Origin of the sequence: Paenibacillus sp. EZ-K15, from assembly GCF_002573715.1 — a bacterium.
GTDB lineage: Bacteria > Bacillota > Bacilli > Paenibacillales > Paenibacillaceae > Paenibacillus_AQ.
In genome coordinates this window covers 57672-115342 of record NZ_PDHM01000017.1, presented here as the reverse complement: position 1 = coordinate 115342, position 57671 = coordinate 57672, and the positions used below count along the sequence as shown (strand labels likewise).

Sequence of the window (57671 nt, the reverse complement as noted above, 5' to 3'; positions counted from 1 at the left end):
CTACGAAGAAGAAGGCTACCAATTTGGTGTTTACGACGATAACGAGCATTTTCACTTGAATTTTCAAAAGGATCATCGCTTGTAGACGCAGCAATAGCATCCTTTGGAACAGGGAGCTGTTCTTGAAGGTCTTTTATGGACCTGTCAGGAACAGCTCCTTTTTGTTTGCCGCAACCTAAGCCTCATACTCTACGAAAGTTTGATATCATCTGCACCTTATCTTTATCTCCGGCGATTACACTTTTTTCAGGAGGAGGAGAGAACTTTATGAGAAAAGGCAGCTCGATTATAATCACCCTTTTGTCTGTGCTGGTGATCGTTCTGCTGTATCAACTTGTTTCCGGGGAAGGGACAGCAAGCGAACGTAAAGCCGGCATGGATGTCCGCTCGGATAAGATAAGAACGCTAGAACACCAGCCAGAAACGCCTTATAAGGTCGTGATTGATTCGGGACATGGCGGTAAGGATAACGGAGCAACGGGAGCCAGTGGAAAGTTTGAGAAGGATTTTACTCTGCAGCTAGCGCTAAAGGTAGAAGAACTGGCAAAACAAGAGTCGCAGATTGAGGTGGTTCTCACTCGATCAGAGGATCGCTTTATATCTTCGATTGACCGGGAACGGCCGGAAATCGGCAACCAACTGGATGCGGATTTGTTCATATCCATTCACGGGAATACGTACGAAGACGCTAGCGTTTCGGGTACAGAAACCTACTATTATCATGAAGATTCCCAGTTCTTGGCGGAAATTATGCAAAAGCATATGGTTCAGACCAGCGGATTTCGGGACCGGGGAGTAAAAAAGGAGGATTTCTTCGTCTTGAAGGATTCGAACATGCCGGCGGCTCTAATCGAAATGGGTTATTTAACGAATCCGCAAGAAGAGAAAGAAATGCTGACGGAAGATTTCCAATACCGGATGGCAAGCTCCATACTAGACGGAATTAAAGAAGCTCTAAATTTAAATTAAAGAGAGGAACATATTATATGAAAAAAATAGTTACAACCCTACTTCTTGGGAGTATTACACTTGCCTTGGCAGCATGCGGAAACGAATCTACCAGCTTGAGTCCGCAGCAACCGACCCTTCAAAACCAAGGACAGGTAACGGAATCAAAGGGCTCTGTAGAAACCGAGTATCAGGCACTCTTCCAGAACAGCGTATTTTTTGGGGATTCCATTACGGAGGGTTTATCTTTCCATGATGTGCTTAAAGAGGAGAATGTTCTGGCAGGTGCAGGAAAAACGGCGGAATTCGCACTTCAAGATATGGACGAGTTGATCAAGCGGGACCCGGAACGTATCTTTATCCTCTTGGGTTCGGATGACATTTTATGGCAAGCGGATAACCCGAAAGCCTATTCCATGAAAAACTATGCGAAGCTGATCGGTATGATCAAGGAAAAACTTCCAAAAGCGAAAGTAACCCTTTTATCGGTAACCCCGGTAACGGCGAAAGCGGAAGAACTGGAACCAAGATACAAAAATATCAATGATTATAACGAAGGCTTAAAGGAGTTGGCGGAAAAAGAGAACATTGGATATGTTGATTTGTCCCCGATATTATCAAACGGCTCGAATGATCTGTACGACTCGGACGGCATTCATTTTAAACCGGAGTTTTACAATAGAATGCTGGATCTTCTAAAAGATCAAGTGGAATAGCATGCTATGGATCAACCAACTCGGGGGTGTGAATATTGGTCTTTAGCAGCCTAATATTTCTGTTCCTCTTTCTGCCGGCCACCATTCTGATCTATTACGCATCTCCGATGAAATTTCGAAATGCTGTCCTCCTTGTTGTCAGCCTGATTTTTTATGCATGGGGAGAGCCGTTATACATTTTCATCATGATCTTCTCCACGGTCTTCGATTATATCAACGGGCTGTTGATCGATAAGTATAGACATCGGAAGCTGATTGCCAGATCGATTTTTATCGGCTCGATGGTCGGCAGTCTGGGTATTCTCGGATTTTTCAAATATGCGGATTTTGTCGTGGACAACATCAATCAGTTGTTTCACATGAATATCCAAGCGGCCGAGTTGCCGCTGCCTGTGGGCATATCTTTCTATACCTTTCAAACGATGTCATATGTCGTTGACGTTTACTTGGATAAAGTATCGGTACAAAGGAATTTCATCTCTTTTGGGGCATATGTGACGATGTTCCCGCAGCTTGTAGCGGGTCCCATCGTCAAATACGGCGATATCGCGAAACAGCTCGTTTCTCGTAAGGTGTCGCTGGACCGTTTTGGCGAAGGGGCGGAGCTGTTCATCAGGGGACTTGCCAAAAAAGTGCTGTTGGCTAATAATATCGGATTATTGTGGGCGAGTGTTAAATCGACGCCGATCGAGGAACTGAGCGTACTCTCCGCCTGGCTGGGCATTACCGCATTTACTCTGCAAATCTATTTTGACTTTAGCGGTTACTCTGATATGGCACGAGGACTGGGGAAAATGTTCGGATTTGATTTCATGGAAAATTTCCGTTATCCCTACGTCTCTAAAAGTGTAACCGAATTTTGGCGCAGATGGCATATTTCGCTTGGCAGCTGGTTTCGGGAATACGTTTATATACCGCTTGGCGGTAATAGGTCAGGGTTTATGAAGCAGCTCCGGAATTTACTGGTCGTATGGTTTTTAACCGGATTGTGGCATGGCGCCAGCTGGAACTTTATCGTGTGGGGCTTGTATTTCGGTTTCTTTGTAATCATCGAGAAACGATTTCTTTTGCAAAGTCTTGGACGTTTACCCGCTTTTGTCGGCCATGTCTACACGCTTCTGGTCGTTATGATCGGATGGGTATTGTTCGAAATGGAGCATCTGGCTTCCGCTTGGCGTTTCATCGGAGTGATGTTCGGTTTCGGCGGGTATGCATTTGTGGATCAGCAGGCGCTCTATGATTTGTCTACGAATGTTGTATTGTTTGTCGTATTGGCAATCTGTGCAACACCGCTTCCAGGAAAGATGTTATCTTCCATGAAGGAAAGGCGGAAAATTGCCGGCGTGATTACCGTTCCACTTATCTATCTTGTATTTATGCTCCTGTCGACGGCTTATTTGGTCAATGAAACCTACAATCCGTTTTTATATTTTCGATTTTAAAAGGGGACAGCCATGGGATATTACAAAAATTTCAAAAGTAAATTGCTGGCCTTATTGCTGCTCTTGTTTATAAGCGTCATCGCAGTTCTTAATCTTTTGTCGGCGGATCGTTCATTTTCGGAGTCGGAAAACCGGATGCTGGAGCAGCTGCCGCATTTCTCGCTGAAAGCATTGCTGTCAGGAGATTTCACTGCCGATTTCGAAAAATATGTATCCGACCAATTTGTTTTCAGAGACTTTTGGATGGGGGCAAAAACCGATATGGACCGCATGATGGGGAAAAAGGAGAGCAACGGAATTTACATCGGCAAAGACGGGTATCTGATTCAGAATTTTATTCCCCCCGCAGAAAAGGATTTGGAGGAGAAGGTTGATGCCATTCATGCGTTTGACCACGCCACGCCCGGTTTGGACAAATATGTGATGCTGGCGCCAACGGCAGCAGCTATATATCAAGACAAGCTTCCAAAATATACGATCATCGGCGATCAAGAAGCCTACCTGAAAAAAGTAAAGCAATGGATGTATCCTAATCTTCGTTTTATTGATGTTTTTCCAAGTTTATATGCTGCGCGTGATCAACCTATATATTATAAAACCGATCATCATTGGACGACGAAAGGCGCTTATATCGCTTACCTGGAACTTTGCAGACAAATGGGGCTGACACCTCAGAAAGAGGAAGAGTTTAACATTCAGCAAGTAACCGATGAATTTTACGGCTCGCTTTATTCAAAAAGCGGTTTCAGACATGTACAGTCCGATCGTTTGGAGCTTTATTTGCCAAAGGATCAAGAGAAATATACTGTAACGTATGTCGATGAAGAGAAGACCACGGATTCATTGTATGCGATGGAGCAGCTGCAGAGGAAGGATAAATATGCGGTGTTTCTTAACGGTAATCATGCACGAATCCATATTAAAACGGCTAATCCGAGCGGTAGAAAACTGCTGGTGGTCAAAGATTCATACGCTAACAGCCTCATCACTTTCTTATTAAAGCACTTTAGCGAAATACATGTGGTAGACCTTCGGTATTATGAGGAGGATTTAGCGTCGTTCGTGCACGAACAGGGGATCCAGGACATGCTATTGCTTTATAATGCGAATACGTTTTTCGAGGATCCATCCATAAAAAATGTAACGGAGTGATCAAAATGAAAAAACAATGGACAGAGAAAAGAAGTTTTTACTCGGTTATGCTTGCATTCGTCGTCGTGATGGGCGTATTGTCCGGATGCGCAGGCAAGGATGAGAAGACTTCAGAACAGCTGTCGGTCACCGAAATCGGAGAAAGTATCGGACAGGCAGTGAGCCTAAAAGAAATGAAAAAGCAGGATCTGAATAAGCTGCAGAAATTGTATAAGATGGATACAGACAGCGTGGATGATTTTATTCTTTATACGTCTACATCGAATGTAAAAGCTGATGAATTGGCCGTCATCAAGCTAAAGGATGAGCGTCAGGCAGAAAGCGTCAAAGAGAATATTGAGCAACGAATCGAAGCACAGAAAATGAAATTCAAGGATTATCGACCAGATGAATACTTTCTGGTCGATCATCATGTATTAAAGACGAAGGGGCCATTTGTCTTTTTCGCGGTTTCTAAAGACGCCGAATCAATGGAACGCACGTTTGACAGTGCTTTTTAAACCTTTTCCATATCCTTCTGGAACTCAATGTGCATTCCATATTTCGATGATTATCGAATAGAACTCGGTTTATACTATATACAAAAGTACGCCAGACAAAAATAGATGGGGAGGGCTATGGTATGGACATGACAAAACAGCTTGAGAAGCTTGCCATTTTTAATAAGCTTCACTCCAATTTCTTTATTTTGCCCAATGCATGGGATGCTGCGAGCGCGAAAACTTTCGAGAAGTGCGGCTTCAGGGCCATTGGCACGACAAGTGCTGGCATAGCGGTTTCCCATGGGTATGCGGATCGGAATATGCCCTTCGATCGGATGCTGGCTACGGTCCGCAGGATCGTGCAAGCCGTGGATATTCCGGTTACCGTGGATATGGAAGACGGGTATGGACAAACACCTGATGAAGTCGCCGAGTCGGTTAAGCAGGTGATCAAGGCAGGCGCGGCGGGGATAAACATAGAAGACAGCCACATGGATCGCCAAGCGCCGCTGCATGATATTCCGGTCCAGCAAAATAAAATAGCCGTGATCCGGGAGCTGGGGAATGCCATGGGTTATCCTCTCTTTATCAATGCCCGCATCGATTCTTATTGGATCAAGTCCATGCCGCCTGCCGGGAGGCTTGAAGAGACGATCAAACGGGCCCATGCCTACCAGGAAGCCGGAGCAGAATGTATTTTTGTTCCTGGAATCCAGGAAATCTCCGACATCCAAACACTGCGCAAAGAAATAAGCTGTCCGATCAATGTATTGGCCGGGCCGGGAATGCCTTCCGCAAATGAACTTGAAGCGCTAGGGATTCAGCGCATCAGCACCGGCTCAGGACCTTTTCGCGCCGCAATATCGCTTCTGCATCGCATGGGCCAAGAAATGTTGGAGAAGGGAACTTTTGAGCATATGACTTCGAGAGTCCTTTCTTACGACGATTTATCGGAAACGTAGCCTTGGTAGCAATCAACGGAGATAGCGTCTGCGTAGATCTTCATTCCCGCAACGCTATGGCTGCCGGTGAATCGGTAGCGATGGAGAACAGTTAAAATGTATCCCTGGAGAGTGGGCTTGCCCCACTCCTTTTTTTATGGGCAGGGATTATAATCCATCGTGACAGTGAAAAGTTTGGATGGAGGGGGGAGTGAACGTCAGAAAGCGGGCTGCTTGCTTCCGGTAAAATGTTTAGCGCCTTTCACAAAAAACCAAGCAAGAATTCATCCTGTCGAACAGAAGCTGCGCCGCCTTATTATCATGGGGCAGATGAATAATCTTGAGGAGGTATTTATGCTTACCATTACAAGAAAAGCAGTTAGTCTGTTGGTAGTGCTTGCCTTAATGATCACAGGATTCTCACCCCGAACTGCGGATGCCGCAGAAATCGATAGCTATTCAATTTCTTCAATGGATATGACGGATGCCGCTGATCCGGCATCTTTGGCACTGACCGCCGATGCTCCGGCCACGATACAAAATTACCCGATGCCAGCCATCTATACCGCATCCGGCGTGTTTTCGTTGAAAGCGAACAACGAAGCGATACCTGTAATCAGTTATCTGGCTGATTATGATTATGCTCAATTTTCTTTTTCCGGCACGGTCCGTATCGAAGTTACCAACAATGTGCCGATTACATCATACTCCATCAGTCCTCAGGCTAAAAATATCGAAGGCACGGTCAACGGGAACAAGCTGACGTTCTCGCTTTCATCCTCAACCTATGTCATCGTGAAAATCAATGACCAGAGGAAGAAGATTGTCATCGCAGCAGATCCCTTGGAGACGGATATTCCCCCGTCCACAGGTGCCGGGATTTATAATGTGACGCAGTCGCCATACCACGCGGATAACACGGGTAGATCGCTGGCATCGGGCCCGATTCAGCAGGCGATCGATGACGCCCATCACGCCGGAGGCGGCGTTGTATTCATTCCGGCAGGTGTTTATAAGAGCGGGAACCTGACATTAAAAAGCAACGTAACCTTTTACCTGGCCGGCGGCGCCGTCATTGTCGGCACGGGCAAGGGGGAAGACTACGTGATTGATTTTCGCAAGGATTCACGGAATGCGGATGGAACGTATTTTATTCGTACTGCCGTAGACTCCAGCAATATTACGATACGGGGACGGGGAACCATTGATGGAAAAGGCATTGCGATGCGAGAGCGAAAGATGCCGGCGCCGAATAAGAATGAAGGGTTCCTCAATAACCTGCTCGTTCCGATCGCAACATCCAATTTTACTTTTGACGGCTTAATATTGCGGGATGGCGGCTTCTGGTCGTTTATGGTGGTTCGTTCCGACAATGTGACCATAAACAATCTTAAGGGATTCCAGGATTTATACAAAATCGAGAATGACGTTATCGATATCAATGAGAGTCAGAACGTGCTTGTTCAACATTCGATTGCCATTTCGGATGATGACACTTATTCCACTAAAACCTGGCTGCAAACGGGGATGTCTAAAGACTGGCCGGGCGAGCTTGAACATTTGGAAAACGTGGTCTTTGATGACGCTTTTGCATGGACAAGATGCGCGGCTTTCAAGATTGGCATGGGCGTAGCCCAGCCGCAAATTGGCGTAACCATCCGAAATTCGTATGTGTATCAAAGCGCCCGAGCATTGCTTATTGATCATGGATACCAACTGAATACTCTCCCGGAGGAAGGTTACGCCCAAAATATTACGTTTGAAAATATCGACATCGAACGCGTCGGTATCAATCAATTCGGGAACTATTGGCTTGGAGTGTCCACCAGCACTTCCGGCGATGTAAGCAATGTTGTAGTTAAGAACATCAATGTTCGCGAGACCGGCACCCAGAAATCCAGAATTTCCGGGAATGCCACGAAAGGCGGAAGGGTTAACGGCGTCACGTTCACAGATGTTTATGTTGGAGGCAAGCTTGCAACAACCCTGGACGACTTGAATGTTACCGTTAATAACAATGTAAATGGGATCGTTTTTGCCAATTCCAAGCCGCCGCTATTCAGCGACAATTTCGAAGACGGAAATATGGCGGGTTGGACGTCGATATCCGGCGGCTGGACCGTCCCGACAGTCGGCACGAATCACGTGCTGTCCAGCGGGAACCAGACAACCACCTCCCTGATTACCGCTAATAGCGGGGGTTCATGGACGGATTACGTTTATGAAGCCAGATTAAGAATGCCCATCACCAATGCCAACGCGGGCATGGTCTTCAGGGTGCAGGATGCAAACAATTATTATATGTATCGCATTCATTCATCGAATCAACAGCTGGAGTTGTTCAAATCCGTGAATGGACAACTGACGCTTGTAAACAGTAAGCCGTTCACGGCGATTGAGAAACAGTGGTATAAGGTTAAGGCGGTTATGCAAGGGAACACGATTTCCTGTTACGTGGATGGAGAATTAAAGATGGAATGGACCAATCCTGTAACCGAATTGACGGCTGGGGGGATCGGATTCCGGACCACCTCGGCTGGCGTCCATTTTGACGATGCCGTGGTTAGTCTCCTCAATAAAGCGCCCGAGGAGATTGCCCTTTCACACAACAGTGTTGTTGAAAACACGACGGCGGGAGGCATGGTCGGAACCTTTTCCACCAGCGACCCAGATGCGGAAGAAACATTTGCTTATATGCTGATAGCAGGGGCAGGGGATGTGGACAACAGCAGCTTCACCATTTCGGACAATAAATTGTTTCTAGCCGTAACGCCTGATTACGAAGCCAAGGATAGCTACAGCATCCGGGTGAGGAGTACAGACTCAGGCGGACTGTATGTTGAGAAGACCTTTACGATCCATGTCACGGACGTGAATGAACCTCCCGTGAATCCGGATCCTACGGTCATCCGATTCAGCGACGATTTCGAAAATGGAAATGACGGAGGATGGACGTCTGCTTCAGGCTCCTGGGATGTAATAACTGACGGCACGAAAGCCTTGATCCAGAATCAACCAGCCACTGCAGTCATTACTGCCGGCGATTCGTGGACGGATTATACGTATGAAGCCAAAGCGAAAATGCCCATCACCAATGCCAACGCAGGCATTCTCTTCAGGGTACAGGATGCGGGTAATTTCTATATGTTCCGAATCCATTCTGCAGCCCAAAAGCTGGAGTTGTACAAATCCGTGGAGAACGTCATGACCCTTGTATCCAGTACCCCGTTTACAGCTCAGGCGAACCAGTGGTATACGATGAAGGCTTCCATTGAAGGGAACACAATAAAAGGTTATGTGGGTGGGGAATTAAAAGTGGAATGGACCAATCCCGAGACGGAACTGACAGCAGGAAAAATAGGATTTCGGACCACTTCGGCAGGCGTAGCTTTTGATGATGCTGTGGTACTGGCACCTGCACCGATCTAACTAGTACGGCATCCCGTACCGTGTCAATAAGAGCCGATACACAGGTTGGTCAGCGTTAATGGGATCATACGAAGGAGCTGCCCCTAAAGCCATGAATGGCTGCTAGGGACAGCTTCGTTTTTTTGCATTGTCGTACAGGGGATGCAGTGACATAATCAAAGAATAGAATTTAACGGAAGGCGTGAAAAGCTTGGAGTACCTCCGCAGGCAATCATTCCGCAACAAACTCAAGGTCGCTTTTCTGGCTGTCATCGTGCTTTCTGTCCTGATGACCGGAGGGTTGTCTTATTATATCTCGGCTGCCACGCTGGAAAAGAATGCGCTGAAGCTCACGCAGGACACGGTGGTCAGATCCGCGCAGATCGTGGATGAGAAGCTGAACAAACTGATGCTGATTATGATGACGTTTATGATCAGCCAGCCTTTCTACGACATGCTGAAGGATGCCGCCTCCGGGGATGCCAGCAGATATTACACGCATCTGAACGATCTTGATAACGTTTTCTCGCAGGCGCGGATCGCCGAGCCGCTAATCCAATCCATCTACGTATTTACGCCGATTGGCGAATTTTATCCTTCGTCCATGAACCGAAATCGGCTCACCGCATTCGAGGATACCAATCTGTATGCACGCATCGAGCAGGAGAAAAAGAACCTTTGGGTGGAAGGTCATGAGGATATGCTCTTCTCCGGCAAGGAACGCGTCATCTCGCTTATTTTGGAGCCGATCTTTGACACGCCGGTCAGCGGTGTTTATATTGTCGTGAATATCCGTGAGGACGGTTTCCGCAAGCTGGTGCAGGGGAACACCGCGGAAGGGGCGTCCAGCTTCTTGCTGAACGCTGATGGAGAGGCGGTTTACCCCTTGAAGGAACCGCTGGTCAGGCAGGCAGTGGAGACGGGTAATTTGAGTGGCATGATGAACCGCTCGGAGGGAAGTCAGCCCTTTGAAATGGAGGGCCAAACCTATCTGCTTAATTATGCCCGTCTCGGCATAGCGGATTGGACGATGACCACCATCCGTTCCCGGGCCGACGTGCTCCAGGACATGGTATACGTCAAATGGCTGATCGCCGGGGTTACGCTGGCCGCCTTTACCGTCACCACGCTGATTTCTGGAGCATTTGCACGCTATTTGCTGAAGCCGCTGCAAGGGCTGCTGAAGGTGATGAAGCGGGTCGAGAACAACGATCTGACCGCCCGTTTTGATAGCGGCAGCGGAGATGAACTGGGTCAAGTGGGATTCCGGTTTAACCGGATGCTGGAACAAATTGTGGTGTTGATTGATGAGGTTACGGAAGCGCAGACGCATAAGCGATCGGCGGAGATCAAGGCGCTGTCGGCGCAGATGGACCCGCATTTTCTGTACAACACGCTCAACACCATCTACTGGAAATTGAAATTGAAGCAGATCGAGCCGTCGCAGCAAATGGTCATGTCGCTTTCCCGCCTGTTCCAACTCGGGCTGAACAATGGTCAGGAAATTACGACAATGTCGAAAGAACTGGAGCATGTGCGCCAGTATTTGGAACTGCAGTTAAGCTGCTATGAAGACTTATTCTCTTATGAGATCCATGTACGCGAACCGGAGGTGTCATCGCTTTTGATTCCGCGCATCATTTTGCAGCCGCTGGTGGAGAACAGCATTTTGCATGGTTTTCGCGACCTGAAGAACGGCGGCCTAATCGAAATCGAAATTAGCGGGGATGAGAAACGCTGGACGATTGCCGTACGTGATAATGGAAGGGGAATGGACCAGACACAAGTGCGCGCACTCTTTTGGCTGGAGTCGAAGAAGGGATATGCGGTGTCCAATCTGATCCGGCGGCTCCGGCTCTATTACGGGGACGGTGCGGAATTTCACGTAGACAGTGCGCCGGAGCGTGGAACCGAAATACGGATTTCTTTGCCCAAGAAAGGGGAGCATTTGGATGAGCAATCCTGAGGCGATCAGTCTCTGCATTATCGACGATATTAAAAGCGTGGTGGACGGGCTGACCGCCATGAACTGGGAAGAGCAGGGGATTCGGGTCGCAGGTGTATCGAGCAATGGGGAAGAGGGGCTGAAGCTGATCAGCGGGTTGTGTCCGGATCTGGTTATTACCGATATCCGGATGCCGATCATGGACGGGCTGAACATGCTGCGTTTGGTTCTCGAAGAGAACCCCAGCTGCAAGGTCATTCTGATCAGCGGCTATGCCGACTTTGAATATGCGCAGCAGGCGGTGCAGCTGGGGGCGTTTGATTTTGTGGTGAAGCCCTTCACCGAAGAAGATATGATGTCGGCTGTGCTGCGAGCCAAAGCAGAGGTTATGGAAGAGAGGTCCAAACGGATAAGTTTGAGGGAAATGGAGAACAAGCTTCGCGAGAGCATGCCGGCGTTGCGGCAGGAGTACTTTGGGCTGCTCGTAAGTCACCGCACAACATGGGAAGAGGCCTCGGAACGGTGGGATTTTCTGAATATTGAGTTGGAGCCGCGCGGCTTCGTGGTGATGCTGATTGAAATTGATCGTTTCCGGGAGCAAGTTGCCGAGCAGTCCGTGAAGGAGATGGAGCTGATCCGGTTCTCGCTGTTGAATATTATGCAGGAGACGCTTGCCCATTATGCGCACAGCGTTCTTTTCCGCGCCCGTCATGATCAGTACCTGGCCGTACTGAACGATTCAGGACCGTCCAGTCCGATCGAAATTGCCGAGCAGTGCTGCCGGAATATTGAACGATACACCAAGTTTACGGTCTCGGTCGGGGTCGGCGGCAGAGTGGAGGAGATCAGCGGGCTCCCGGATTCTTATCGCCAGGCTCATCGGGCGCTCTCCCATCACTTATTCACTGAAGGCAATGCCGCCATTATGTATGACGATATCCCCCAAAGCGGAAGCCAGGAGCCGCTGGCACTGGAATACAAGGACGAGCTCCTGCTGGCCCTTCGTTCCGGGAATGCTGTCCGGACGGACGCGATTCTGTCCGCGATTTCGGAAGCGCTGCAGAAACGGATCTCCCGGCAAAATGCGGATTATCTCCTCAGCTTGTACGATGAGCTGGCCGCTTCAGCGATCCGCACGCTTTACGAAATGGTTCCATATTCGGAGATACAGCCGATGATTCAGAAATTCAGAACGGTACAAGGGACGGCGGGGCTGCCGCTGGCCTCTTTGCAGCGTCAACTGCATGCCTTGTGCACGGAGGGGGCCGAGCTGGTTCGCCGGAACAGCTTATCCGAAGGGCAGAAGGTTATTTATAATGCCATAGGCTATATCAAGGGCCGCTTGTCCGAGGATATTACCGTTGGCGAATGTGCCGCGCATGTGCATCTAAGCGCCAGCTACTTTTCCAGCTTGTTTAAGCAGGTGACCGGGATGACGGTCACGCAGTATATCACCTCGGAACGCATACAAAAAGCGAGACTGCTGCTGGTGGAGGGAGCGCAGGTGCAGGAGGTGGCTGCGGCGGTAGGGTATGAGGAGCGCAGATATTTCAGCGAGATGTTCAAGAAGACCACCGGCCAGACACCGTCGGAATTCAGGGCGGGCTATCACATGGACCGGCCGGAGGCGTGAGGCGAGTGCTGCAGGAGACCATAGAATTCTATCCCTTGAGAGTGAATTTGCCTCACTCCTTTTCCGGGAAAGGGATTCTATAATAAAAAACGAGCTCATAATACAATCGTTAATCAAAGGGGTAGAATGTATGCGAAAAAAATGGTTAAGTCTCGGCTTGAGCCTCATTCTGGCCGCCGGAATCGCAGGCTGCGGCGGGAACGACAACAACAATGGCAATGGCGGTACTACGAATGGTAAGTCTGACGGCGGAACGGCAGCACCATCAACCGAGACGGGCCAACCCGTACAGCTTAAATACTGGACTGACGACCGTCATGACCAGGAGTATATCAAGGAATTAATCAACAAGTTCAATGAAACTAACGGCGATAACATCCAGGTGGAATTGACGGTCATGTCCGAGAATTACGCGCAAAGCGTCGACATTGCATTTTCCAGCAACCAGGCGCCGGATGTGCTGCGTCTAAAGAGCGCCAATACATCCGGATTTGTCAAAAAAGGGTATCTCGCGCCGATTGACGAGTATTTAACCGATGACTTGAAAGCGAAGTTCGGCAGCCTGCTGATCGACGATGTCAACCGTTTTGATGGCAAGGTGTACTCGCTCGCCAATACCGGCCTCACCATGCGTCTGGTCTACAACAAGGATCTCTTTGCCAAAGCGGGCATCGAGAATCCTCCGAAGTCGCTGCAGGAAATGGTGGAGGATGCCAAGAAAATTACCGAAGTCGGCAAAGCCGAGGGCATCTATGGTTTTGCGCTGAACTTCAAAAATCCGAAGCAAGCATTTGACCGTTCCGTCCGGGAGATTCTTTCCTTGAGCGGTTATCAGGGACTTGGCTTTGATCTGAAAACAGGCCAATTCGATTTTGAGCCTTACTCGCAGGTCATTGAATATTTCAAGCAAATGCATAAAGACGGAAGCATTCTGCCTGGAGCGGAAGCGCTGGACATCGACCCGCTGCGCGCCCAATTCGCCGCAGGCAAAATCGGAATGTATCTTTCCTTCTCGACGGAGCCAGGCGTGTACATGGATCAATTCCCGACCGAAATCAACTGGGGGGGCGCGTTGGCTCCAACGCTGGACGGTGAGATCAAGGGAACTTCCGAAATCGTGTCCGCCGGAACGTGGCTCGGCATCAGCGCCCAATCGGCCAATAAGGAAGCGGCTTGGAAATTCATGCAGTATATGTACGGCGATGAGAATCTGAAGACCTATCATGAAAAAGGCTTCGGTATTGCCATTGTGCCAAGCATTGTAGAACAGGCTAAAGATCCGGAGATCAATGGCATGGAAGGCTTCCTGGTCGGGGAACACGACTCGCTCTGGCCTGCTTCGCCAAACGTTACTCCGGAGGGTTCCACCTATGCGGACGCTTTCTTCAAATATATCCTTACCGATGAAGACCTGAAAGCGATTACGGAGGATTTAAACACAAGGTACAACGCCGCATTGTCCAAGGCGGTGGAGAAAGGCGAGGTCACTGTAACGCCGAACCCTGCCTTTGATCCAACTAAACCTCAGGGAGAATAACAGGCAAGGATGGGGCTGCCGCACACGATTTGGCGGATGCCCCTTTTCTTTCCCCGAAGGAGGAAGCAATCGTGAGTATTAAATGGAAACGGCTGAGGGAGAATGCTCTGTTTCTGTCCCCCAGCATCATTTTGACGGTGGCTCTGGGCATCTATCCCTTGTTATGGATGCTGCGTTATATGTTTTATGACTATGCCGGATATGGCGATGCGCTGTTCGTTGGTCTGGACAATTTCCGTCGCCTGATGCGCGATGCGCTGTTCTGGGAATCGGTTGGCAATACCTTTATCTACGCCGGGGGCAAGCTGCTGCTGACGCTGCCGTTGTCCCTGCTGCTCGCGGTCATCCTGAACGGCAAGCTGCGGGGCGGAAATCTGCTGCGCGGGATCTATTTTATGCCGACGATCATCAGTACCGCGGTTATCTCCGTGGTGTTCTATACGATCTTCAATTCCTATAACGGGATGGTAAACACCGTATTGATGAAGCTGCATCTTGTCTCGCAACCCATCGATTGGCTCGGCCCAAAGCATGCGATGCTTACGGTCATTCTTGTGGCGGTATGGGGCGCGGTCGGTAACTATATGCTGCTGTTTCTGGCTGGCTTGCAGAGCATTCCGCAGGATTTGTACGAAAGTGCGGCCATGGACGGCGCGAATGCAGGAAGACGGTTCTGGAGCATTACGCTTCCGATGCTGGCTCCGGTTGCCCAGTTGGTCATTATGCTTGCGATTATCGCATCCCTGAAAGGCTATGAGAGCATTATGCTCATCACGGAAGGCGGACCGATCGGCAAAACCGAGGTCATGTATCTCTATCTGTATAAACAGTTGTTTCCGGTTTCCACGGGTTCGCCTGTGGAGCAGCAGCTTGGATACGGCAGCGCCGTTGGCTTCGCAACCGCTGTTATTGTGGGTGCGATCACTGGTTTGTATTTCTTATTAAGCCGTAAAATGAACAAGCTTTATTAGAGTTTCTTTTAAAACCCACTTAACATGATTTTTGAACATGCACTATATGCAACAATAGACGCCAACTTAGCGATGGCCCTTACGATTTGACAACAACGCCGCAGACCGATTGATCATGAACGGCTGCAGGCGTGCAGGAGGATCAGCAGATGAACGATCAGGTATTACCCCAACAGCCGGATGCGCGCGGCAAAATCGCCGCCCGCCCGCCTTCCGGTCACATAGGCAGAATTGCGGGCCGTACGGTGATGTGGTTGTTCTTATTGATAACGGCGATACTGACATTATTTCCCCTGTTGATGACTTTGTCCGGTTCGCTCAAGACCGGCGCCGAAATGATGACCGGCGGGAGCCTGCTGCCGGCCAAGCTGCAGTTCGTCAACTATGCCGAAGCCTGGAAGCAGGCTAATTTTGCCCGCTATACCTGGAACAGCGCTTTTGTCAGCATTATGGTTACCGCAGGCACCCTGCTGGTAGCTGCCATGGCGGCTTATGTGGTGGACCGTCGCCATTTTCCCGGCAAATCCCTGTATGTGACGACACAGGCGTCGATGATGTTTATATCCGTCGGTGCGATCGTGCTGCGCCCGCAATTCGATTTGATGGTCGCGCTGAACCTGAATACCACGCTCTGGGGCGTGATCCTGATTCTGATCAGCGCCCATTCCAGCACATTTTTTATGCTGCTGGGTTTCTTCAAAGCGATTCCCCGCGAGCTTGACGAAGCGGCCATGGTGGACGGCTCCGGCTTTGTCCGAACCTTCTTTCGGATTATTCTCCCGCTCCTGACGCCGGGGCTTGGCGTGGCCGGGCTGTTTGCTTTCCGCCATGCCTGGAACGAATACATTCTGCCGCTGGTGTTCACGATGACGAATCCTCAGCTGCAGACGCTCACCGTCGGGCTGGCGAATCTTCGTTACGGTTCTTCCGCGGCCATGCAGATCCATTTGATGATGGCGGGAGCATGCCTGTCGATTCTGCCGATGCTTCTCGCTTATATTGTGGCGAACAAATCCTTTATTCAAGTGACTGCGGGTTCAGTCAAAGGTTAAACTCAATTCCAAATACAAGGAGCATGATTGCAAATGAGTGATTCTACAGTGGGAGCGTTGTTTTCCAGCCCGATCATGACCCGGCATTCCGCGAATCCGATTCTGACTCCGGGTGATGTGCCCTACGGTCCGTCGTTGGTCTTTAATGCCGGAGTTACCAAATTTAAAGGCAAATATGTGATGGTTTTTCGCAATGACTACGGTGATGAACTTAAAGGGATTGTTGCCCCTCATCATACAACGAATCTTGGGCTGGCCTTCAGCGATGACGGCATAAAGTGGGATGTGCAGCCGGAACCGTGCTGGTTCTGGCATGATGAAGAGGTCATCCGAGTGTATGACCCGCGTCTAACGGTAATCGGCGAACAATGTTATATGTGCTTTGCGGTCGATACCAAACACGGGCTGCGCGGCGGCATCGCCGTCACCGAAGATTTCCGATCCTTCGAGGTGTTGAGCCTGTCGCTGCCGGATAACCGCAACATGGTATTGTTCCCGGAGCGGATCGGGGGCAAGTACGTCCGGCTGGAGCGTCCGATGCCTGTATACAGCCGGGGCGGGATAGACCGCTTCGACATGTGGATGAGCGACTCGCCTGACCTGAAATACTGGGGAAACTCCAAGCTGCTGCTGGCGGTTGAAGATGTAGCTTATGCCAATGACAAGGTAGGCCCCGGCGCTCCGCCCGTCAAAACGGACAAAGGCTGGCTGACTCTGTTCCATGCCGTGGACATCGATCCGAGCAGGGGCAAGAACGGCTGGGAGGACAGCTGGAAGAAGCGCTATACGTCCGGCATTTTACTGCTGGATCTTGCCGATCCCAGCCAGATCATCGGCATGGCGGAGACGCCGCTGCTTGCCCCGGAAGCTGCCTATGAGACCGATGGGGGCTTCCGCAATCATGTTATTTTTCCGGGGGGCATGATTCTGGAAGATACCGGGGAAGTCAAAATCTACTACGGCGCCGCCGATACTGTAGAATGCCTGGCAACTGCGCATGTAGATGATTTGCTGCATCTTTGTCTGAAAGACACAGTCCATAAGTAATGATGACATGTTAAAGCTATACAGAATGGGGAGGTTTCTATGAAAGGACATATTACGCTGCCCTCAGCCAGTATTCCGGTTGCCCGCGAGGTGGATGTGCTTGTCATCGGCGGAGGCGCTTCCGGCATCGCCGCGGCCATTGCCGCTGCGAAAGGGGGAGCGCAAACGATGCTGGTGGAGCAGCGAGGGTTCCTTGGCGGCATGGGCACGGTTGCGCTCGTTCCGGCTTTCTGTCCCTTTACGGATAAGCGGAAGCCGATTATCCGCGGTCTCGGCCTTCAATTGATGGAAAGGATGAAGCAGGCATGCGATCCTCAGTACCGTGAGGATTATCAAGAGATGCTGGATTGGGTGCCGATCGATCCCGAAGTGCTGAAACGGGTTTATGACGATGCCATTCTGGAAAGCGGCGTGACGCCGCTGTATCACACCTTTGTTTACGAAGTTATCCTTTCTGAGGACCGCCGGAAGGTTGAAGGTGTCGTTGTCGTTAACAAAACAGGACGTTCTTTCATCTCCTGCAGGTATATAATCGATTGCTCGGGAGATGGGGATATTGCCGCACTGGCGGGAGTTCCTTTTCAGAAGGGTGGCGAAGCGGGCGAACTTCAGCCCGGCAGCATGTGCTATCTGCTTGCGAATGTGGACCGTCAAAGGTTTACACGGTACTTGGAGGAGAGCGGGGATACGGGCCAACTGCACAAGACGGTGGAGCTGGCGATCGAGGACGGTGCGCTGCCGGAGGGCCGCAAGTCGATCTCCGGCCTTGCTTGGGTTAGCGACTATTTGGTAGGCGTCAACTTCGGCCATGTATTCGGCGTGGACGGCACCCTTGCCGAGGATTTGACACGGGGGGCGATTGAAGGGCGCCGCACGGCGGAACGCCAGCTGCAGTTCTTCCACCGCTACGTGCCGGGCTTTGAGCGCGCCCATATGGTAGCGAGCGGGGAGCAGCTCGGCATCCGGGAGACGCGGCGGATTGAAGGAGACTATATCCTGACGGTCGATGACTTCCTTGCTGCGCGTTCCTTCCCGGACGACATTGCACGCAACGCATACTACATCGATATTCATCTCGCCAACAGCAAAAGCGAGATGACCTTTAACCACCTGCCGCCCGGGGTTTCACACGGCGTACCATACCGGATTATGCTGCCGGTTGGCATCGACAACCTTTGGGTTGCCGGACGCTGCGTATCCTCGGACCGAGCAGTGCAAGGCTCCCTTCGGGTGATGCCGAACTGCTTCTCCATGGGCCAGGCATCGGGAACGGCTGCTGCATTGGCGCTGCGAGATGGCACCGGCTCGCGCGGCATTTCCGTAGCCGAGCTTCAGCAGCGGCTGCTGGAGCAGGATGTATGGCTGGGAGAAGATTTCATTCCGGCTGATAAGCAGAAGGAAGGGAATGCGCCGTGAAGCAGCTTCCATTAACGGATGAGTGGTTTCACGGTGCCGTGTCGCTCGAACACCGGGAGGATGGTATCAAGCCGTGGCGTATTCCTTACATGGATTACGAGCTGTATCCGCCTGCGGGAATCGATGGCAAAGCCGAAATATGTGCCGGTGTTCGCCTGCGGCTGCGGACGGACTCCACCGAGGTGGCAGTATCTTTTGCACCGCTTGCGGACTCGGCCGCCATGGATTGCATGGCAGGTGGGGAATTATGCCAGACGCTCAGCCTGCCCGTCGGAGCCACAGAAGCCTTGTTCAGCGGACTTAAGGACGGAATCAAGGATTTGGAGATTTGGCTCCCTCAAAATATAGGAATAACCGTCACCGGCCTACGGATTGATGTCCATACTGTCGGAGTCCCGCTGCCGGACCCCCGGCCCCGCTGGATTACGTACGGGAGCTCCATTACCCAGTGCGTCGGGGCTTCCAGCCCCTCCCGCGCTTGGCCTGCCATTGCCGCCGAAGCCTGCGGCTTCAGCTTGACCAATCTTGGCTTCTCCGGCAACTGCCACATGGAACCGATGATCGGGCGTCTGATTCGCGACTTGCCGGCTGATTTCATCTCGATATGTGTAGGCGTGAACATCTACGGCGGGGGCACCTTAAGCCCTCGCATGTTCAAGCCGCTGCTGATTGGCCTGCTGGAGACGATACGCGAGAAACACAGGGATACCCCGCTGCTTGTCATTTCTCCGATCTATGGCACCATCCGCGAAACGAAGCTCAATTCGCTGGGCTTCACCCTGCCCATCATGCGAGAATTCATCCGCGAGACCGTGGAGCTGCTAAGGGATCGGGGTGATCGCCAGTTGTACTATCAGGATGGCTTGAAGTGGTTCGGTCCGGAGGATGAAGCCTTTCTGACGGATGGTCTGCACCCTGGAGCCGAGGGGTATGAGCTGCTGGGCCGGCGTTTCCGCAATCTTCATGAATTTGCGTTACGGGCTGTACATCGAAACGCGGAGTGAGGAGTTTCTATTATATTCGGGATAACCAATGGGAATCATGGCGGATCATGTTTGAACTTTGTTTTGATTGGACGAAAAGAACTTGAAGACCTTAAAGCCGCCTCATGTGCGGCTTTTTTGGTTTGAAGTAATATAAATTCTTGTTGTTACTTAATGTAAAATTCATATGTTTTTTTGGAATGATAAGAACTTCATCACTTGACCGATTAGATGATTAACTACTGTCAGGTGCATTTACTGCTTATTAAGCTAACGGGCACTTTAATGGAATATATTATCCATTTATGGTTGATGAATTGGTATGCTCAACTATTTTTTCGACTGCAATATGAACTAACATTCGCGAAAATAAACTAGCGACTTCATATAGCAGCTATTGAATAATCCTAATAATAATATGAATGTATCAGAAAGGAAGTACACTTTGCCCAAGCACATAAAGATCAACGCACTAATACTTATTATTATCATTTTTATAAACGTTGCGGTGTACAGGCATTTGGAAAACCAGGCATCTGTTAGATACAACAGCCTCCATTCCCTGTATCAGCTGAAGAACGACTCGGCATTTGCCTATTTAATGAAGCACGCTTTTGAAACGATTCCGCTTGCTGATACGCTGATGGCGATCAGCGAGTCGAAGGAAAATGTAGATCCTGTCAAGATACGGCAATGGATCGATAAGGCGAAGACCCAAGCGGAAGACATCGATGAGCAGCTATTAACGATCATTGAATTTAGCGATACCTTCACCAACAACGCGGTTCCAAAGCTTTCAGTTAATAATACGGCAATGACAACGGATAACCAGCAGGACATGTTTATTCTCGCTTTTCAGGCAAGGACATGGCGACCGTTATACCAAATAAGCTATTCGTATTGGAAGTCTAATCCTAAAACAATCGACGCCAAGACCAGAGAAACCTTGCGCTCGCTGGCGACTGAGCTCCGTGCGTTAAACCAAACGATTATGTCGTTTAAGGACGACGCACATCACATGTTTTTCGAGGATCAAATAGAGTCATATAAAGCGGAATTGCTGCGGCAGTTAAAACCGCATCTTGAACGACTGAACAAGATCCAAGATGACTTTACAGGTCAAAAATAAAGCGAATGAAGGAATGGGTAACATGCTACATCCTAATCTAAAGAAGATAATGGACTTTTTAGAAAAATAAACCTCAGCCTGGTAAACTACCAATATAAAGTTTGAGGAGGAACTAGGCTTGAAGAGTTTTGTGAAAAATTCTGGCCTCATCACTATGATGTTGTTCATTGCATTTAGTGTCGGCTGCAGCGCAAGTGAACGAAGTAATCCACGCATCCCAGAAGAGATAGTAACGAAAGAAGCTGTTGAGTCCATGAATATGAATCCCCAAGCTGATTCAGGAACTGAAGAATTTAGCCAAGCGGGAGAACGTATGGATCTAATATTATGTACTCCATTAAGATGTATCTCGAAAGACCGGAAGTTTCTCAAGCATTTCGCAATCAACTTGCCGAAACGATAGAGCTTGGATATGACTTGTATCGAAAGAAGGACATTCCGGAGTTCGAATCTTTAGTAGTCCATATAAAAAATGAGTAAAGGTCGTTGAATCCTATTTTTGAGCCCGCCTTGACCGAAATATATAACTTGTGTTAAATTTTTTCATGTAATAACAATGATGAATTGAATGGGAGGGATAAAGTGATGACTGCTTCTGAAATTGTAGATGTAAATGTGAACCTGTCATTTAAGGCGAGGTTTGATCAGGTTCACAAAACAACAAATCAGATACCGGAACTTTATCCTTCTATGCATATATACAGTTCGTGACTTATTTATAGGGAGTCTCTTATTTTTGTATAGGTATAGTTAGGTTAATGTACGCAAAAAAGCACCGGTAAGCTGGTGCTTTTTTGCGTTTTCTCCGTTTAAAGGGAGATAGATATGAAGCATTTATCTAAGTATGAGAAAATTCGTAAGATCTTATCGGATCTAAAGCAACCGAATTATAGATATTCGCAAATAACTGAGGCAATCTTCAAGAACAAGATTGGATCTTTTGAAGCAATGAACAACTTGCCTAAGCAATTAAGAAATGAATTAATCAAAGAGCTTGGAAACAATGTGTTAAGCATTACACCAAAAATGGAGCAGAAATCCAATCAAGTTAGTAAAATGCTGTTTGCCATCCCTGGCGATGAATTCATTGAGTCCGTTAGGTTAAGTTATAAAACCGGATGGGAATCCTATTGTATCTCTTCGCAGTGTGGTTGCGGATTTGGTTGTACATTTTGTGCTACGGGAACACTTGGTTTGAAAAGGAATCTTACAACGGATGAAATAACGGATCAACTTCTTTACTTTACTTTGAATAACTATCCCTTGGACAGTGTGTCCTTTATGGGGATGGGGGAGGCACTTGCAAACCCATATGTATTTGATGCGTTGCATCTGCTTACGGATCCTAAACATTTCGGATTAGGACATCGAAGAATTACGGTTTCCACAATAGGTATATTACCTGGAGTAAAAAAGTTGACGAAGGAATTTCCGCAGATTAATTTAACCTTCTCCCTACATTCACCGTTTAATGATCAGCGAAGCGAGTTAATGCCAATTAACCATCATTTTCCATTGGAAGAAGTTTTGACCGTGTTGGATGAGCATATTCAACAAACGAAGCGAAAGGTCTACATTGCTTATATCCTGCTAAGGGGGATCAACGATTCAACTAAACATGCTGAAGCTGTTGCAGATTTGTTGCGTGGCAGAGGGTCATGGGAACATTTATATCATGTCAATCTAATCCCTTACAATTCCACTGATGCCACATCACAAAGTTTTGTAGAGTCGGATCAGAACAGCATCAATATGTTCCTTAAAATCTTGAAGTCCAAGGGAATCCATGTCACCGTGAGGACCCAATTTGGATCAGACATCAACGCAGCATGCGGCCAACTATATGGATCAAACGGGAAAATTTAATAACTCGACCAACTGAACAGGGGGGAAATACAATGTCCCTTAAAAATACAACGATAACACATGTGATTCTCCATGCAGAGCCGGTTTTGAGTATTTGCATGGAGTAGCCAACAAAATTTAAACTGGCTTTGCTACTTGAATTATAATTTCAAGGAGTGAGTCGTTCGTGAGATATATGAATGCTACTGTCGTCTTGCCGGAGGAACTAGTTGAAAAATTGCAGGAATATATACAAGGCGAATACCTCTATATACCCGCTAGAAAAAATGAACATAAAGTCTGGGGAGAGCTGTCTGGCGCACGAAAAGAGATTAACAAAAGAAATAATGATATTCTGAATGCATATTTAGCTGGCGCTTCGGTCGAGGAACTCGCAGAATCATTCTTTTTATCAACCTATGCTATCAGAAAAATAATATATCAGAAATAATTACCTACTAATCCCTTCAAGCGTGCTAAAATCGAGCACTGTTACTAGAAGGGATTTTTTAACGCAAAGAAGAAATCGGGAATTCAGAGCAGCCACTTACATGTGATGGAGCTTAAGCTAACAAATATAAAATACTACAGCATCGTTTTGTATATAGATCATGAATTTTCAATCTGCTATCGTTTAGATGTAAGAGACACACTGGCTGTTAGCCATTTAAATTTGCATCAAGAGGGGGTCGAAGTGATGGATGTTATCGTAGATACTTCGATTGTAATCATTATTTCTGCTTACTTTTGAGCTGTCCGTTCCTATAATTAAGTTCACTCTTACGATGATAATCAGGAGGTAGCTAAGTTTGTTAATCGTTTCTATTTATAATATGGAAGGTAACATTACGGGTGAAATCGAACTTGAAGAATCCATCTTCGGGATTGTCCCCAACGAATCGGTACTGCATGAAGCTGTTGTAAACCATCTTGCGAACAAACGCAGTGGAACACACTCGACTTTAACTCGTGGCGAAGTTAGAGGTGGAGGTAGAAAACCCTATAAACAAAATAAAATTAATAGATCACGAGCGGGTTCCATTCGTATGCCGCACTGGCGTCACGGAGGTATTGCGTTCGGTCCCAAACCTCGTGAATATGGATATCGTCTCAATAAAAAGGTTAAACGTCTTGCGATCAAATCAGCTTTATCCGCCAAAGTACAAGATGATGAACTCATTGTAGTTGACCATATTAAGCTTGAAAGCTACAGGACAAAAGGTATCGTCGCGATGCTTAAAGCTCTTCATGCCAATAAGAAAGTGCTAATTGTAACACCTGAGGTGGATCACATCGTGTATAAAAGTGCAAATAACATTCCAGATGTGCAGACAACTGAAGCCAACTCGTTGAATGTATATGATATTCTTAATTGTGACACGCTCATTATAGCTAAGGATGCTATAAATATAGTTACAGAAGTCTATAACTAAAAAGCACAATTGGAAATGGAGTGATGAAGAAAAGTACAAGGCCCATATGAACTTTTAGAGTCGCAGAACAACGATCTCCAAATGGATAAGATCCCCTTTAAGTAGACCGTGTGCAAGCACATTAAGATCACTTGGAGGGGATTTTTCATTTACGAACCCTGTAAATGCAGCTTCTTCCACCCGAAAGAATGTACTCAATCCGTTCGACAGTAACATCATTTCCAAGAACATGTTGAAATAATTGCAATTCGTTCTTACATAAACCAGTACATGCAGCGGCTGCTTCACAAATCGGACAATGCTTTTCAATAAACAAAAGACTCTTATCGTCTTCTTCCTTGATCTCAGCCATATAGCCCTCATTTGTTCGAATTTCCGCCAGTTTTTCCAGCCTTTCTATCACATCAGAAGTATCGCCAATGTACTTCATATATTGTTCTTGCATGTTCTTATTTCGGACAGTCAGTAGTTTATCCATTCCTTCGTTCCCGAATGCCTCTTTCAATGAATGGATTAGACTGCGTGATAACTCCGAATAACCGCTAGGAAAAAAACGATCCGCTGCCGGTGTTAGTCTCCATAGTTTGGTTGGTCGGCCCATGGGACGAGGTTCTTCTTCGTATGTAACCAATCCTTCTTCTAATAGCGCACTCAAATGTTGACGAATCGCCATTCCTGAAAGAGAAAAGTGGGAGGAGAGTGCTAAAACGTCCATTCTACCATGCTCTTTTAGCTGATCGATGATTGCTCTCCGTGTCCTTGTGGAGGCATCCTTTTTACTTTGATTTCGACTCATTTGCATACCTCCATTGGAACCATTCAATCTACGCTAACGTGTACATTTTAAACAAAAATGTTGACAAAGTCAAAAACGAAATGTACCTTATACTTTGTAAAGGGAAATGTTTACTAAGTATCCGAGTTCAATGTATGCATCATCATTTGGAGGGATAGGCAATGATTCAGATCACCGAAACAGCATCAAGAAAAGTAGCCGAAATCATAGCAAACGAAAACATTCCTAATTCGTTTCTCAGGGTAGGTATTGAAGAAGGGGGCTGCAGCGGACTATCTTACACGCTTACCGTGGATGAATTGCAAGGAAATAGAGATATCATCCTGAACCAAGGAGAGTTCCGCATCCTGGTGCATGCTAATAGCGTTGAGTTCATTGAAGGACTTGTCATTGACTATGAAGAAAGCGGAATGTTAGGCGGCTTCACCATGAATAATCCCAATGCAAAAGCTTCTTGTGGATGCGGAGCCAGTTTCCGAATGGCGAATTATCGTGGCGAAGTTAAAAAATGCGATTAGAAGCCGAAGCAGAAAGGAGAAATATGAATGAGGTCACTGGTAGTATCTGATAGAGCAATCTATTCTTTTAAGCATGACTGGGGCTTGGAAGAGGGACAACACGTAAGAATTTATGCTAAATACGCGGGTGGAGGTTCAGATGCTTTCACTGTGGGTCTAAATGCCAATGCAACACCGATCGATCCTGTATGGATTCAATCCATAGCAGGGATTCATTTCTTCATAGAGCATACGGATGCATGGATTTTGGAGAAGCAGTTCCTTCAAATCGGTTGTGACGAGGAAGGGATAACTTTAGATAGAATAACGTATTGAATTTCCGGGTTGTGCTCCTGAATCACTATGACAAATTCGCAAATGTTCTTATAACAGTGTCTTGGAGATACGAATGCTGGGGTAAACATTTATTTTCAAGACTAATTTGGAGCTTTACATAAGGAGAACTGAAGGATGGAATTGACCTCCGAAAATGCCGGGGTTTTCGATGCCAAGTATAGAGCACTAACTATAGGGATCATTCTTGCGGTAACGACCGTTGCCTTTGAAGGACTGGCGCTTGTGACGATTGCACCAACCCTGGCTCAACAATTGGATGGGCTACATTTGTTCGGGTGGATATTCAGCGCTTTTCTTTTGGCACAAATCCTCGGAACGATGATTATCGGTCAGCGGATCAACCGAATCGGCCTTTTTGCATCGTTTGGCATATCGATTCTTATTTTTGTAACAGGTATCGTGATTGCGGCTGCTTCCTTGAACATGATGATGTTACTCGCAGGGAGAGTGTTTCAGGGATTTGGTGCAGGGGCTATTATTACGTGCGTGTATTACAGCATTACTTTGGGTTATCCAGATAAGCTGAGATCGAAAATACTTGCTTTGTTTTCTGGGGCTTATATTTTGCCTGCATTAATCGGCCCTTATATTGCCGGATTCATAGCGGAGTATGTGTCCTGGAGATTTGTTTTTTGGCTGGTTCTTCCTTTCATTGGTTTGGCTGTACTGCTGACGCTTCCCGCTTTTCTCAAATTTCCTGTGAGATCGGATTCTGCTCCAAAGAACAGCCGGAAAGAAGGATTTGCGTTACTTCTAACGATTGGAACGGGCATGCTGCTGGTTGGATTAAGTCTGATAACCAATTGGAGTGGTATATTGCTTTCGATAGCAGGATTGGCGATCTTGATTCAGCCTTTGCGAACATTGCTGCCTGAGGGTACCTTAAGCGCTAGAGCGGGTCTGCCCGCTACGATTGCTTCAAGAGGATTCTTCGTGGCTAGTTATAATGCGACTGAAAGCTATGTCGTCTTGGCTTTGACTGATGTGAAAAAGCTTCCTGCAGATTTAGCGGGACTAATTGTGGCCGCGGGTGCGTTAAGTTGGTCAACGGCAGCTTGGCTACAGTCAAGGCTTGATGTTAAAGACCACGGGAAGGGACGAAAGAAACGGGTAATCATCGGCATTGGATTTATGTTCATTGGAGTTTTATCAGTACTGCTGGCTGTTGGCCTACCTACAGGGGGAATTGGATTTGCAGTTATGTCGCAGCTTTTCACTGGGTTTGGCATCGGTCTAGCACATCCAACCACTGGAGCCATTGCGCTGCAGCACGCGAAAGCAGGGGAAGAGGGGGAAATATCCGCCAGTCTTCAGTTTACAGATGCATTTAGTCCTGGCTTGAGTATTGGAATCGGCGGAGCCCTCATTGCGATAAGTCAGTCGCTGGATTTGGGCATATTGACGGGGATATTATTGGCTTTGTCTCTCCAATTTATCTTTGTGCTCTTGAGTTTTGCGATTTCCTTCCGCATCAAAGATTGAACAACCAGCAAAAAGAACATTTACTTAAGAGGATTTTAACCATTGGATAATTATAACATTGACAACTGTAGGTTTTTCCAAAATAATAGAATGTAATTGAATACTGGTACCTTTAATTCAGTCCAGAGAGGCTGGCAAGGGCAGCGGATTTTTATAATCACGCGAGGATCAGTGCGTATTCCGTCAGGGGATGCTCTGCGTCTTCGCGCGGGTTATGATGTGAAAAAGAGGCTACTTGTCAGTGAAGACTTGACGAGTAGCCTCTTTTTTCTGCTTCTTTGGTATCAGAACACTTTAACCTGGAGGTATTCTGATGAGCAAACAAGATCAAGAGTTTTCGTGGCAAGCCGTACCGAAAACGCAGAGAAATCATTTTTGGAAGACGTTATCCGTCATGTTAGGATTCACTTTCTTTTCGGCAAGCATGCTGGCAGGGGGGACGCTCGGAGTTGGCTTGACGTTCATGGAGTTCATTGGAATCGTGCTTGCGGGTAATTTGGCACTCGGCATCTATACGGGAGCGCTGGCACATATCGCTGCCAAAACGGGCCTTTCCACGCATTTGCTGGCAAAGTATGCGTTTGGTGAGAAAGGCTCGTACCTGCCTTCGTTCCTGCTCGGCTTTACGCAGGTCGGTTGGTTCGGTGTCGGCGTGGCCATGTTCGCGATACCGGTTGCCAAAGCGATGGATTGGAACGTGTACCTGTTGATCTTCCTGTTTGGTCTTGCCATGACGGCATCTGCCATCTTCGGCATGAAGTCGCTCGTCATTCTGGGTTATATTGCGGTTCCGGCTATTACCATTCTCGGCGGTTACTCCATGTTCGAAGGGGCAGGCTCCTTGGGCGGACTGCAAGGATTGCTCGATTACACCCCGACCCAGACGCTCACCGCAGCAGCGGCATTGACCATTTGTATCGGTTCATTCATAAGCGGCGGAACGCTGACTCCCGATTTCGCCCGGTTTTCTCGCACGTCCCGGCAGGCGGTTACTGCAACGGTCATTGCGTTCTTCCTGGGGAACTCACTCATGTTCCTGTTCGGCGCAGTCGGCGCAATGGCATATAAGCAGGCAGATATCTCGGAGGTCATGTTCCTGCAAGGCTTGATCATTCCCGCGATCATCGTTCTGGGACTGAATATTTGGACGACCAATGATAACGCTCTTTATGCTTCCGGGCTGGGCTTTGCCAACATTACGAAAATTCCGAAAAAGTTCTTCGTCATTGTAAATGGCATCGTGGGTACCATATTGGCCATGTGGATGTACAACAATTTCGTCGGTTTTCTGAATGTGCTGGGCGCGGCGATTCCGTCCATCGGGGCCATCATCATCGCGGACTACTTCTTTGTGAAGCGCAGAAACTATAAACCGTTTGCCGACATGACTTTCAAGAAGGTAAACTGGATAGCGATGGTGGCTTGGGCTATCGGCGTTGCCTTTGCCCAGCTGGCTCCGGGAATAACGCCATTGAACGCACTCATCGGTACGGCGGTGGTCTACATCGTGTTAATGCTGGTCGTGCCTGCCAAAGAATCCACAGAAAAGGGGAAAACAAATGATTATACAGAACGCAAAATTGCGGGGTAAAGAAGGTTTATGGAATATCGTCGTGAAAGACGGGAAGTTTGAGCAAATCACGCAGTCACTGGAAACAACTGCGAATGAGGAAGTCATTGACGTGGGCGGCTCGCTTGTGCTGCCGCCGTTCATTGAACCTCACATTCATCTGGACACAACATTAACGGCAGGCGAGCCGGAATGGAATTTGAGCGGAACGTTGTTCGAAGGCATCCAGCGTTGGTCAGAACGCAAGGCGTTCCTCACGCATGAAGACGTCAAAACGCGCTCCAAAACGGCGCTCAAGTGGCAGATGGCGCAGGGCATCCAGCATGTACGGACGCATGTGGACGTTACCGATCCAAGCTTGACCGCGGTTAAAGCGATGCTGGAAGTGAAAGAAGAAATGGCACCGTACATCGACATCCAGCTTGTCGCTTTTCCGCAGGAAGGCATTCACTCTTACCCGAACGGCGCGGAATTGCTGGAAGAGTCGCTGAAAATGGGCGTTGACGTGGTCGGCGGCATTCCGCACTTCGAATTCACGAGGGAGTATGGCGTCGATTCGATGAAGGTTGCGTTTGACTTCGCCGAAAAATACGACCGTCTTATCGACATCCATTGCGACGAAATTGATGACGAGCAATCCCGTTTCGTGGAAGTCGTCGCCAAAGAAGCCTACGAACGCGGACTGGGCTCCCGCACGACAGCAAGCCACACGACGGCGATGGGGTCATACAATGATGCCTATACGTACAAATTATTTAGATTGCTGAAGATGGCGGACCTGAATTTCGTCTCCAACCCTCTGGTTAACATCCATCTGCAGGGACGCTTCGACACGTATCCGAAAAGAAGAGGGCTGACTCGCGTCAAAGAGCTGCAGGAAGCCGGTCTCAATGTGTGCTTCGGTCACGATGACATCTTTGATCCATGGTATCCACTAGGCACGGGCAACATGCTTCAAGTGCTGCACATGGGCATCCATGCATCGCAGTTGCTCGGTTACGATCAAATCGTGAACTCAATCGATCTCATTACGAAAAATAGCGCGAGAACGCTGCATATCGAGGACGCGTACGGTATTGAAGAAGGCAAGCCTGCCAACTTCATCGTTCTTGAAGCGGAGAACGAATATGAGGCTATTCGCAAACAGGCCGCAGTGCTTTATTCGTTCAGAGGCGGCCGCAAAATCGCAGAAACGAAGCCGCGGGACACGTCGATCGTTCTTGAGGGCGGTTCAGAGAAAGTTACTTTCAATAAATAATCTAGCATGTATTAAAGTCCGTAATGTTGAACTATTGAAAAAAGCCCGCCATCACAACTGATGGTGGGCTTTTTTCTATTGCCAGAAAGGTGGTAACGAAATGTGGAAGAACTGTTGGCGCCTAATATATGTTGACATGTATATACACTAAAGTGTATATTAGGTGCGCGAACACATTAGTCATCCAAATAACGTTACTCACTTTTGCCGATCTTGGTCCAACATTGTTGAACTACTTAAAAAAGGTCCGAAATCAGTAAGAGAAATCGTCAAAGCCCTAGGGATCAGCCAGCCGCACGTATCCTGTCTTTTGCTCGTTTTGAGCGAAGCAGGGATAGTGCGCTCCCGTAGCAAAGCGCAGCTTCGAATATATCTATCATCGAAGAGCGTCTCGATCATTTTGAGGAGTAAAAGCTGGACTACTAGAAAAAGGAGGAACTATGACAGGTATCAATAGTTTTATTACGAGTTACATGCTAAATTACCGGGACGTCTGGAACAAAAGGCTAGATTCACTTGAACACTATCTAACAAGGATAAATGCTGATTTTGAATCGTAAGACATTTTGCTTAAGGAGAATGTGAATATGAGAGATCTTCAAACTCTGAATCGTTTGGTCGGCACTTGGGATATCAGCGGCGGAGCCGAAGGAACGGTAACCTATGAATGGATGGAAGGCGGACATTTTTTGATCCAACACGTCCAGCTTTCCCAAAATGGGCAAGAAGTGAAAGGCATTGAGTTTATTGGGCATTTGAAGCCGTTCGGCGAGAGAACAAGCACGGATATCCGATCCCGGTATTATGATACGCTAGGCAATACTTTCGATTATGTTTATGAGATCGAAGGAGACACGCTTGTCATTTGGGCAGGTGAGAAGGGATCGACTTCATACTTCAAAGGAATTTTTAGTACTGATGGGAACTCCAATGAAGGTGCATGGAGTTATCCCGGTGGGGGTGGATATGAATCGACGATGACGAGAGTCACGGACAACAGGAGGGATAGAAATTGGCTAAGCAGCTAGTCCATGCAAAACCTATAACAAAGACTGCTTCCAGATTTGCGCTTATATCAGTCCTCGCTGGGACGTTGTTCATTTTAATCCTTTCTAGTCTTCATATTCTGGAGCCTGAATTTGATCCGACATGGCGCTTTATCAGCGAGTATGCGCTTGGGACCTCTGGTTGGATGATGCATTTGTCTTTTGGAATGCTGGCGGTTGCCCAAATCAGTGTCACGGTTACGATTTTCCCGCAAATTCGTACCATCACAGGATACATAGGACTTGTCATACTTGGGATCAGTGCAATTGGCGTCATCATCGCGGGGATCTTTGTCACCGATCCAATTTCTATCCGTCCAGAGGATGCAACGTTCAATGGCAGAATGCATTCGATTGGAGCGATGCTTGACTATACGCCACTAGCCTCACTCCTGATTAGTTTTTCGCTAACTCGAGTCGATACTTGGAGACCGATTAGGAGTCTACTCATTCTAAGTTCTGTTATTGCAATAGTCGCTATGCTTCTATTTGTACTTCAAATTCCCCAAGATGGACAATTTGGACCCGATGTTCTGGCAGGTTTGTTCGGACGATTCTTAATCGCAGCCGAAATTGCATGGCTACTCATTGTCGGAATCCATGCTGCAAAGCTGGGATCTTTTAAAAGGAAATAGCTGAGGCATATTATTGCGAAAAATTACATTTGGATACGTAATCGATAAACCGGCTGCAATCTGTTGCAGTCGGTTTAAGTCTATAAGGATGCTCAACTACTTCACAAAATTCAATCCATCGGCAACAAAGTACGCCATTGACTGTCTGAACCGAAGATTAGTCATATGAGCGATGTGTAAATACGAGAGGTTCAGAGGGCATCGCAGTCGAGCAGAAAAATGGCTGAAAGAACTTGCAAAAAAGAGAACCCAATATGTTTCCACATTGGGCTCTCGGAATGATACCGTGATTGGCTGAATGATAAGAAGCCGTATGAATCGAGAGGTTCATGATTTTAATGCTGTAATTTTCGGAAAACACGATAGCTTCTTTGAGCGCATTCGGAGATGGCAATGGGGTGAAAGCCACTGACATCGGCATACAACGTATCGTTTAGCGGCGAGATCCACTTCTCAGGGAGCGCCGCCGCTCCAAGCGATGCGCCAAGAATGGAACCGACGGTGGCGCCATTGCAATCGGTGTCCCAGCCACCAAGTACGGCTGTCGTTATGCCTTTCTCAAAATCGCCTCCGGAATGAATGAGTGCAGCCGCGCATAATGCAGCATTGTTATTGGTATGAACAGGGTGATAGTGCTTAAATGCTTCCCATATTTTACTCACCAATTCTAATGAATCTTCCGTTTCCTCAGCAATGTTGACCGCTAATGCGATATCTTCTGCAAGACGGCTGCGTTTCGGAATTTCACTCAATCCGATCTCAACAATTCGCTTCATATCACGTTCAACGAATGCGGCGGCAATCATAGCCGAACAAAACATGGCGCCGTAAATACCATTCTTCACATGGGAGAAGGAAGCATCCCGCCAAGCAAGCTCAGCTGCAAGCTGGGGCTGGCCGGCAGCGCCGTATGCATAGCCGTCCACACGGATTTGGGCGCCGATCCATTCGCGGTAGGGATTTAGATAAGAGCGTCCCCAATGGATATGTTTCTCCCAGTCGTCTGGCCGATCGCCGCTAATATGTGAAGTGATACGAGCGAAATTAAGATAGGACTGGGCTTCAGCCGTGAATACCTGCCCGAATGACAAATGACGATGCCACAGCTTGCCCACATCCCAGGAGTTGAAATCAAGCCCGTGTTCCTCAAGCATGAGCAGGCCGAGAACGGTATATCGAATATCATCGTCTGTTTCCATAAAGCGAATGTTTTCCCGGCAGCTGGCCAAGCTGCTCCACCTTGCTATCTCGATACCGTACTCGGCTTCTGCAGTTGATTCGCCCGGTGTATAGTGGCGAATCGGCCATTGCCCTGCGCCTTCGAACCACAACTTCATATTGTGCCAGCCGGGTCTTTCGTCGGAGCCTTGCATGAAGGCAGGAGACTCCAGAGGTTTTCCGAGCGCACAACCAGCCGAACGGCCGAGCCAAGCACCATGAAATTTATCCTGCCATTTAAGTTCATCCCAGTTTCCGGACAGTGTTCTTGGTCCATCCGGACGTTCTGCGCGAATGGCTTCCAATTCCGACGGCTCGATATACTTGAAATCCGCACGTGGTTCAAGAGCCATTAAAGCCTGGTATACTTCCATTAGCTTTGCTTCGTCTGTGCCGGCTGCTTCCAGACGTTCGGACATCCCCTCTGCATTACAGCCTTCTTCTCCGCGCTGTTTTATTTCTTCCCGAACTAATTCCCTCAGTCCAATCCATTTCGTCATAACGGTTGCCCTCCTGAAATAGGTGAAATCAATATATGCCTTGATTATAACCAGCCATGCCGGCAATGGCTTCTCAAATCATGAAAGCATTATTCTCATTTTTTGCTCATTTTCGTAATCCCCATAGATTGCCGATAACGGTTCGGAGACAGGCCGACAGTGTCTTTAAAAACGCGGTAAAAGGTCGGCAAGCTTTGAAAGCCGCATTCGAATGCAATATCAGCAACAGCTTTGTCCGTTCCCGCCAATTCCCGCTTGGCAGCCTGGATACGCAGTAAGGAAACATACTCCGAGAAACGATAACCGGTCGTTTCCAGAAACGCCCGGCTCACTCGAGAGACGCTTAAACCAAGTTCATCAGCCAATTCCCCTAAGCTAACCGGCTCGTTGTAACGATGCTCGACCAAAGCAGCAAGCGAGTGCACCTGGCGAACGGAATGTACCATATGATGACGCTCATCATCGGTTAGCAAACCGTTGTAATGTCGAAGAAGACGTCCGCACAGCTGAATGAGCGCGCTTTTGGCCATGACCAAATAACCTGGGGACTTCACCCGCAGTTCTTCAGCAATAGCCAGCATCCAAGGAGTAAGTTGTTTGGCGAGGGGCGATCCGCCCATAATATGATTGCAAAAATGAGTGGAGCGATAGGAAAATGGCAGCAGCAGACCGGGTTCCTCCGCTAGCAGCAGCGCAGGATCAAAGTTAATAAAAAGATAGCGGCTGGGGTCGTCGGCGGCAGATTGGGCAATATGCCGTTCCTCATTATTGACCAGGAACAAGTCGCCAGGGTTAGCTGCATATTGTTTGTTGCCGAAGAAAAAATAGCCTTTGCCTGTTAAACAAAGGCCGATCTCCAGACTCGCGTGCACATGAGGTGGCTGTCGATAAGTGGCAGGGGTCCATTCGAAAGCATTGATAGCAATGGGATGATCATAAGCAATATGAAGTTTCATTATGATCCAATGGCCTCCAGACAATCATGAATTTATATGCTAAGTATATAGACAAGGGATGCCTTCAACCAGATACGGTTATTTACTTTCATACATACATTTTGAGGTGTTTCTAAATGAAAAGTAAACGCAGCCGTTGTATACATCAAACACAGTAAATATTTATTTTTGTCTGGTGTCAAGAGGTGTATACGAAAGTAAAGACTAGTATATAGAACAGCGGGGGGCTTCTTTTTATACTTGAAATATGAAATACTGCAGTATCATTTGCAGCGAAACTATAACGAAATGTACCGGAGGGGTAAAATTTGAAGAGCAAAAAGGCACTTGTCATGATCTCCTTGACGCTTGCATTGGCGATTTCAGGCTGCGGCTTCAAATCGTCGTCTGAGCCAAACCAACCACCTGGAAATTCCAAGGAACCAATTGAAACAACAGGCACAGGAAACAGCAATGATATCATTGAGGTTTCAACGGTTTCGCCAAGCGATCCTTACTTGAAATTTGACGAAGGTGAAGACTTCGACAAAAACTCAGTTTATGACGCTTATGAAAAAGATATCGGTGTCAAAATTACAAACAAGTGGATTGCCGATGTAAGCCAATTTAAAGAGAGAGTAAAAATTGCTATCGCTTCCAACGATCTTCCGGATTTCTTGCTTGTAAACGCCGCACAGCTTAAAGAGCTTACTGAAGCGGATATGATTATGGATTTGACAGAGATTTATGATCAGCATGCTACGGAAGAGACGAAAAAGTTTCTGACCATGGACGGCGGCATGCAGATGAAAACAGCGATGATCGACGGGAAAATGATGGGTATTCCAAGCTCATACAACCCGTTCAACTATCAATTCTTGTTCGTTCGTACCGACTGGCTGAAAGAACTTGGCTTGCCTGAACCTAAAACAATGGATGATTTCATTAAAATTGCCGAAGCGTTCAAAACCAAGAATCCTGGCGGGACAAAACAAGCTTTCGGTATTGCGGTCAGCAAGAACCCATTTAGTACAGAGACAGGTGTTACCGGTCTGAGAGCGTTCTTGAACGGCTATCATGCTTATGAAAATATTTGGATGGAAGACGGGAACGGCGGTTTGATGAACAGTGATATTCAGCCCGAGATGAAGCAGGCTCTTGCAGCGCTGCAAGACATGTTCAAAAAAGGGTTGATCGATCCTGAGTTTGCGGTTAAAGATACGGAAAAAGCTGCCGAGCTCATCTACGACGGCAGCATCGGCATGGTATTTGGCGCTTCCTGGACACCGGCGCAGCTTGCGCAAGGGGCTGTGAAAGACGGCAAGGTTGTTCAAGAATGGGGAGTGTTCCCTATCCCTTCCATAGATAATAAGCCTACATTGAATCAAATTGGCCTTGGCGTTGATGAGTACTATGTTATCTCTAAAAAAGCCAAGCATCCGGAAGGCGTGGTCGGTTTATTAAACCAATGGATCGTTGTTGACAATCATCCGACAGAAGAGCAGAAGGTATACACGTATGGCAAAGACCCTGTGGAAAAAGGCAACAACTACTGGCTGCTTAACCCGCTTCGTGTAGGCAAACAGTCTGACAATAACGGCGAAATTCTGCCTAAAGCCATTGAAAACAAAGACGAAAGCATCCTTGAGACAGTAGACCAAAAAACGCGTTATGCACGCGCCATGCAATACGTTGAAGGCGATACAAGCATGTGGTGGGAGTATATAATCTCTGGTCCTAATGGAGCCTTTTCGCATATTCCAGAAATTCAAAAGAACAAGCAATACTTGCAAAACAAGTTCTACGGAGCGCCTACTCCGACGATGGCAGACCGTCAAGAAATCTTAACGAAGAAACGTGATGAAATATTTATCAAAATCATGATGAATCAAGTATCCGTAGACGAGTTCGATACATTCGTTGAAGAGTGGAAGAAGCTTGGCGGCGATGAAATCACGAAAGAAGTTAACGAGTGGTATAAATCGCTTCAATAGGATCTGTAGCGCAGGGAGGGATTGAATCGATGCAATCCCTCCTTTTTTCAAGAACAATCAGGTTCTTGAGCAGGGAATGCGCACAGCATGAAAAGTGAATCAGCGAGGTGAAGATATGAATAGTCTGACGCGCATGTGGAAGAAGGAATGGCCGCTTCATTTGATGCTGCTGCCGGGTTTAGCTATGATTGTTATTTTTAGTTACATTCCTATGACAGGAATCTTGATGGCTTTTCAAAAATATGTGCCGAATAAAGGGTTGTTTGGCTCCCCGTTTATCGGATGGAGGAACTTCCAGCTGTTAATGGATTATCCGGATATCGGCCGCATCTTCTTTAACACGGTATACATTGCTGTAATGAAAATCGTTGCCGGTTTGTTCGTGCCGATCACCATTGCGATTTTGCTTAATGAATTGCGAAGAGAATGGATGAAAAGAACGTTCCAAACCCTGGTCTATCTGCCCCATTTCTTATCCTGGGTACTGCTGAGCGGTATTTTGGTCGATATTTTGTCTCCTTCCTCCGGCATATTGAACCAGCTGCTTGGATGGTTCGGCATGAAGCCGATATTCTTTCTTGGCGACAATAACTGGTTTCCTTATGTCATGGTCATCTCCGATGTATGGAAAGAATTTGGATTTGGGACCATTGTTTATTTGGCGGCGCTGACAGGAATTAATCCTACGCTTTATGAAGCCGCTCAAATCGATGGCGCGGGCCGCTGGAAACAGACGCTTCACGTGACGCTGCCGGGTATGATGCCGATCATCGTTCTAATGCTTACGCTTAATATCGGCAATGTGCTGAATGCCGGATTTGATCAAATATTTAACCTGTACAGCGCACCGGTTTATGAAAGTGCCGATATCATCGATACTTTCGTCTACCGCATGGGGATCCAGCAAGCCCAGTTCGGATTTGCCACAGCTGTCGGCTTATTGAAATCCGTCGTATCCTTTATTTTCATTTCCGTATCCTACGTACTCGCATACCGACTAGCGAATTACCGTATTTTCTAATAGATGAAAAGTCGGTGATTCAGAAAGGAGACTGACCGTGGTTATTAAACCGTCATTCGGAAGAAGGGCTTTTCAAGTTTGCAATCTGATCTTTCTTGCGTTTATATCTTTTTTATGCTTAATGCCGATCATTCATATTTTGGCGATATCCTTTAGCTCGGGTTCGGCGGCGGCAGCCGGGAAGGTTGCGCTGTGGCCTGTAGAATTTACAACGGCGGCTTATGATAACGTGTTCGGCAAGCCTGAATATTTAAGAGCCTTTGGCATCTCTATTCAACGGGTTGTTGTCGGGACGGCATTAAGCATGCTGTTAACGATTGTTACGGCTTATCCTTTATCCAAGGACCGCAATACGTTTCGTCTAAGAACCGTTTATGCCTGGATTTTCGTTTTTACGATTTTGTTTAACGGCGGACTTATTCCTACCTATTTGACGATTAAAAGCTTGGGACTTATCGATTCTCTCGGAGCGCTGGTGTTTCCTATGGCGATTAACGTGTTTAACGTCATCCTGCTATTGAACTTTTACCGCAATTTGCCCAGGGAGCTTGAGGATGCTTCACGGATTGACGGAGCCGGGCATTTTGCAACACTTTGGAAAATATATGTTCCGCTATCGTTGCCCGCATTGGCGACAACGGGGCTGTTTACGATGGTAGGGCATTGGAATAGTTGGTTCGACGGCATGCTTTATATGAATCACCCGGAAAATTACCCGCTGCAAACTTTCTTGCAAACCGTTATTATTAAGATGGATTTCCGATTTCTTAAATCAGAAAATGTGGAACTCATGCTCCAGCTGTCTGACCGTACAAGCAGGGCGGCACAAATCTTCGTAGCGGCTTTCCCGATTCTTATCGTCTATCCATTCTTGCAGCGGTTTTTCATCAAAGGCATTGTATTGGGAAGTGTAAAAGAATAGAGAGGAAGGTCGTAGATCTCGGGCACAGGAGAACAGACGATGAAAAGTATATTCTTTTTACAGGATTCCTCTATATTCAAAAAAATTATGGCTGCCTTTTTGGCGGCCTTACTGCCGCTTATGGCAATTACCTGGATGATGAATGAGCAAGGGGCCAATCATATCCGCAGTGAAATATCCGATTCGATTTTGAATACGACGCGGTTTTATTTAGACTCCTTAGATCAGGAAGCAGACCGGATCAGCCGATATTTGCCTAACTACGTCATGGACAGGGATTTAATGGAAGTGGCGGCGACAGGCGAGCAGATGAACTCTTATGATCGGTCGTATAAAATATTGGATATTCAGCACCGCCTGGATTTGATGAAAAATTCCAGTCCGTTCATTCGCGAGGCGAAGGCGTACATTCCGCATATCGAGCGCACGGTGCTGAGCAACAGCTTTGAAACCAAGCTGAACGCGGAAGAATTTGAAGCGATGCAGCCAGAGAAGAAGCTGTATACGGAGCCCTTTATTTATTGGCAGGACCGGCTGTTTATCACGATGCAGTACCCTGCAGGCAAGAAGGACCCGCTCTATGTGGTAGGCGTAGAGCTCTCAACGGGCAAAATTAAAGAAACCTTAGCGCAAATCGGCAATAGCAGAGGAGGCCAGACCGTATTGTTTAATCTGGAGCGCGGTCTGGAAATCAATAGCGGCTCCGATCTTGAATTGCATGATTTGATGAAGCAGCTGGCTTTTGAGAAGCAGGCAGCAAAAATGGATGAAGGCTATGATACGATCCATTATAAAAATAAGCGATTTCTAACCGTATTCAAGTATTCCAGCCTCTGGAATTCATACATGGTAACGAGCATACCGGAAGAGATGATTCTCGGTTCGCTCCAGGTATATAAAGCTTTGTTTTGGTGGGCTTGCGCGCTTGCTGTTTTTATTTTTTTATTCTTCACCTATTTTATAGTCCGGTTAATATACCGTCCGTTGTTAAAGCTGGTGCGTTCCTTCCGCCGCATGCAGCAAAACGAGCTGGAGCCGATCTTGATCGACCGCAGGAAGGATGAGTTCGGCTATTTATACCAGGCTTTTAACGATACCGTGAAATCTTTGAAAACACTGATTGAGGAAAATTATGAGCAGCAAATACGCAACCAGCGTTCGGAGCTGAAAAGATTGCAATCGCAAATTAATCCTCATTTTTTATATAATTGTTTTTTCGTGCTTTGCCGCTTGATTAAATCCGATAGCCAGAAGGAAAAAGCCTACCAGTTCTGTTTATACATCGGGCAATATTTTCAGTTCATTACACGCCAACATGATGACGACATCCCGCTGGAGATGGAGCTTGAGCATTCCCGCACATATGTGGAGATGCAGTCGATCTGTTACGGGGATCGAATCCAAGTGCTGTTTGAAGTCGAAGCCCAGCCGATTGAAGTCCCCCGATTGATTTTGCAGCCTATTATTGAAAATGCTTACAAGTACGCCCTCGGCAATATGCGCGGCACGGGCGAGCTATGGGTGCACAGCAAGCTGCAAAATGATGCTTTTTACATTTATGTAGAAGATAACGGCGAGTTCATGACGGACGAGGAGATCGAAGCGCTTGGCAAGAGGCTGCGTTATTCAACCAACCAGATTGAGGAGACAACGGGCATGCTTAATGTTCATCGCAGAATTCAGCTTCGTTATGGAGAAGAGTATGGGATTACCGTATCACGTTCTGAGCTTGGCGGGCTTCAAGTTATTATTAAACTGAGCATGAGCTAAGGAGGAATCGCCATGTACAGGCTTTTAATCGTGGATGATCTGCCGATTATTGTAGATGGTCTTCTGGAGTTGTTCGAGAAGACGGAGCATTTGGAGCTTGAAGTCATGAAGGCCTATTCCGGCGAAGAGGCGCTTGAGGTGCTGTCACATCACCGGATGGATATTGTGATTTCGGACATTAAGATGTCCGGCATAGAGGGCATTGAGCTTCTGCAGGAAATAAAATCGCAGTGGCCGGCGTGCAAAGTTATTTTATTGACAGGGTTCAATGATTTTCACTATGCGAAGAGCGCCCTTTCATTTGGCGCCTTTGATTATTTGCTGAAAGTGGAAAGCGACGAGAAGATCATTCATACCGTTGAACGGGCGATAGAGGAAATTGAAGAGGAACAGGATCAGGCGCAAATGATCTTGCGTGCCCAGTCCAAAATGAGAATAGCAATGCCTTCCTTGCAGAAGGAATATATCTGGGGCTTATTTCAAGGCAAGACAATGACGGAGCAGCAGCTTCGGGACGCTTTTGCGGAAATTGACATTCCGCTCGACGCATCGCTGCCTGTCTATTTACTGATTGGTCGGATCGATGCCTGGAAGGAAATGTTCACGGCTCCGGATAAGGCTTTGCTCGCTTACGCTCTGCAAAATATCGGCGATGAGTATTTATCCGCCCATATGCGCTGCTTCTCCGTCGTATTTGATATGAACAAAATGGTCTGGATCTTTCAGCCTAAAGCTAGTCCGGAGTTAACGGCGGATATCGGTACTATGGAATGGACCAGAGCATACCGCTATGTAAGCGGCAATTTGGAGACGATCCAGGCGACCAGCAAAAAGTTGCTGAGCCTCTCCGTATCTTTTCTTATTGGCAGCGAGGCTGTCCCATGGAATCGGCTGTCGGATCGTTTTCATGCGATGAAATACGGTCTTATGCAAGGCCATGGCTTGTTCCATGAGGTCATCATGACGGATAAAGATATTCAAAAGTCCGAAGAAAAAGAGAAGGCGAAAAGCTATCATGACAGCTTTTTACACGCTCGCGTACAGCTGCTGATGAGCTGTCTTGAAAATAATCACCGCGAGCAGTTTAATCATCTATTTGTTGAATTGACAGACATCTGGAACGATCCGGACACTCCTTATGAGCGCAAGGTTGAGTTGTACCATTTCCTATCTGCGGTATTTCTGGCGCATTTGCACAAAAATAAAGATATGCGAGACTATATGAATACCCAGATTAATTTGGATATGCTGTTCCGCCAGGAGGAGACCGCTTCATGGACGGAGCTCATTCCATACTATTGGCAAATTGCGGACTGCTTTTTTGAATGGAATGCAATTAGAGGAACAGAGCTGCCGGCGGAGGTCGTCAATAAGGTGCATCGTTATATAGAGGAGCATATTGCGGATGATATATCCCTAACCGCTATTGGGGATTATGTCAGCTTGAATCCATCCTATTTATCAAGGCTTTACAAGCAGATCACGGGAATTGGACTCTCTAAATACGTAAATGATTACCGTAATGTCATTGCAAAGGACATGCTGCTCAATACATCCATGAAGGTCAATGAAATTGCCGCCAAGCTCGGCTACAATTCAGCGCTGGCCTTTATCCGCTTCTTCAAGAAGCAAAATGATATGACGCCGCAGGATTTTCGGACGGCCCGAGCCGAAACGATGCAGCAAGGTCAATAAATGTATATGGAATGTAAGCAATGATCTATTTTGATGCGCGGAATCACCCCTTACAATGTAATTATGATGCAATTGTATAGGCAAGGGGGAGCAGCATTGAAAACATTAACAGCTGTACTATTAGGCGCAGGCAGTAGAGGAAGATACATCTATGGACCGTATGCGGAAAAATTTCCGAATGAGCTGAAGTTTGTTGCGGTAGCCGAGCCGGATGATGAACGCAGACAACGCTTTGCAGAGATTCATCAAATCACTGAAGAACACGTTTACAATTCGTGGGAAAAAGCATTCGAGCAGGGAAAAATAGCCGACGTGATGATCATCTGCACGCTTGATCGGATGCATTATATACCAGCAATGAAAGCGATGGAGCTTGGCTACCATGTCATGCTGGAGAAGCCGATGTCGCCGAATGTGCAGGAATGCATAGAACTGGAGCAAGCTTCTCTTAAGCATAAGCGTTTGCTGGTGGTCACGCATGTGCTTCGCTATTCCCCGTTCTGGTCGGGCATCAAGAAATGCATCGAGGATGGGGAACTGGGCGCAATCGGCACCATTCAGCTGACCGAAAACGTAGGCTATCACCATATGGTTCATAGCTACGTACGCGGCAATTGGCGCAATTCCGAGGAAACAAGCCCGATGATTTTGGCCAAGTCCTGCCATGACCTGGACCTGATCTCCTGGATGATGGATGAGCCGTGCACAGCGGTCAGCTCCTTTGGCTCTTTGCTTCATTTTAAAGCCGAGAACGCGCCGGAGGGTGCAACGGACCGTTGCATCGATGGTTGCGAAGCAGAGAGGGAATGTGCCTTTTCAGCGATTAAAATGTATTTGGAGCAACCTGCCGATCATTGGGCGCGCTATATGACGCACGATTTATCACAGGAAGGCATTATCCGTGCGCTTAAGGAAGGACCGTTCGGCCGCTGCGTCTATCGCTGCGATAACAATGTTGTCGACCATCAGGTCGTCAATATGGAATTTGCCAGCGGCGCCAACGCTAACTTTATTATGTCGGGATTAACCAAGAGCGCTACTCGCCGTGTGCAGATTATGGGCACGCAGGGAGAGATCATTGGCGACATGGATAAAGGCTCTTTTACGCTGTACCGCTATGCGACGGGCGAAGAGATTGAAATTAAATGCAGCGTGCAGGGAGACGGCCACGGCGGAGGCGATGAGCGCATGGTGGGTTCCTTCCTCAAAAATGTACATAAGTTCGACCGCAACCCGTCTCAAGGCCTCACATCGGCTACAGCTTCCTTGCAAAGCCATTTGATAGCGTTCGCTTCCGAACGATCTCGCTTGGAGCAAGGCAGAAGCATAAAGCTGACAGAGATGTATGAGAAGGAAGAAGCGGGAGTTTAATTGTTGAAATCTGTGGAACTCTCCGGCAAAGGCAAATAGAACAGAATTACTTGCCGTGCAGTAACCATGGCGGACATCCGCGGCGTCGGGGGTTTGGAAGTGCGTACCCCGGACGCCGTACAAGTTCGCGAGCAAAGAAAAAGGAAATGGGGTATATGAATTTTTTATTTTTGAAAGCGATTCCAACAAAGGCTTTTGCCAGATTTCTTGAAAGGGGGGATCGATTCAGGTATTCATCACAATGGGGTAAAGATTTCAGGCATTTCTTTCAGTTGAGAACAAAAAAGGAGTTGACCAAAATGAATTTGAATAAGAAATGGGGAACCGTCCTGATGGCAGCCGTATTGCTGATGGCCCCGGTTTCTGCGGTCCAGGCGAAAACGCCTGTTCCGGAAGTGATGATTGCACAGGCAGGCGATGCAGGCCAGCCGGAAGGAAATGAGGCAAGAAATCCACAGTTCGTACCAGATCTACCGACGGATGCTGGGGAACCAGCAGCGGAACAGGCAGGATCAGCTCCGAGTCCAAACCAAGTGGCAGCATCTTCGGCAGTGGAGGAGACGCAATTCCGCAATCTTGCGGCCGGCCTTCCTTATGAATGGTCTGAGGAGCCAGACACGTCGCGTCCTGACGGCGAGTACAAGCTTACGGATGGAAAATACGGCACATTGGATATGAATGACCCGGCATGGGTAGGGCATCAACGTGGAAAAACGCGGGAAGTCGTCTTTGATCTCGGTGAGGAAAAATCAATCGGAAAGATTACAGCACACTTTTTCCAAGATTATCCTACCAACTCGATCCTCGTACCTTTGACGGTATCCATGTATGTCTCCGACGATAAAGAAAATTGGGGACTGTTGTCCCATAACGCCACCCAACTGCTCTGGGGGGAAGGACCGCCAAGACAGGAGATCTTTGAATGGGACGGCAGCCGGGATGGAATCAAAGGCGGGAATCCGAACGGCAAGCTGGCGTATGCCCGTTATGTCAAAGTCACTTTTACGATGCATCCAACACAATGGTCATATATTGATGAGATCGAAATTCGGGGCACCGATGGGCAGGCTGACGGGGCCGTAAAGGTCCCTGCCGAGCATCCGCAGTTTATGGCCCCGGGAGAAGCCACTGGAGGCATCCGCAATCTCGGACTGCTTTATAACGGACAATATCCAAATGGTCTGGGTGATTGGAACAAGGAACGGATCATCCCTAATATCAGTTATGTAAATAAAGATGGCGAGCCTATCGACTGGTTTTTTGACGGGATATTATATCTCGGACTGGCTTCGCCTGCCGGCCGTGACTTCGGTGTCGGGCAAACGATTCTGGAGGACTGGAATTGGTATTTGGATAAAACCTTCGCAGCCGCAGGGGATATGCAGCAGTTAAATGAGGCTACAGTGGAAGTCGGATCCAAGCTGAATCAGCCTGATCATAAAATGAAGGTTGTGCTCATGATTCCGAACCCGGGGGAATACGTAAACGACTTTGGTGACGTTGACGGTGACGGGGTATCCGAAAGCTTCAGAGACTCGGTTGTCGGCAAAGAGAAAGCGCAAGAAAACCGGATAAAAGCGATGCAGTGGTGGCTGGATCAGGTCCGCCAAAGATGGCAGGAGGCGAACTATTCCAATCTGGAGCTTGTCGGCATGTACTGGCTGGAAGAACAAATCAGCACAAGCGATACGGGCCCGGATTTGATTAAAGCAGTAAGCGGCAAAGTCCATGATATGGATCTGAAATTTTTCTGGATTCCGCATTCTTTGGCATACAAAGCGTTTATGTGGAAGGACGTTGGCTTTGACAACGCTGCCTTCCAGCCAAACTATTTCTTCGAGGATATGGGCTACGACCGTCTGGAGGATGCCGCCAACCTGGCGAAGCAATACGGCATGTCCAATGAAGTCGAGTTTGATGACCGGATGCTGACTGACGGTGTGTTCCGTGAGCGTTTTATCGACTACTTGAACAGCGGCGCTGAAACCGGCTTGATGCAAAACGGATTCAGAGCTTATTATCAAGGGAATAATGCCGTTTACAATGCGGCGGTCAACCAAGATCCTTCCAATCGCATTTTGTATGATTGGTTGTATCAATATGTGAATGGAACATATGAAATCAATAATGCGGCTCCGCCGGAGGCAGCCGTACAAATAAATGGACAACCTCTTCAAAGTGGTGCCGTGGTAAATGAAACAGAGCCGTTCCAGTTTACGTGGCAGTTAAAGGATGACGATGGCGTGACGAAAGTGACGGCTCAGTTTGACGGCAAGCCTTATACGGCTGGAACAACCATAAATCTGTCGGGTGCACCCGGAAAACATGAATTGGTTATTACCGTAACGGCCGGCAAGTCGCAGAAAACGTCTTATATCATCGATGCCCGTGCAAACGCGGACAGCATGAAAACATTGGTGAACCGATTTGTAGAACAAAATCAATTTACGAATGCCGAAGCGCCTCGTTCTTTGAACAATTATCTAGAGCTAATGAAACGCTACGAAGGAACGGATGCGACACAGTTTGACAAATATCTGAAAGGATTTAACGAGGAACTTGATATTTTGTTGAAAGATGGCGTTATAAAAGAAACGGCGTACAACGCGCTGAAGGAAGACGTTTATTACCTCATTGGAAACTTGGCGCAAAATAAAAAGGCGGAAGCTTCTTCGGTAGAAGGCGGCAGCCCGAATTATCAACCGGAAAAAGCAGTAGATGGATTCCCAGCGACAAGATGGGCCAGTGATTACACGAATAATAGCTGGTACCAGGTCGATCTTGGCGAAACCAAGGAATTTGATACCGTACGAATCAGCTGGGAATTTGCGCGTGCTAAAACCTACAAACTTCTTGTATCTGACGATAAGCAGAACTGGATCAGCGTGGTCAAGGACAATGACGGAATGATTACGGCACGTGACGGAAAAGAAACGGTTCATTTTGAGCCGGTCAAAGCCAGATACGTCAAATTTCAAGGGCTCGAAAGAAATACGGATTATGGTTACTCCTTCTATGAGTTTGGCGTGTACAACCTGGCGGGAGGCGACGGGGTAACCCCGATCGACGGCGTAAGAGCTGTGGCAGATGTCAGCGCAGGAAAATTGACGATTGATGGTCTGGTCATGGATGCAAGCAGTCAGTCCAAAGTGAATTTGAAAGTGCTCGATTCGAAAGGGAAAGTTCGGTATGAAGGCCAGACGACAAGTACAGTAACGGGAAGTTTCCAATTCACGATCAAGCTTACCGGTTTTCTAAAAGGAACCAACGATGCCTATCTCTCAATAGAAGGTATGTCGACTCCCGTGAAGTTAACATTTGAATACAAGCCACAGTGAATGATGATTATTTCTCGGGCAAGCGCAGAATTCGATAACAAACGGCTTGTTTTCGTTGATTTCTGCCTTGGACCAAGGCATTTCATGACAAATTCTGTTGCAGCGTGATGCAAATAGCATGCGGTATACAACGTATGAAGAAAAGAAACGTGGGAATGATATAGGTTCTTATAGGCCATGTCCAGTTCGGATATGGCCTTTTTTTCGTGTGTCATTTTCTATTTTTTTGCGATTTTCACGGACAATACGTCTCATATAGCATACGAAAAAAATAGTACAGTACATCAAATTATGCTGCTTGCTCTCCTGTAAGTCCCCCTTTATCATAAGTCCAAGCGGAAGCGTTTTCAGCATGGCCGTTACGAAAGTGTTCTCCAAATGGTTTGTGCCGGATGCAGCGAAAGGAGGGATCAAAAATCGAGAGTTCCATACGAGAATACAATAAAAGAAAGGATGATATGTCAATGAACAAACCTAGGTTTCAAAAGTCGTTGGTAACGCTTTTGTTTTTGTTTACACTGGTCATTGGTTTGTTAGGGTTCAATCATTCGCAAGCCTATGCGCTTGACAATGGGCTTGCAAAAACGCCTCCGATGGGCTGGAATGGTTGGAACGCCTTTCATTGTGACGTTAATGCCGATCTCGTGAAGAAAACGGCGAAAAAGATCGTTGATTCCGGGATGAAAGAAGCGGGCTATCAGTACGTCAACATCGATGATTGTTGGATGCTTAATCAACGCGATGCAAACGGCAATTTAGTTCCCGATCCGGAGAAGTTTCCAAACGGGATGAAGGAAGTCGCTGATTATGTTCACTCTCTCGGTCTGAAAATTGGTATTTACGCAAGCGCAGGTACCACGACTTGTGCCAATTATCCGGGGAGTCTCGACCATGAAAAGATAGATGCCCAAAGTTTTGCCGAGTGGGGAATCGACTATTTAAAGTATGATAATTGTGGAGACCCTCAGGGTCGACCGGTAAAGGAACGCTATGAGAAGATGCGCGATGCGCTTGCGGATACAGGACGGGACATTGTTTTCAGTATGAGCGTTGGGGGAACCGATGATCCGTGGATATGGGGCAAGCAGGTGGGCAATCTGTGGCGGACAACAGGTGATATTAGTGATACGTATCTACGGATGTTAGTCCATTTCCTTAAGACTGTTGAACTGTATCCGTATGCTGGTCCGGGTTATTGGAATGATCCCGATATGCTGGAAGTCGGTAACGGGGGCATGAGTTTAGAAGAATATCGTACCGAATTTAGTCTTTGGTCCATAATGGCTGCGCCATTACTCTCGGGTACCGATTTACTGAATGCCTCCCAAGAAATTTTAGATATTTACGCCAATCGCGAAGTGACTGCGGTGAATCAGGATCCGATCGGAATACAGGGACGTCCCATCAAGATGCCAAACGACGGTACTTATGTATTGTTGAAACCGATGGCCAATGGGGACAAAGCCGTGTTGTTCTTCAACTCAACCGATGGTGCGTCAAATATGGAGATAAGTCTAAGTCAATTGGGCATACCAACCTCTGACGACAATAAGACCTATACGGTTCGGAATCTCTGGGCACATGAAACGACTACGACCACAGACAAAATCAGCGCTTCTGTTCCGTCTCACGGAATTATGATGTATCGCGTCAGTCCGGAAACGAGAAATGAGGTTTCAACTGACGGATTTAAGCGAGTTATCGATAATGACGGCAAAGAAATTTGGGTCAAATCGCTGTCTGACGGAAGCAAAATGATGACATTGGTCAACCGGACTACTATAGCGACAACAATCAGTGCTGAACCGGAAAAATTAGGTTTTAAACCTGCTTCAGTTTATTTGGCTGAAGATGATTGGACTGGCCAAACAATGAGTTATGCCAGCAAAATCGTTTCCGATGTTGAACCATTTTCAGCGGTCACCTACCGTGTTACACCGGGAACACCGAACGGGGTGCCTGCGGCTGTTGGTATATCGTTTGACGGTCCTTCTGTTATAGCCCCAGGTGAAACCACAACGATCATAACAACGCTGACCAATTATGGAAGAGTGGCTGTTCATAACCTGGATCTCAATCTAAATGTACCGGAAGGATGGACAGTAATCCCCGCTTCGGACACCACATTTCAAACCATGCCACCTGAAGGCAAAAACAATTCCGTTAAGGTGAGTTGGAAGGTGACGGTGCCTCAAGACGCTGGAGCTGGCTGGAGTCATCTTACAGCGGATGCCATGTTCGTTTCTGGTGGGGAAATTCAGGGGCATGTACGCTCAGAATATTCCGTGCAAGTCCCGTCCGCCCCTAAGGCGGAAGATACATTTATCAGCGACATGCCATTTTTCGGCAACGTTTCAAACGGCTGGGGTCCGGCTGAAAGGGATACAAGTGTCGGCGGGAGTGGTCAAGGAGATGGCAATATGATCACCCTGAACGGTAAAGGGTATGAAAAGGGGTTGGGTGTTCATGCATATTCTAAAGCTTCATTTTATATCGGTAAGAACTTTTCAAGGTTTATCTCGGATATTGGACTAGATGTTGAAACTCAGGGGGGCTCTGTCATCTTTCAAGTGTGGGGAGATGGGAAAAAGCTCTATGATAGCGGTGTAATGAAAGATAACGCGGATTCCCAGCATGTCAATGTTGATGTTTCCGATGTCGATATTCTTACGTTGGAAGTAATGGATGGTGGGGTAGGCAATGGTGCGACTCATGCTGATTGGGCTGGAGCTAAGTTGTTGAAAGAGGTGTTAGTAGATGACATCAAGATCAACGGGGAATCCTTCTCAAGTTTTGATCACGTAACCAAAGATTACTACATGACATTTTTGGAAGGCACGATATCGGATGTACCTACGGTGGAAGTCATTCCGGCCAATAACGATGTCAAGGTAGATATTTCACCGGCGGAACAACTTCCGGGTACCACCGTGATTACCGTCACCTCGGCAGATGGATCCGTAACGCAAACGTATAAGATTCATTTTAATATCACTCCACAATTGTATTTAAGCGACATTCCGTGGATTTACGCGACGACTGGCTGGGGAACGATTCATCGAGATGCTAGTGTCGAAGGGAACCCGATTGAATTGTTAAGTGATTCGGGCGTTGTCACTTATGATAGAGGAATTGGAACGCATGCTAATTCAGAAATCATTTACGACATTGCCGGGAAAGGGTATAATCGCTTTCAATGTTACGTAGGCCTTGACCAGGAGGCAAACAGAAACGATGTAGGATCCGTAGCTTTTCAAGTATGGGCCGACGGGGAAAAATTGTTTGACAGCGGGATGATGAAAAGAGACACTCCGGCCAAGTTTATTGATGTTGATGTTAGTGGAAGGAAACAATTGAAGTTAATCGTTACCGATGCCGGCGATGGAAATGGCAATGATCACGCCGGTTGGGCGGACGCCCAATTTATTGCTGACAAAGCGAAATAAATAACCAAAGTGTCCGCAACATTCGAAGGCAGAGAGAAAGCGTTCGAAAACCGGATAAAAGTGATGCAGTGGTGGCTGGATCAGGTCCGCCAAGGATGGCAGGAGGCGAACTATTCCTATCTGGAGCTTGTCGGCATGTACTGGCGAGAATTCGAAAACAAACGGCTTGTTTATCGTTGATTTCGGACTTGGACCAAGGTCTTTCATGACAAATACTCCTCGTGGCATGATACGGATAACTTATAGTTCCAAATAAATAAAAGCCATGGTCACAGCGATAATCCTACTGTTACCATGGCTTCTTTTGAATCGGTCGATGTTTATTAATCTATACACTACAATGGGTCTTTAATTAAGCGATATAGAAAATAGTGCGCTCGCATCTGGAGTTTGATCGTTTTGTGCAGGTAAGCCTGGATACTTTCAGAAAGCTTCATCGCATGCTCGATGTTCTCTAGATCTAAGCGTGCAATGGATTGTTTTAAGTTCACGGTTTCCTCGGAATAAACAGCGCTCTGCAGTACCTGAAACATCCTAATTTTAAAGAGATGCGCTTCATTATAAAGACGGTAATCGTTATCAGGGTCTCGCTTAGCCGTAAACAGGCCGCTTTGCTCCCAGTAACGGATTGCCGATTTAGGAGCCCCTGTCCGTCTTGAAACCTCTTGTATGCTGAAATGGTGGTTAAAATCGTGATCTCGATTACCTTCAGAATACGATTTTAACTCCCTCACCAGTTGATCTAAACTTGCTTTTTCCCGATGCAGCATGACCTCCCGATCCCTGACGATCCACAATGCGTCATTCAACTCATTTCGCTCAAGACAATGCATTACCTCGCTCGTAACTTCCATACCGAATCCGGCAGCCATGGCTTGAATACATGCCAGATAAGCTTCATGCCGTTCGGTATACATACGATATCCATTTGAAGATCGAACTGCAGGAGGTATCAGCCCCTTCGCTTCGTAGTTCCGCAGGGTGCTGCTGCTTAACCCGTATTTTTCTGCCAGTTTTTTTGGTCGAAAGCCCATGTTATCCCACCTTCGTGAACAATGCACAACATTAAAACAGTTGTAATGTTATTCTGGATTATTTATTGATTTCCTTCAAATTTATCCTCTAACCTTCCAATTGGCTTACATGTTATAAGATGGAGATAATCCAATTCAAGGAGGAGTATATATGACTGTAAAACCAGTATTCTGTTACGACATGACAATTGAGGAGATTTGCGGGGCAGGTAATCAATATATCGAATCGGTATGGAAAACACTATACGATTCGATGCTTGATGAGTTAACGATCGCTTTTCGTGAAATCGAGGATGCTGCCTATGGGCTTTATTTGGACCAGTTGATGCCCGTAATCTTCGATAGCCTTGAAGATGCAGGTTTCGAAACAACGGAACCCCTCAAGGAGCATGATTTTGTAATCGGGAAATGTCTGCTATTTCGCAACTCGCTTGAAAAATGGGGGACCGAGGATAATAGGTCCAGAATTTTCTGGAATGTTATACGTAGTAAGAATAGTCAACAACCCATTGGAACTTTATTGACGGAAATCCCTCATTCTCATCTGAAGTTCGACATTCCTATGGCACCTGTACTATATTCGCTGAAAGAATGTGAGAGGGAACAAATCGCGCGAGGCATTCGACGGATTAAGGAATAAAAAATAATCGTGAAGGAGAGCATGCTTAGGTCCAAATCCCAATGAAACCTGAATATTGGCGCGATCGTCAGCGGAACTCAGATGCAATCGCTTTGAAAGTCGCATAATATGCGGCTTTTTTCTTTGAAGTATAATAATTTCTTGTCGTAACTCAATGGGGCTGCGTTATTCGGGTTGCTCTTTTTACTGTATCGCCGATTTCACTTTGTCACACTTTCGGCCTCCTTCCTGTCTTGTTTAATGACAACGCATGAAGGAGGTTTCTTCGAATGATTGCAAAGTATGATGTGGCCGTTGTTGGTGGAGGTATTGCCGGACTGACCGCAGCTCTTTATTTGGCAAGAGGAGGAAAACGCGTCGTCGTACTGGAAAGTCAGAATCAGACGGGGGGAAGGGCGATCACGAACAAGAAGGACGGAATACACTTCAACTTGGGTTCGCATGCACTCTATGCCGGGGATGCGTACGACATTTTCCGAGAATTGAACTTAAATCCGGATATTTTTCGAAAAGTCGACGAGTTCACGCCGTACGGAATCTGGAAAGAGCAGGTGCACCCTTTTCCTGCGGCGGTCCATTCGCTGCTCAAGACTCCCTTATTATCGGCGGCGGACAAATATAGGTTCGGAGCCATCCTCATAAAGATCCTCAAGCTTGACACGGCCACGATTCCACACATGAGTCTGCGAGACTGGATGGAGGAGCACGTGAGAAGCCCGATGGTACGTCATCTTCTGTACGTACTGGCCCGAGGAGGAACATACGTGCAAGCTCCGGATTTACAAGTGGCGGGACCCTTGTTCAGACAGATGCAGCGTTCCATCACTGGAGTGTATTATTTGAAGAAAGGCTGGGGATCCCTGATCGAGGAAATGTGCTCGGAAGCACGTCGGCTCGGCGTAGACGTGATTACAGGCAGGAGAGTCAAATCCGTTGAGCATGATGACGGTCGGGTGCAACGAGTTCGATGCGAGAATGGCGAAACGATTGAGGTTCCCTACGTGATCCTGACGACATCGCCGCAGATCGCAAGCAAGCTGGTTCCATCTGTCGAACTGACTTCGCTGCGGACGTGGGAGCAGCAGGCCATTCCGATTACGGCCGCTTGTTTGGATATTGGGCTCCGGCGACTTCCCTCACCGCAGCATCAATTCGTCTACGGCATCGATCAACCGGTCCTTATGATCAACTCATCACGAATCAAAGGGTTAGAACTCAGCGAGAACGATGACGTTCAAGTGTTTCAAATGATCAAGTTCCAGGTGCAGGGAAGCAGTGCGCAAGAAGACCGCAGACAACTTGAGCAAGCAATGGATCTCGTTCATCCCGGTTGGAGACGGGAAGTGGTGGCGGAGCAGTATTTGCCCAAGATGACGGTTGTTCATGACTTTCCACATATGAAGCGGGTCGAGAATCCGGGTCCTGCGGTCCCTCAAATCAAGGGCTTATACGTGGCTGGAGATTGGGTGTCGCACGGTGAATATTTGGCAGGCGGGGCGGCAGCAAGCGCGAAGCGAGCTGCACTCCATATTCTCGCGCACTAGACGGACGATTTCGAAAAGGAGGTCTGTATGGACACGGAACAACTATATCAAACTTATCGGACGTTAATGTTCTCACTGGCGTATCGAATGCTCGGAAGCGTCATGGATGCGGAAGACATCGTACAGGATGCTTTCCTGGCGATGAACCAATTGCCTTCGGACGCAAATATCCGGAACGTAAAGGCATACTTGTGCAAAATCGTAACGAACCGTTGCCTGAACCTGTTGCAATCGTCCGCGAAACAACGGGAAGTTTACGTTGGGACTTGGTTGCCGGAGCCACTCGTGTATCTTGAAGAAGTAAGCTTGGACCCTTCTGAAATTTATCAACAAAGGGAAACGATCTCAACGGCCTATCTGATGCTTCTGCAACAGCTAAGCGCGGTCGAGCGGGCAGTGTTTCTCCTGCGGGAAATATTTCAATATCCTTACGACGAGATTGCAGGCATGGTGGGGAAAAGCAGCTTCAATTGCAGGCAAATTTTCCATCGGGCCAAGAAAGGTATCCGCGATGAACCGCCGGACATAGCAACGAGCACCGTTACGGAGACGCAAGTGCGGCAATTCATCCAAAGCGTGATCGCGGGGGATGCGAACCGCCTGTTGCAGTTGCTGTCTCCTGACGCCGTCCATTATACAGATGGAGGTGGCAAAGCGCCGGCCGCGCAGAAGCCCGTTATCGGAGCGACGCGAGTCATTCCGTTTTATATGCAATGGATGGATTGGTTCGGGCGTCCGGACAGCCATTATTCCTATATCATCACTACGGTGAACGGAAGCCCGGGAATCGTAATGATGATCGATGGACGCATTGCATACGTATATTCGTTCGAGGCTTCGGACAGTCGGATTCATTCCATCTATGTAGTTGCAAATCCTGACAAACTCAAGTATATGGAGGAGGTAGTAAGATGAGAATCATCGAATTGGAACTGAGAACCGCCCGGTTAGCTGAAATGAAGGTGTTCTACACAGAAAAACTTGGATTTGCTTTAGCAGATATATCGGAACATTCAATCACGATCATTGCCGGAGAAACGCGATTGACTTTCGTTCACGAGGAGGAGGGAGGGATACTGCCGTCCTATCATTTGGCAATGAATATCCCCGAGAACCAAATTCGCGAAGCGAAAAGCTGGCTTCTGACCAAAGGCTGTCAGGTGCTTTCCGCTGTTCCCCTTCCATACGCAGGAATCCAGGCAAATAAAGATATCGCATATTTCGAAGGAACGGATGCGCATGCCTTCTATTTCGAAGATCCTTCGGGGAATCTGGTGGAGTTCATCGCTCGGCATCGAATGGACAATGCCTCAACAGAGCCTTTTGATCACGAATCCATTCTGAATGTCAGCGAGATCGGCTTTCCGCTTCGCGGCAGCGTATCGGAGGCCATTCAGCGCCTAGATTCTCGATTTGACGTCACGCCTTATATCGGAGACGGAAAGACGTTTCAAATGCTCGGTGATGAGCACGGAATGTTCATCCTGGGGGATATGGCGATCGGATGGTATCCTTCGATGAAGATTCCGGAAGTTTACCCTATTCGAATGACGATACTCGATCCTAAAGAAGGGGAGTTTCAATTGGATCCGTACCCCTACTCCATTCGCGCGGCTAGGTTTTAGCATATTGAACGTGCTTTTTTCGATCTGCATCGCGGTACAGGTGTTCTTGGCTGGATTCGCACTGTTCGTAGATTCGACTCAATGGGAGATGCGCGGTAATTTCGCCATGTACTTCGCAATTACATAAGTCAGATTCATAATAGCACGTATCACATGCAAATATATCGAATAATAGGAGTGAATGGCATGAAAAAAACAGAAGGCGCTCTTATGATCATCGCTTTACTTATAGCGGCGCTGAATTTGCGTCTCGCGATTAACTCAATTTCGCCTATTTTGGACGACTTCTCCTTGGCTATCGTTGGAATGATCGCGATAAATACGCTCATGATCGTCGTGCAAGTGTTGGCTGTCCCGAGACAGTCTCGAAAGGGAGAAGAGACAGCGAGGTCTTTCTCATGAACGTTCTGATCCTAGGCGCGACAGGCCGAGTCGGCAGCCGAATCGTCGCTCAAGCATTGGAAGCGGGATATTGCGTTACCGTGCTTGCGCGTACGTCAGAGAAGTTGGCCGGGGCGAACGACCATATAACAATCATTCGAGGCGATGTCCTAAATCGCAGCGATATCGAACGATCGATTCGAGGAATCGACGTTGTCGTCAGCGCTCTAAGCACGGACGGGGGATTCGTTTTATCGGAATCCTTTACCGCTAATTATTGATGCCATGCGCAGAGAAGGTGTAAAGCGGATCGTTACGATCGGGACGGCTAGCATCCTGCAGAGCCGAACCGACCCTCGCATGCTGCGATACCAATCCGGCGAATCCAAACGCAAGACGACCCGCGGGGCGTCCGAACATCGCAGCGTATAGGAGAACCTTCTAGCAACGGAACTGGAATGGACGATCATCTGTCCAACTCACCTAGTAAACGAGGAGCGTCCAATCCCGTATCGCGTTGAACGCGATTATCTGCCGCAAGACGGCAGCGTCATCTCCGTTGCGGCTACGGCAGCATTGGCTTTTTGTCAGATCGAGAGCAAGGTATTCGTCAGATCGCGTGTCTGCATTGCTTATTAGTCCCGGCCCGAGGGGAATTGCCCACAGAGCAGGAGAAAGTTATGCATTCACTGTTTTCCACACTACCTTGTCCTCCGACACGACTGAACCCATGTCGGAGGACAAGAACATACAAGTATAAGAAGTCGCGAACACCGCGGCTTTTTTCATTCTAAGTATATAAGTTCTTGTTGTGACTCGATGACAAGAGCTTCTAATTGAATAACATCAACAGATTATTGAGCTAAAGGGCACTATAGTTGAAAAACACATCAACAAAGCCGAAAAACCTGATAGATCATTTTTGTAGCCATAATTGTGTCATTACAAATAGAGTAGAATGATCTAATGTACCTCATATGATTCAAACAATCTTTAGAGAAAACATTAAAGTACTTCGATAATCTTTTTATATTGATATTAGGGAAATCAAGGGTATGTCAGTTTTATCTTTGCACTTGCATAAATGTTGTACACTTATATTGGAATCGAAAGGAAGGGGTTTGTAATGGGAGACCCTAGCTTCGTCACTATGAGTCGGGCGGTACATTGCAGGATACGGATTATCCTCTTCTTGCGATATAGGCAGCCGATTGCGCACAACATGAGCTACATTAATTCGTGCAAGCACAACCAAATGAAGACCGCCATCGTCGAGTGATTGAACTCACTCAAGTAAGGCCGCCTTTGAAGCTAACGCCGCACACGCTGCCGGGCAGACCCTGGCTTTGACGCATGTAATCGCTCACGAGTTGGGTGCAGCGACCTATGGGATCAGCGCCTTACGTTCAGTACAATACATAAGGAAGTGAGGTGTGAGAAAAATGAAAGCTGTTAGCCCAGAACGCCAAACATTGTTGATAAAATCGATGCAGTCAACTTTAAGCAAACTAGAACATGCCTACAAGAATATGATTGAGAAAGGAACAAACGCAACCCTCGTTAAGAAACGACTGGATGCAGTGAAAATCGCCTTAGATAGTCTAGAAAATGCTTGGCATGGAGCAGATTTTTCATACGAAAAGGAAAACATCCTTGAAGCCCGAAAGGTTATAATTGGTATTCTTCCATCTGTAGAAAAACAGTATGAAAAAGCTAAAGAATGTAGTCCTCAAAAGACGTTACTTGAAAGACGCATTGCTTCTATTGAAGCAGCTATAGAAGCTCTTGAGGCCCACACACAATAAATTTTTAAGTGAAAAGTATGGCGACCAGTTATACACCGTCTAAAATAGTCTTGATATAAAAAACAACATAAGTCTATTATTTTTTGGTGAAAAAGGAATGTTATTAATGCGGCTCTCGGCGTAAAACGATACTGGATCAAGGATAGAAGACCTGCAGGATTACGCTCAAAAAATAACGCTGGAAACCGAAGCTCCATATATAACTTGGAAGTATCAGAAGAACAACGGCGCTTCGTTGCGTCGTTGTTCTTGTTACCAATTATTACGTACCTTATAATCTCATTGTCGAACATTGCGTGCACAGTAAGGAAAATAAAAAAATAAGATGAGGAAGTCACACATGAGAAAATTGCTAGTATGCACGTTAGCTATCATGCTATGTTTAGCTGCGTTTACCCCCGCTATCTACGCTTCTAAAGTCCGAGTATCCGTGGATGGCCGTGAAGTACAATTCCCAGATGAACACCCATACGTCGATCAAAAAACCAACCTTACGATGGTTCCACTTGCTTTTGTATCCGACAAGCTCGGAGCAAATACGAAATGGAACGGAAAATTAAAACAAATCACGATCTTGCTTAACCGTGACATCATTATATTGGTGATTGGCGATAATCATGCACTGGTGAATGGAAAAAGAGTAGACTTTGAAGGGTCGGCGGTGCTCAAAAACGGTCGCACGATGGTTCCGCTTCGCTTTATTAGTGAAGC

Annotated in this window: 49 protein-coding genes and 2 pseudogenes (2 of these 51 cut by a window edge); 47 read left to right on the top strand and 4 right to left on the bottom strand. The window is 47.3% G+C overall.

The window, feature by feature from the left end:
* From CRG97_RS17055 to rplD, 21 genes are all read left to right on the top strand, one after another.
* Positions 1–85, top strand: the final stretch of a protein-coding gene (locus tag CRG97_RS17055; RefSeq protein ID WP_098745453.1) for a polysaccharide deacetylase family protein. It extends 629 nt beyond the left edge of the window; only the last 85 of its 714 coding nucleotides appear in the window; its start codon lies beyond the left edge, outside the window; the stop codon is at positions 83–85.
* A gap of 182 nt (positions 86–267) precedes the next feature.
* On the top strand, positions 268–969 hold the full coding sequence (locus tag CRG97_RS17050; protein ID WP_098745450.1) for an N-acetylmuramoyl-L-alanine amidase family protein: 702 nt from the start codon (positions 268–270) through the stop codon (positions 967–969).
* A 17-nt stretch (positions 970–986) separates the two neighbouring features.
* The gene (locus CRG97_RS17045) at positions 987–1664 is read left to right on the top strand and encodes a GDSL-type esterase/lipase family protein (RefSeq protein WP_098745447.1); all 678 of its coding nucleotides are present in this window, start codon (positions 987–989) and stop codon (positions 1662–1664) included.
* Positions 1665–1699: 35 nt separating this feature from the next.
* A complete protein-coding gene (locus CRG97_RS17040) occupies positions 1700–3106 on the top strand; it encodes an MBOAT family O-acyltransferase (RefSeq protein WP_098745444.1) in 1407 nt (468 codons plus the stop codon).
* A gap of 12 nt (positions 3107–3118) precedes the next feature.
* Positions 3119–4258 carry a DHHW family protein gene (locus tag CRG97_RS17035; protein WP_098745441.1) on the top strand — a complete coding sequence of 380 codons (1140 nt, stop codon included), beginning with the start codon at positions 3119–3121 and terminating at the stop codon, positions 4256–4258.
* Positions 4259–4263: 5 nt separating this feature from the next.
* Positions 4264–4758, top strand: coding sequence for a DUF4358 domain-containing protein (locus CRG97_RS17030; protein ID WP_098745438.1), 495 nt, complete (start codon positions 4264–4266; stop codon positions 4756–4758).
* Between the two features lie 122 nt (positions 4759–4880).
* Positions 4881–5702 (top strand): isocitrate lyase/PEP mutase family protein, encoded by an 822-nt coding sequence (locus CRG97_RS17025; protein ID WP_098745435.1) that lies wholly within the window; start codon positions 4881–4883, stop codon positions 5700–5702.
* 333 nt (positions 5703–6035) lie between these two features.
* The gene (locus CRG97_RS17020; protein ID WP_098746655.1) at positions 6036–9110 is read left to right on the top strand and encodes a 3-keto-alpha-glucoside-1,2-lyase-like domain-containing protein; all 3075 of its coding nucleotides are present in this window, start codon (positions 6036–6038) and stop codon (positions 9108–9110) included.
* A gap of 190 nt (positions 9111–9300) precedes the next feature.
* Positions 9301–11055 (top strand): cache domain-containing sensor histidine kinase, encoded by a 1755-nt coding sequence (locus CRG97_RS17015; RefSeq protein WP_098745432.1) that lies wholly within the window; start codon positions 9301–9303, stop codon positions 11053–11055.
* On the top strand, positions 11042–12667 hold the full coding sequence (locus CRG97_RS17010) for a response regulator (protein ID WP_098745430.1): 1626 nt from the start codon (positions 11042–11044) through the stop codon (positions 12665–12667). The genes CRG97_RS17015 and CRG97_RS17010 overlap by 14 nt, the downstream gene beginning before the upstream one ends.
* A 130-nt stretch (positions 12668–12797) precedes the next feature.
* Entirely contained in the window at positions 12798–14204 is a 1407-nt protein-coding gene (locus tag CRG97_RS17005; RefSeq protein ID WP_098745427.1) for an ABC transporter substrate-binding protein, read from the top strand.
* 71 nt (positions 14205–14275) lie between these two features.
* Positions 14276–15175 carry a carbohydrate ABC transporter permease gene (locus CRG97_RS17000; protein WP_098745425.1) on the top strand — a complete coding sequence of 300 codons (900 nt, stop codon included), beginning with the start codon at positions 14276–14278 and terminating at the stop codon, positions 15173–15175.
* Between the two features lie 149 nt (positions 15176–15324).
* Positions 15325–16227 (top strand): carbohydrate ABC transporter permease, encoded by a 903-nt coding sequence (locus tag CRG97_RS16995; RefSeq protein ID WP_098745422.1) that lies wholly within the window; start codon positions 15325–15327, stop codon positions 16225–16227.
* Positions 16228–16260: 33 nt separating this feature from the next.
* On the top strand, positions 16261–17274 hold the full coding sequence (locus CRG97_RS16990; protein WP_098745419.1) for a glycoside hydrolase family 130 protein: 1014 nt from the start codon (positions 16261–16263) through the stop codon (positions 17272–17274).
* A 39-nt stretch (positions 17275–17313) separates the two neighbouring features.
* Entirely contained in the window at positions 17314–18690 is a 1377-nt protein-coding gene (locus CRG97_RS16985) for an FAD-dependent oxidoreductase (protein WP_098745417.1), read from the top strand.
* On the top strand, positions 18687–19694 hold the full coding sequence (locus CRG97_RS16980; RefSeq protein WP_098745414.1) for an SGNH/GDSL hydrolase family protein: 1008 nt from the start codon (positions 18687–18689) through the stop codon (positions 19692–19694). Before CRG97_RS16985 ends, CRG97_RS16980 begins: the two co-directional genes overlap by 4 nt.
* A gap of 499 nt (positions 19695–20193) precedes the next feature.
* Positions 20194–20802 (top strand): hypothetical protein, encoded by a 609-nt coding sequence (locus CRG97_RS16975; RefSeq protein WP_237566459.1) that lies wholly within the window; start codon positions 20194–20196, stop codon positions 20800–20802.
* Positions 20803–20920: 118 nt separating this feature from the next.
* Positions 20921–21205, top strand: a complete 285-nt coding sequence (locus tag CRG97_RS16970; RefSeq protein WP_098745408.1) for a hypothetical protein — start codon at positions 20921–20923, stop codon at positions 21203–21205.
* Between the two features lie 422 nt (positions 21206–21627).
* Positions 21628–22668: a Cfr family 23S rRNA (adenine(2503)-C(8))-methyltransferase gene (locus tag CRG97_RS16965; protein WP_098745405.1), complete on the top strand. Its 1041-nt coding sequence runs from the start codon at positions 21628–21630 to the stop codon at positions 22666–22668.
* A gap of 166 nt (positions 22669–22834) precedes the next feature.
* Positions 22835–23098, top strand: a complete 264-nt coding sequence (locus CRG97_RS16960) for a CD3324 family protein (protein WP_098745402.1) — start codon at positions 22835–22837, stop codon at positions 23096–23098.
* 382 nt (positions 23099–23480) lie between these two features.
* Entirely contained in the window at positions 23481–24080 is a 600-nt protein-coding gene (gene rplD, locus CRG97_RS16955; protein ID WP_481856211.1) for a 50S ribosomal protein L4, read from the top strand.
* A gap of 145 nt (positions 24081–24225) precedes the next feature.
* Here the strand turns inward: rplD and CRG97_RS16950 are convergent, their stop codons facing one another.
* Positions 24226–24876, bottom strand: a complete 651-nt coding sequence (locus tag CRG97_RS16950; protein WP_098745396.1) for a helix-turn-helix transcriptional regulator — start codon at positions 24874–24876, stop codon at positions 24226–24228.
* 161 nt (positions 24877–25037) lie between these two features.
* Between CRG97_RS16950 and CRG97_RS16945 the strand changes: the two genes are divergently transcribed.
* The 8 genes from CRG97_RS16945 (at position 25038) to CRG97_RS16910 (ending at position 31721) form a co-directional block, all read left to right on the top strand.
* On the top strand, positions 25038–25394 hold the full coding sequence (locus CRG97_RS16945) for a HesB/IscA family protein (RefSeq protein ID WP_098745392.1): 357 nt from the start codon (positions 25038–25040) through the stop codon (positions 25392–25394).
* A 27-nt stretch (positions 25395–25421) separates the two neighbouring features.
* Positions 25422–25709, top strand: coding sequence for a hypothetical protein (locus CRG97_RS16940; RefSeq protein WP_098745389.1), 288 nt, complete (start codon positions 25422–25424; stop codon positions 25707–25709).
* A gap of 135 nt (positions 25710–25844) precedes the next feature.
* Complete coding sequence (locus CRG97_RS16935) at positions 25845–27212, top strand: MFS transporter (RefSeq protein WP_098745386.1); 1368 nt, start codon at positions 25845–25847, stop codon at positions 27210–27212.
* Between the two features lie 313 nt (positions 27213–27525).
* Entirely contained in the window at positions 27526–28803 is a 1278-nt protein-coding gene (gene codB / locus CRG97_RS16930) for a cytosine permease (protein WP_098745383.1), read from the top strand.
* Entirely contained in the window at positions 28772–30040 is a 1269-nt protein-coding gene (locus CRG97_RS16925) for a cytosine deaminase (protein WP_098745381.1), read from the top strand. The genes codB and CRG97_RS16925 overlap by 32 nt, the downstream gene beginning before the upstream one ends.
* A 163-nt stretch (positions 30041–30203) precedes the next feature.
* Positions 30204–30497 (top strand): ArsR family transcriptional regulator, encoded by a 294-nt coding sequence (locus tag CRG97_RS16920; protein ID WP_237566458.1) that lies wholly within the window; start codon positions 30204–30206, stop codon positions 30495–30497.
* 130 nt (positions 30498–30627) lie between these two features.
* Positions 30628–31068: a hypothetical protein gene (locus CRG97_RS16915; RefSeq protein WP_098745378.1), complete on the top strand. Its 441-nt coding sequence runs from the start codon at positions 30628–30630 to the stop codon at positions 31066–31068.
* Entirely contained in the window at positions 31053–31721 is a 669-nt protein-coding gene (locus CRG97_RS16910) for a DUF998 domain-containing protein (protein ID WP_098745375.1), read from the top strand. Before CRG97_RS16915 ends, CRG97_RS16910 begins: the two co-directional genes overlap by 16 nt.
* 335 nt (positions 31722–32056) lie before the next feature.
* Here CRG97_RS16910 and CRG97_RS16905 read toward each other — a convergent pair whose 3' ends face one another.
* Positions 32057–33439 carry an ADP-ribosylglycohydrolase family protein gene (locus CRG97_RS16905; protein WP_098745372.1) on the bottom strand — a complete coding sequence of 461 codons (1383 nt, stop codon included), beginning with the start codon at positions 33437–33439 and terminating at the stop codon, positions 32057–32059.
* Positions 33440–33534: 95 nt separating this feature from the next.
* Positions 33535–34395 carry a helix-turn-helix transcriptional regulator gene (locus CRG97_RS16900; protein WP_098745369.1) on the bottom strand — a complete coding sequence of 287 codons (861 nt, stop codon included), beginning with the start codon at positions 34393–34395 and terminating at the stop codon, positions 33535–33537.
* A 308-nt stretch (positions 34396–34703) separates the two neighbouring features.
* Between CRG97_RS16900 and CRG97_RS16895 the strand changes: the two genes are divergently transcribed.
* From CRG97_RS16895 to CRG97_RS16855, 9 genes are all read left to right on the top strand, one after another.
* Complete coding sequence (locus tag CRG97_RS16895; protein ID WP_098745367.1) at positions 34704–36368, top strand: extracellular solute-binding protein; 1665 nt, start codon at positions 34704–34706, stop codon at positions 36366–36368.
* Positions 36369–36483: 115 nt separating this feature from the next.
* Positions 36484–37389: an ABC transporter permease gene (locus CRG97_RS16890; RefSeq protein ID WP_202618950.1), complete on the top strand. Its 906-nt coding sequence runs from the start codon at positions 36484–36486 to the stop codon at positions 37387–37389.
* Between the two features lie 37 nt (positions 37390–37426).
* Positions 37427–38311 carry a carbohydrate ABC transporter permease gene (locus tag CRG97_RS16885; protein ID WP_202618949.1) on the top strand — a complete coding sequence of 295 codons (885 nt, stop codon included), beginning with the start codon at positions 37427–37429 and terminating at the stop codon, positions 38309–38311.
* Positions 38312–38350: 39 nt separating this feature from the next.
* Positions 38351–40081: a histidine kinase gene (locus tag CRG97_RS16880; protein WP_098745363.1), complete on the top strand. Its 1731-nt coding sequence runs from the start codon at positions 38351–38353 to the stop codon at positions 40079–40081.
* A gap of 12 nt (positions 40082–40093) precedes the next feature.
* The gene (locus CRG97_RS16875; protein WP_098745360.1) at positions 40094–41776 is read left to right on the top strand and encodes a response regulator; all 1683 of its coding nucleotides are present in this window, start codon (positions 40094–40096) and stop codon (positions 41774–41776) included.
* 96 nt (positions 41777–41872) lie between these two features.
* On the top strand, positions 41873–43147 hold the full coding sequence (locus tag CRG97_RS16870; protein WP_098745358.1) for a Gfo/Idh/MocA family protein: 1275 nt from the start codon (positions 41873–41875) through the stop codon (positions 43145–43147).
* Positions 43148–43446: 299 nt separating this feature from the next.
* Positions 43447–46485: a DUF4855 domain-containing protein gene (locus CRG97_RS33705; RefSeq protein WP_237566457.1), complete on the top strand. Its 3039-nt coding sequence runs from the start codon at positions 43447–43449 to the stop codon at positions 46483–46485.
* A gap of 464 nt (positions 46486–46949) precedes the next feature.
* Positions 46950–49931 carry an NPCBM/NEW2 domain-containing protein gene (locus tag CRG97_RS16860; protein WP_161952948.1) on the top strand — a complete coding sequence of 994 codons (2982 nt, stop codon included), beginning with the start codon at positions 46950–46952 and terminating at the stop codon, positions 49929–49931.
* Between the two features lie 9 nt (positions 49932–49940).
* Positions 49941–50111 (top strand): DUF4855 domain-containing protein, encoded by a 171-nt coding sequence (locus CRG97_RS16855; protein ID WP_098745350.1) that lies wholly within the window; start codon positions 49941–49943, stop codon positions 50109–50111.
* A gap of 155 nt (positions 50112–50266) precedes the next feature.
* On the opposite strand, the gene CRG97_RS16850 is transcribed toward CRG97_RS16855, so the two are convergent.
* A complete protein-coding gene (locus tag CRG97_RS16850; RefSeq protein ID WP_098745347.1) occupies positions 50267–50965 on the bottom strand; it encodes a MerR family transcriptional regulator in 699 nt (232 codons plus the stop codon).
* Positions 50966–51116: 151 nt separating this feature from the next.
* Between CRG97_RS16850 and CRG97_RS16845 the strand changes: the two genes are divergently transcribed.
* From CRG97_RS16845 to CRG97_RS16805, 9 genes and pseudogenes are all read left to right on the top strand, one after another.
* Complete coding sequence (locus CRG97_RS16845) at positions 51117–51605, top strand: DUF6022 family protein (RefSeq protein WP_098745344.1); 489 nt, start codon at positions 51117–51119, stop codon at positions 51603–51605.
* A 269-nt stretch (positions 51606–51874) separates the two neighbouring features.
* The gene (locus CRG97_RS16840; RefSeq protein ID WP_114149309.1) at positions 51875–53149 is read left to right on the top strand and encodes a phytoene desaturase family protein; all 1275 of its coding nucleotides are present in this window, start codon (positions 51875–51877) and stop codon (positions 53147–53149) included.
* Positions 53150–53176: 27 nt separating this feature from the next.
* A complete protein-coding gene (locus CRG97_RS16835) occupies positions 53177–54064 on the top strand; it encodes an RNA polymerase sigma-70 factor (RefSeq protein ID WP_098745341.1) in 888 nt (295 codons plus the stop codon).
* Entirely contained in the window at positions 54061–54774 is a 714-nt protein-coding gene (locus CRG97_RS16830) for a VOC family protein (RefSeq protein WP_098745339.1), read from the top strand. Before CRG97_RS16835 ends, CRG97_RS16830 begins: the two co-directional genes overlap by 4 nt.
* A 186-nt stretch (positions 54775–54960) precedes the next feature.
* Positions 54961–55176 carry a hypothetical protein gene (locus CRG97_RS16820; protein ID WP_098745336.1) on the top strand — a complete coding sequence of 72 codons (216 nt, stop codon included), beginning with the start codon at positions 54961–54963 and terminating at the stop codon, positions 55174–55176.
* A pseudogene (locus CRG97_RS16815) lies at positions 55173–55794 on the top strand (NAD(P)-dependent oxidoreductase). The gene CRG97_RS16820 and the pseudogene CRG97_RS16815 overlap by 4 nt, the downstream one beginning before the upstream one ends.
* A gap of 677 nt (positions 55795–56471) precedes the next feature.
* Positions 56472–56585: pseudogene (locus CRG97_RS34255) on the top strand (putative immunity protein); the annotation flags it as partial.
* Positions 56586–56597: 12 nt separating this feature from the next.
* Positions 56598–56960, top strand: a complete 363-nt coding sequence (locus CRG97_RS16810) for a hypothetical protein (RefSeq protein ID WP_098745333.1) — start codon at positions 56598–56600, stop codon at positions 56958–56960.
* 340 nt (positions 56961–57300) lie between these two features.
* Positions 57301–57671: the start of a copper amine oxidase N-terminal domain-containing protein gene (locus tag CRG97_RS16805; RefSeq protein ID WP_098745331.1), read on the top strand. Its footprint extends 856 nt past the window's final position; 371 of the gene's 1227 nt are visible here — the first part of the coding sequence; the start codon lies at positions 57301–57303; its stop codon lies beyond the right edge, outside the window.

Coding starts and splice junctions, on each gene's coding strand:
- codB (WP_098745383.1), top strand. CDS start 27,526: ATGAGCAAACAAGATCAAGAGTTTTCGTGGCAAGCCGTACCGAAAACG.
- CRG97_RS17030 (WP_098745438.1), top strand. CDS start 4,264: ATGAAAAAACAATGGACAGAGAAAAGAAGTTTTTACTCGGTTATGCTT.
- CRG97_RS16990 (WP_098745419.1), top strand. CDS start 16,261: ATGAGTGATTCTACAGTGGGAGCGTTGTTTTCCAGCCCGATCATGACC.
- CRG97_RS16850 (WP_098745347.1), bottom strand. CDS start 50,965: ATGGGCTTTCGACCAAAAAAACTGGCAGAAAAATACGGGTTAAGCAGC.
- CRG97_RS16935 (WP_098745386.1), top strand. CDS start 25,845: ATGGAATTGACCTCCGAAAATGCCGGGGTTTTCGATGCCAAGTATAGA.
- CRG97_RS16945 (WP_098745392.1), top strand. CDS start 25,038: ATGATTCAGATCACCGAAACAGCATCAAGAAAAGTAGCCGAAATCATA.
- CRG97_RS16905 (WP_098745372.1), bottom strand. CDS start 33,439: ATGACGAAATGGATTGGACTGAGGGAATTAGTTCGGGAAGAAATAAAA.
- CRG97_RS16875 (WP_098745360.1), top strand. CDS start 40,094: ATGTACAGGCTTTTAATCGTGGATGATCTGCCGATTATTGTAGATGGT.
- CRG97_RS16840 (WP_114149309.1), top strand. CDS start 51,875: ATGATTGCAAAGTATGATGTGGCCGTTGTTGGTGGAGGTATTGCCGGA.
- CRG97_RS16845 (WP_098745344.1), top strand. CDS start 51,117: ATGACTGTAAAACCAGTATTCTGTTACGACATGACAATTGAGGAGATT.
- CRG97_RS16860 (WP_161952948.1), top strand. CDS start 46,950: ATGAACAAACCTAGGTTTCAAAAGTCGTTGGTAACGCTTTTGTTTTTG.
- CRG97_RS16890 (WP_202618950.1), top strand. CDS start 36,484: ATGAATAGTCTGACGCGCATGTGGAAGAAGGAATGGCCGCTTCATTTG.
- CRG97_RS17025 (WP_098745435.1), top strand. CDS start 4,881: ATGGACATGACAAAACAGCTTGAGAAGCTTGCCATTTTTAATAAGCTT.
- CRG97_RS16965 (WP_098745405.1), top strand. CDS start 21,628: ATGAAGCATTTATCTAAGTATGAGAAAATTCGTAAGATCTTATCGGAT.
- CRG97_RS16820 (WP_098745336.1), top strand. CDS start 54,961: ATGAAAAAAACAGAAGGCGCTCTTATGATCATCGCTTTACTTATAGCG.
- CRG97_RS16835 (WP_098745341.1), top strand. CDS start 53,177: ATGGACACGGAACAACTATATCAAACTTATCGGACGTTAATGTTCTCA.
- CRG97_RS17045 (WP_098745447.1), top strand. CDS start 987: ATGAAAAAAATAGTTACAACCCTACTTCTTGGGAGTATTACACTTGCC.
- CRG97_RS16925 (WP_098745381.1), top strand. CDS start 28,772: ATGATTATACAGAACGCAAAATTGCGGGGTAAAGAAGGTTTATGGAAT.
- CRG97_RS17020 (WP_098746655.1), top strand. CDS start 6,036: ATGCTTACCATTACAAGAAAAGCAGTTAGTCTGTTGGTAGTGCTTGCC.
- CRG97_RS16985 (WP_098745417.1), top strand. CDS start 17,314: ATGAAAGGACATATTACGCTGCCCTCAGCCAGTATTCCGGTTGCCCGC.
- CRG97_RS16810 (WP_098745333.1), top strand. CDS start 56,598: ATGAAAGCTGTTAGCCCAGAACGCCAAACATTGTTGATAAAATCGATG.
- CRG97_RS16995 (WP_098745422.1), top strand. CDS start 15,325: ATGAACGATCAGGTATTACCCCAACAGCCGGATGCGCGCGGCAAAATC.
- CRG97_RS16830 (WP_098745339.1), top strand. CDS start 54,061: ATGAGAATCATCGAATTGGAACTGAGAACCGCCCGGTTAGCTGAAATG.
- CRG97_RS17010 (WP_098745430.1), top strand. CDS start 11,042: ATGAGCAATCCTGAGGCGATCAGTCTCTGCATTATCGACGATATTAAA.
- CRG97_RS16900 (WP_098745369.1), bottom strand. CDS start 34,395: ATGAAACTTCATATTGCTTATGATCATCCCATTGCTATCAATGCTTTC.
- CRG97_RS33705 (WP_237566457.1), top strand. CDS start 43,447: ATGAATTTGAATAAGAAATGGGGAACCGTCCTGATGGCAGCCGTATTG.
- CRG97_RS16915 (WP_098745378.1), top strand. CDS start 30,628: ATGAGAGATCTTCAAACTCTGAATCGTTTGGTCGGCACTTGGGATATC.
- CRG97_RS16940 (WP_098745389.1), top strand. CDS start 25,422: ATGAGGTCACTGGTAGTATCTGATAGAGCAATCTATTCTTTTAAGCAT.
- CRG97_RS17035 (WP_098745441.1), top strand. CDS start 3,119: ATGGGATATTACAAAAATTTCAAAAGTAAATTGCTGGCCTTATTGCTG.
- CRG97_RS16950 (WP_098745396.1), bottom strand. CDS start 24,876: ATGAGTCGAAATCAAAGTAAAAAGGATGCCTCCACAAGGACACGGAGA.
- CRG97_RS17005 (WP_098745427.1), top strand. CDS start 12,798: ATGCGAAAAAAATGGTTAAGTCTCGGCTTGAGCCTCATTCTGGCCGCC.
- rplD (WP_481856211.1), top strand. CDS start 23,481: ATGGAAGGTAACATTACGGGTGAAATCGAACTTGAAGAATCCATCTTC.
- CRG97_RS16880 (WP_098745363.1), top strand. CDS start 38,351: ATGAAAAGTATATTCTTTTTACAGGATTCCTCTATATTCAAAAAAATT.
- CRG97_RS17050 (WP_098745450.1), top strand. CDS start 268: ATGAGAAAAGGCAGCTCGATTATAATCACCCTTTTGTCTGTGCTGGTG.